Annotated in this window: 51 protein-coding genes (1 of these 51 running past the window's edge); 37 read left to right on the top strand and 14 right to left on the bottom strand. The window is 74.0% G+C overall.

Annotation, left to right across the window (positions count from 1 at the left end; genetic code table 11):
* On the bottom strand, positions 1-519 hold the 5' portion of the coding sequence (locus tag JQX11_RS00255) for a histidine phosphatase family protein (RefSeq protein ID WP_204922901.1). 213 nt of this gene lie to the left of the window's left edge; the window shows 519 of its 732 coding nt (coding positions 1-519); the start codon lies at positions 517-519; the stop codon falls past the left edge of the window.
* 203 nt (positions 520-722) lie between these two features.
* Here JQX11_RS00255 and JQX11_RS00250 point away from each other — a divergent pair, with 203 nt between their 5' ends.
* Entirely contained in the window at positions 723-1,268 is a 546-nt protein-coding gene (locus JQX11_RS00250; RefSeq protein ID WP_204922900.1) for a hypothetical protein, read from the top strand.
* 10 nt (positions 1,269-1,278) lie between these two features.
* Here JQX11_RS00250 and JQX11_RS00245 read toward each other — a convergent pair whose 3' ends face one another.
* Complete coding sequence (locus tag JQX11_RS00245) at positions 1,279-1,899, bottom strand: L-threonylcarbamoyladenylate synthase (protein ID WP_204922899.1); 621 nt, start codon at positions 1,897-1,899, stop codon at positions 1,279-1,281.
* A gap of 395 nt (positions 1,900-2,294) precedes the next feature.
* Here JQX11_RS00245 and JQX11_RS00240 point away from each other — a divergent pair, with 395 nt between their 5' ends.
* The 3 genes from JQX11_RS00240 to JQX11_RS00230 are packed head-to-tail and all read left to right on the top strand — an operon-like array spanning position 2,295 to position 3,794.
* A complete protein-coding gene (locus JQX11_RS00240; RefSeq protein ID WP_204922898.1) occupies positions 2,295-2,531 on the top strand; it encodes a GntR family transcriptional regulator in 237 nt (78 codons plus the stop codon).
* Between the two features lie 39 nt (positions 2,532-2,570).
* On the top strand, positions 2,571-2,783 hold the full coding sequence (locus JQX11_RS00235) for a helix-turn-helix transcriptional regulator (RefSeq protein WP_204922897.1): 213 nt from the start codon (positions 2,571-2,573) through the stop codon (positions 2,781-2,783).
* Positions 2,784-2,822: 39 nt separating this feature from the next.
* Complete coding sequence (locus tag JQX11_RS00230) at positions 2,823-3,794, top strand: DNA polymerase domain-containing protein (protein ID WP_204922896.1); 972 nt, start codon at positions 2,823-2,825, stop codon at positions 3,792-3,794.
* A 21-nt stretch (positions 3,795-3,815) separates the two neighbouring features.
* Here JQX11_RS00230 and JQX11_RS00225 read toward each other — a convergent pair whose 3' ends face one another.
* Complete coding sequence (locus tag JQX11_RS00225; RefSeq protein WP_204922895.1) at positions 3,816-4,322, bottom strand: Lrp/AsnC family transcriptional regulator; 507 nt, start codon at positions 4,320-4,322, stop codon at positions 3,816-3,818.
* A 72-nt stretch (positions 4,323-4,394) separates the two neighbouring features.
* Here JQX11_RS00225 and pdhA point away from each other — a divergent pair, with 72 nt between their 5' ends.
* From pdhA to JQX11_RS00195, 6 genes are all read left to right on the top strand, one after another.
* The gene (pdhA, locus tag JQX11_RS00220; RefSeq protein WP_204923539.1) at positions 4,395-5,594 is read left to right on the top strand and encodes a pyruvate dehydrogenase (acetyl-transferring) E1 component subunit alpha; all 1,200 of its coding nucleotides are present in this window, start codon (positions 4,395-4,397) and stop codon (positions 5,592-5,594) included.
* Positions 5,594-6,610, top strand: coding sequence for an alpha-ketoacid dehydrogenase subunit beta (locus JQX11_RS00215; protein ID WP_204922894.1), 1,017 nt, complete (start codon positions 5,594-5,596; stop codon positions 6,608-6,610). Before pdhA ends, JQX11_RS00215 begins: the two co-directional genes overlap by 1 nt.
* Entirely contained in the window at positions 6,607-8,091 is a 1,485-nt protein-coding gene (locus JQX11_RS00210) for a dihydrolipoamide acetyltransferase family protein (RefSeq protein WP_204922893.1), read from the top strand. Before JQX11_RS00215 ends, JQX11_RS00210 begins: the two co-directional genes overlap by 4 nt.
* Before the next feature lie 234 nt (positions 8,092-8,325).
* Positions 8,326-10,005 (top strand): right-handed parallel beta-helix repeat-containing protein, encoded by a 1,680-nt coding sequence (locus JQX11_RS00205; RefSeq protein WP_204922892.1) that lies wholly within the window; start codon positions 8,326-8,328, stop codon positions 10,003-10,005.
* A 175-nt stretch (positions 10,006-10,180) separates the two neighbouring features.
* Positions 10,181-11,458 carry a L,D-transpeptidase gene (locus tag JQX11_RS00200; protein ID WP_204922891.1) on the top strand — a complete coding sequence of 426 codons (1,278 nt, stop codon included), beginning with the start codon at positions 10,181-10,183 and terminating at the stop codon, positions 11,456-11,458.
* 176 nt (positions 11,459-11,634) lie between these two features.
* Positions 11,635-12,003, top strand: a complete 369-nt coding sequence (locus JQX11_RS00195; protein ID WP_204922890.1) for an STAS domain-containing protein — start codon at positions 11,635-11,637, stop codon at positions 12,001-12,003.
* A gap of 165 nt (positions 12,004-12,168) precedes the next feature.
* On the opposite strand, the gene JQX11_RS00190 is transcribed toward JQX11_RS00195, so the two are convergent.
* Positions 12,169-12,552, bottom strand: a complete 384-nt coding sequence (locus JQX11_RS00190; protein ID WP_088646491.1) for an FKBP-type peptidyl-prolyl cis-trans isomerase — start codon at positions 12,550-12,552, stop codon at positions 12,169-12,171.
* 235 nt (positions 12,553-12,787) lie between these two features.
* A complete protein-coding gene (locus JQX11_RS00185) occupies positions 12,788-13,354 on the bottom strand; it encodes a DoxX family protein (protein ID WP_204922889.1) in 567 nt (188 codons plus the stop codon).
* A 226-nt stretch (positions 13,355-13,580) separates the two neighbouring features.
* On the opposite strand from JQX11_RS00185, the gene JQX11_RS00180 reads away from it, so the two are divergent.
* Positions 13,581-14,270, top strand: coding sequence for a CBS domain-containing protein (locus tag JQX11_RS00180; protein WP_204922888.1), 690 nt, complete (start codon positions 13,581-13,583; stop codon positions 14,268-14,270).
* Positions 14,271-14,300: 30 nt separating this feature from the next.
* On the opposite strand, the gene JQX11_RS00175 is transcribed toward JQX11_RS00180, so the two are convergent.
* Both JQX11_RS00175 and JQX11_RS32860 read right to left on the bottom strand, forming a co-directional pair.
* Positions 14,301-15,017: a helical backbone metal receptor gene (locus JQX11_RS00175; protein ID WP_204922887.1), complete on the bottom strand. Its 717-nt coding sequence runs from the start codon at positions 15,015-15,017 to the stop codon at positions 14,301-14,303.
* Between the two features lie 18 nt (positions 15,018-15,035).
* The gene (locus JQX11_RS32860; protein ID WP_307825993.1) at positions 15,036-16,145 is read right to left on the bottom strand and encodes a DICT sensory domain-containing protein; all 1,110 of its coding nucleotides are present in this window, start codon (positions 16,143-16,145) and stop codon (positions 15,036-15,038) included.
* A gap of 142 nt (positions 16,146-16,287) precedes the next feature.
* Here JQX11_RS32860 and JQX11_RS00165 point away from each other — a divergent pair, with 142 nt between their 5' ends.
* Positions 16,288-17,160, top strand: a complete 873-nt coding sequence (locus tag JQX11_RS00165) for a hypothetical protein (protein WP_204922886.1) — start codon at positions 16,288-16,290, stop codon at positions 17,158-17,160.
* Positions 17,161-17,480: 320 nt separating this feature from the next.
* On the top strand, positions 17,481-18,779 hold the full coding sequence (locus JQX11_RS00160; protein WP_204922885.1) for a hypothetical protein: 1,299 nt from the start codon (positions 17,481-17,483) through the stop codon (positions 18,777-18,779).
* A 217-nt stretch (positions 18,780-18,996) separates the two neighbouring features.
* Here JQX11_RS00160 and JQX11_RS00155 read toward each other — a convergent pair whose 3' ends face one another.
* A complete protein-coding gene (locus JQX11_RS00155) occupies positions 18,997-19,344 on the bottom strand; it encodes a histone-like nucleoid-structuring protein Lsr2 (RefSeq protein WP_145922814.1) in 348 nt (115 codons plus the stop codon).
* A gap of 243 nt (positions 19,345-19,587) precedes the next feature.
* On the opposite strand from JQX11_RS00155, the gene lon reads away from it, so the two are divergent.
* Together lon and JQX11_RS00145 are read left to right on the top strand one after the other, a co-directional pair.
* Entirely contained in the window at positions 19,588-21,924 is a 2,337-nt protein-coding gene (gene lon, locus JQX11_RS00150; RefSeq protein WP_204922884.1) for an endopeptidase La, read from the top strand.
* A gap of 132 nt (positions 21,925-22,056) precedes the next feature.
* Positions 22,057-22,422, top strand: coding sequence for a DoxX family protein (locus tag JQX11_RS00145; RefSeq protein WP_232377032.1), 366 nt, complete (start codon positions 22,057-22,059; stop codon positions 22,420-22,422).
* A gap of 56 nt (positions 22,423-22,478) precedes the next feature.
* Here JQX11_RS00145 and JQX11_RS00140 read toward each other — a convergent pair whose 3' ends face one another.
* A complete protein-coding gene (locus JQX11_RS00140; protein ID WP_204922882.1) occupies positions 22,479-24,197 on the bottom strand; it encodes a DEAD/DEAH box helicase in 1,719 nt (572 codons plus the stop codon).
* Between the two features lie 99 nt (positions 24,198-24,296).
* Between JQX11_RS00140 and JQX11_RS00135 the strand changes: the two genes are divergently transcribed.
* From JQX11_RS00135 to JQX11_RS00125, 3 genes are all read left to right on the top strand, one after another.
* A complete protein-coding gene (locus JQX11_RS00135) occupies positions 24,297-24,824 on the top strand; it encodes a 2'-5' RNA ligase family protein (RefSeq protein ID WP_204922881.1) in 528 nt (175 codons plus the stop codon).
* A gap of 115 nt (positions 24,825-24,939) precedes the next feature.
* Positions 24,940-27,198, top strand: a complete 2,259-nt coding sequence (locus JQX11_RS00130; protein WP_204922880.1) for a glycoside hydrolase family 9 protein — start codon at positions 24,940-24,942, stop codon at positions 27,196-27,198.
* A 209-nt stretch (positions 27,199-27,407) separates the two neighbouring features.
* Positions 27,408-28,364 (top strand): hypothetical protein, encoded by a 957-nt coding sequence (locus tag JQX11_RS00125; protein ID WP_204922879.1) that lies wholly within the window; start codon positions 27,408-27,410, stop codon positions 28,362-28,364.
* A gap of 31 nt (positions 28,365-28,395) precedes the next feature.
* On the opposite strand, the gene JQX11_RS00120 is transcribed toward JQX11_RS00125, so the two are convergent.
* A complete protein-coding gene (locus tag JQX11_RS00120; protein ID WP_307825990.1) occupies positions 28,396-29,622 on the bottom strand; it encodes an SLC13 family permease in 1,227 nt (408 codons plus the stop codon).
* A 151-nt stretch (positions 29,623-29,773) separates the two neighbouring features.
* Between JQX11_RS00120 and JQX11_RS00115 the strand changes: the two genes are divergently transcribed.
* Entirely contained in the window at positions 29,774-30,808 is a 1,035-nt protein-coding gene (locus tag JQX11_RS00115) for a linear amide C-N hydrolase (RefSeq protein ID WP_204922877.1), read from the top strand.
* 64 nt (positions 30,809-30,872) lie between these two features.
* Here the strand turns inward: JQX11_RS00115 and JQX11_RS00110 are convergent, their stop codons facing one another.
* Complete coding sequence (locus JQX11_RS00110) at positions 30,873-32,327, bottom strand: LVIVD repeat-containing protein (RefSeq protein WP_204922876.1); 1,455 nt, start codon at positions 32,325-32,327, stop codon at positions 30,873-30,875.
* A gap of 139 nt (positions 32,328-32,466) precedes the next feature.
* Here JQX11_RS00110 and JQX11_RS00105 point away from each other — a divergent pair, with 139 nt between their 5' ends.
* The 4 genes from JQX11_RS00105 (at position 32,467) to JQX11_RS00090 (ending at position 37,814) form a co-directional block, all read left to right on the top strand.
* Positions 32,467-33,147 (top strand): DUF305 domain-containing protein, encoded by a 681-nt coding sequence (locus JQX11_RS00105; RefSeq protein ID WP_204922875.1) that lies wholly within the window; start codon positions 32,467-32,469, stop codon positions 33,145-33,147.
* A gap of 58 nt (positions 33,148-33,205) precedes the next feature.
* The gene (locus JQX11_RS00100; protein ID WP_204922874.1) at positions 33,206-34,438 is read left to right on the top strand and encodes a sensor histidine kinase; all 1,233 of its coding nucleotides are present in this window, start codon (positions 33,206-33,208) and stop codon (positions 34,436-34,438) included.
* Entirely contained in the window at positions 34,435-35,100 is a 666-nt protein-coding gene (locus JQX11_RS00095; protein ID WP_204922873.1) for a response regulator, read from the top strand. The genes JQX11_RS00100 and JQX11_RS00095 overlap by 4 nt, the downstream gene beginning before the upstream one ends.
* A gap of 236 nt (positions 35,101-35,336) precedes the next feature.
* Positions 35,337-37,814 (top strand): FtsX-like permease family protein, encoded by a 2,478-nt coding sequence (locus JQX11_RS00090; protein ID WP_204923537.1) that lies wholly within the window; start codon positions 35,337-35,339, stop codon positions 37,812-37,814.
* 36 nt (positions 37,815-37,850) lie between these two features.
* Here JQX11_RS00090 and JQX11_RS00085 read toward each other — a convergent pair whose 3' ends face one another.
* Both JQX11_RS00085 and JQX11_RS00080 read right to left on the bottom strand, forming a co-directional pair.
* Positions 37,851-39,113, bottom strand: coding sequence for a nucleotide sugar dehydrogenase (locus JQX11_RS00085; RefSeq protein WP_204922872.1), 1,263 nt, complete (start codon positions 39,111-39,113; stop codon positions 37,851-37,853).
* Between the two features lie 113 nt (positions 39,114-39,226).
* Positions 39,227-40,618 (bottom strand): serine/threonine-protein kinase, encoded by a 1,392-nt coding sequence (locus JQX11_RS00080; RefSeq protein ID WP_204922871.1) that lies wholly within the window; start codon positions 40,616-40,618, stop codon positions 39,227-39,229.
* A 508-nt stretch (positions 40,619-41,126) separates the two neighbouring features.
* Here JQX11_RS00080 and JQX11_RS00075 point away from each other — a divergent pair.
* From JQX11_RS00075 to JQX11_RS00030, 10 genes are all read left to right on the top strand, one after another.
* On the top strand, positions 41,127-41,750 hold the full coding sequence (locus tag JQX11_RS00075; RefSeq protein ID WP_204922870.1) for an RNA polymerase sigma factor: 624 nt from the start codon (positions 41,127-41,129) through the stop codon (positions 41,748-41,750).
* A gap of 16 nt (positions 41,751-41,766) precedes the next feature.
* Complete coding sequence (locus tag JQX11_RS32855; protein WP_204922869.1) at positions 41,767-42,531, top strand: hypothetical protein; 765 nt, start codon at positions 41,767-41,769, stop codon at positions 42,529-42,531.
* 141 nt (positions 42,532-42,672) lie between these two features.
* Positions 42,673-43,908, top strand: coding sequence for an ergothioneine biosynthesis glutamate--cysteine ligase EgtA (gene egtA, locus JQX11_RS00065; protein WP_204922868.1), 1,236 nt, complete (start codon positions 42,673-42,675; stop codon positions 43,906-43,908).
* The gene (gene egtB / locus JQX11_RS00060; RefSeq protein ID WP_204922867.1) at positions 43,905-45,242 is read left to right on the top strand and encodes an ergothioneine biosynthesis protein EgtB; all 1,338 of its coding nucleotides are present in this window, start codon (positions 43,905-43,907) and stop codon (positions 45,240-45,242) included. The genes egtA and egtB overlap by 4 nt, the downstream gene beginning before the upstream one ends.
* Before the next feature lie 16 nt (positions 45,243-45,258).
* A complete protein-coding gene (gene egtC, locus JQX11_RS00055) occupies positions 45,259-46,020 on the top strand; it encodes an ergothioneine biosynthesis protein EgtC (RefSeq protein ID WP_204922866.1) in 762 nt (253 codons plus the stop codon).
* A 40-nt stretch (positions 46,021-46,060) separates the two neighbouring features.
* Entirely contained in the window at positions 46,061-47,032 is a 972-nt protein-coding gene (gene egtD / locus JQX11_RS00050; RefSeq protein WP_204922865.1) for an L-histidine N(alpha)-methyltransferase, read from the top strand.
* A gap of 278 nt (positions 47,033-47,310) precedes the next feature.
* Positions 47,311-47,898, top strand: a complete 588-nt coding sequence (locus JQX11_RS00045) for a TMEM165/GDT1 family protein (RefSeq protein ID WP_204922864.1) — start codon at positions 47,311-47,313, stop codon at positions 47,896-47,898.
* Positions 47,899-47,937: 39 nt separating this feature from the next.
* Positions 47,938-48,348, top strand: a complete 411-nt coding sequence (locus JQX11_RS00040) for a DUF1622 domain-containing protein (protein WP_204922863.1) — start codon at positions 47,938-47,940, stop codon at positions 48,346-48,348.
* Entirely contained in the window at positions 48,345-48,704 is a 360-nt protein-coding gene (locus JQX11_RS00035; protein ID WP_204922862.1) for a hypothetical protein, read from the top strand. The genes JQX11_RS00040 and JQX11_RS00035 overlap by 4 nt, the downstream gene beginning before the upstream one ends.
* Complete coding sequence (locus JQX11_RS00030; protein WP_204922861.1) at positions 48,701-48,904, top strand: hypothetical protein; 204 nt, start codon at positions 48,701-48,703, stop codon at positions 48,902-48,904. Before JQX11_RS00035 ends, JQX11_RS00030 begins: the two co-directional genes overlap by 4 nt.
* A 46-nt stretch (positions 48,905-48,950) precedes the next feature.
* On the opposite strand, the gene JQX11_RS00025 is transcribed toward JQX11_RS00030, so the two are convergent.
* The gene (locus JQX11_RS00025; protein ID WP_204922860.1) at positions 48,951-50,828 is read right to left on the bottom strand and encodes a polysaccharide biosynthesis protein; all 1,878 of its coding nucleotides are present in this window, start codon (positions 50,826-50,828) and stop codon (positions 48,951-48,953) included.
* Positions 50,829-51,016: 188 nt separating this feature from the next.
* On the opposite strand from JQX11_RS00025, the gene JQX11_RS00020 reads away from it, so the two are divergent.
* The 4 genes from JQX11_RS00020 to JQX11_RS00005 all read left to right on the top strand — a co-directional run bounded on the left by JQX11_RS00020 (position 51,017) and on the right by JQX11_RS00005 (position 56,390).
* Entirely contained in the window at positions 51,017-52,474 is a 1,458-nt protein-coding gene (locus JQX11_RS00020) for a tyrosine-protein kinase domain-containing protein (protein ID WP_204922859.1), read from the top strand.
* Between the two features lie 157 nt (positions 52,475-52,631).
* Positions 52,632-53,861, top strand: a complete 1,230-nt coding sequence (locus JQX11_RS00015) for a glycosyltransferase family 4 protein (protein WP_204922858.1) — start codon at positions 52,632-52,634, stop codon at positions 53,859-53,861.
* A gap of 99 nt (positions 53,862-53,960) precedes the next feature.
* Positions 53,961-55,745: a DUF4012 domain-containing protein gene (locus JQX11_RS00010; protein WP_204922857.1), complete on the top strand. Its 1,785-nt coding sequence runs from the start codon at positions 53,961-53,963 to the stop codon at positions 55,743-55,745.
* A 12-nt stretch (positions 55,746-55,757) separates the two neighbouring features.
* Entirely contained in the window at positions 55,758-56,390 is a 633-nt protein-coding gene (locus JQX11_RS00005; RefSeq protein WP_088646458.1) for a hypothetical protein, read from the top strand.
* Positions 56,391-56,570 lie beyond the last annotated feature (180 nt).

Raw genomic sequence — 56,570 nt, 5'->3', positions numbered from 1 at the left:
CAGGGCGTCGTGCCCGAACAGCAGCACCCGCCGCCCCTGGTGGTCGCGGCGCAGGTCACCGAGGAGGGTACGCAGCCGCAACGCCACGTCGGTCCAGGATTCGCCGCCCGGCGGCCGGTAGTAGAACTTGCCGAGCCGGTGCCGCCGGGCCGCCTCGTCGGGGAACCGGCGGGCCACCCCGTGCCCGGTCAGCCCGTCGAGGATGCCCAGTTCCCGGTCGCGCAACCGCTCGTCGACGCTGGCCGGGATCCCGGTGCCGGCCAGCGCCAGTTCCGCCGTCCGCACCGCCCGCAGGTACGGTGAGACGACCGCCACGTCGGGACGCTGCCCGTCCGGCAGACCGGCCAGCCATCGGGCGGTCGCCCGCGCCTGCTCCTCACCGGTGTCCGACAGTGGCACGTCGGCGTCGCGGTGGGTCAGGTCGATCAGTTCGGCGCCGGCCGCCTCGGCCGTCGACGCGGCGACGTTCGCGGTGCTCTCCCCGTGTCGGACGATCCACAGCGCCCCCAGTTCCGCCATGTCCCCATGCCTACCCCCACCCCACCCCCGGTAACCCCGCCCCCTGGCGGGTCGGCCCCGTGGGGTTGGGTGCCCAGCGACGTCGCCGAAGTTGCGGTATACGGGCCGGTGGATACCGCTACTTCGGCGACCTGGAGCCGATCATGTGGGGTGACCGTCGGTCCGGGGACGGACCGTCGCCGGGGGATGGGTACCCTGCCCGCGTGGACGGTGGGGCGGACGGCGAACGGTTGGCGGCATCGCTCACCGCATGGCTGGACCGGCTCGAATTCGTCGACCTGGGCGCCGACGAGGTGACCGCACGGATCATCGACGCCGTGCTGGCCTGGGCCGCCGAGCAGGGCTGGCGGTCCTACCGTCGGGCGGCGAGCGTGCTCCCGCTGCCCCCGCCGATGACCGACCGCCACTCGGTGCTGGACGTCGCGTGTGCCCGTCGCGACGGGCCGCCCGTGGTGATCGAGGTCGACCACACCGACCGGCGGCGCACCTGGGAGAAGCTCGCGGCGGAGGCGGCCGCCGGCCGGGTCGCCCTCTGGGTGCGCTGGGGTCCGGGGCGGTTCGCCGTGCCACCGGCCCCGATCCACCTGGTCACCTGCGAGGTGTCCCGGCACTCCGGGCCCCCGGGCGCGGGTCGCCGGCACAGCCGGGCGACGGGCCCGGCCCGGCCGGCACCCGTCCACTCCGCCCGTGACGTCGACCCGGTCGTGGAGCCGCTGCCGCTTCCGCCGACGGGCCCCGGTACGCCCTGACCGGACGGGACTACTCGAAGCGGGCCGGGTCGCCCGCGCCGTAGCGGACGATCTCCGGCTCGTCGGTGGAGAAGTCGATCACGGTGGTGGGCAGGGTGCCGCACTCGCCGGAGTCGATCACCGCGTCGATCGCGTGGTCGAGCCGTTCCTTGATCTCCCAGCCCTGGGTCATCGGTTCGGTCTCCCCGGGCAGCAGCAGGGTGCTGGACACCAACGGCTCGCCCAGCGCCGCCAGCAGCGCCTGCGCGACCGGGTGGTCGGGGATGCGTACCCCGACGGTCTTCTTCCTGGGATGCAGCAGCCGGCGCGGCACCTCCTTGGTGGCGGGCAGGATGAAGGTGTAGCTGCCCGGGGTGGCCGCCTTCAGCGACCGGAACACCGCGTTGTTGATGTGCACGAACTGGCCGAGCTGGGCGAAGTCCCGGCACACCAGGGTGAAGTGGTGCTTGCTGTCCAGGTGTCGGATCTCCCGGATCCGGTCGAGACCGTCCCGGTTGCCGAGTTGGCAGCCGAGCGCGAAGCACGAGTCGGTCGGGTAGGCGACCAGGCCGTCGCCGCGCAGCAGGTCGACCACCCGGCTGATCGTCCGGGGCTGCGGGTTCTCCGGGTGAACGTCGAGATAGATCGCCATGGCGGCGAGCCTAGTGGGGGAGCGGCGGCGGTCGCCGGTGAGCCCGGAGCACGTCGCGCGCCCAGGTCAACATGTGGCATCCGCCCTCGCGGCACTGGAAGCACCGGCGCGGGGGTGGTGGCCTGTCCGGCGTCTCGTGGTGCTGTGCCACCACCCGCTGCGCGGTCCAGATGACCAGGGCGGGCGTGACCGGTCCGTCGTCCATCGGCATGGGGGACCCCTCCCGGGTACGGGCAGATCCGGGCACCGATCCCCGCTCAGGTACCCGGACCGCTACCGGCAGCCCAGATGACTGATCGTCACGAGCTGCCACTTACGGTAGTGGTGTACAAGCATGAACGTCTAGGAACGTAGCTAAAGAACCTACCTCGTCTTGGCTCGATTAGTTTCTTGCCATGATCGATCCAGACGGCCCCGTGCCGGTCTACCGCCAGGTGGCGAACATCCTGGCTGGTCGGATCAGCAACGGTGACCTCGCGGCGCATCGACCGATTCCGAGCGAAGCGGCGATCGTGCAGGAGTTCGGGGTGGCCCGGGGGACCGCCCGGCGTGCGGTCGCGGAGCTTCGCGAGCGTGGGCTGGTCTACACCGTGCCGCAGCGCGGCACCTACGTCGGGCAACCCGAGGCGTAGCCCTCCGCAGGAGCGCGGGACAGGTCGTACGGTCGCATCGTGAGACTCGTGGCCCTCTCCGACATCGCGGACATGCTCGGTGGCGTGTCGCGCACCAGGGCCACCGAGATCACCAACCGTCCGACCTTCCCGGCACCTATCGACACGGTGGCCAGCGGCAAGGTCCGCGTCTGGGACCGGGCGGCGGTCGACGCGTGGATCAGAAAGTACCGACCGAACCAACCGCGTGGCGCGGAGGACGACGAGCGCTGAACGGCTCCGGGTGTCGGGGGTGGCCGTTACCGTGTGAGCGTGGCGACGGCGGCCGAGGAGATCCAGGTGGGGGAGCGGCTGGTCCGCGTCTCCAGCCCCGACAAGCCCTACTTTCCGGAGCGCGGGCTGACCAAGCGGGACGTGGTCGGCTACTTCCTCGCCGTCGGCGACGGCATCCTGCGCGCCCTGCGGGACCGCCCGACGATGCTGGAGCGCTGGCCGCGCGGCGTGTTCGCCGGAGCGAAGATCGGCACCCGGCAGGACAACCGGGGTGACGCCTTCTACCAGAAGCGGCTCCCGGCCGGCGCTCCCGACTGGGTGCGCACCGCACACCTCACGTTCCCCAGTGGCCGTACCGCCGACGAGGTCGCGCCGGGCGAGCTGGCGGTGGTGATCTGGGCGGCCAACCTCGGCACCCTGCGGTTCCATCCGTGGCCGGTGACGGCGGCCGACGTGGAGCGCCCCGACCAGCTCCGGATCGACCTGGACCCGATGCCGGGGGTCGGCTTCGAGCAGGTGGTGCCGGTGGCGCACGAGGTCCGGGCCTTCCTCGCCGAGCTGGGCATGGTCGGCTACCCCAAGACCACCGGCGGGCGTGGCCTGCACGTCTACCTGTCCATCGAGCCCCGGTGGAGCTTCGGGGAGTGCCGGCGCGCGGTGCTCGCCCTGGGCCACGAGCTGGGGCGTCGGCTGCCCGACCTGGTCACCACCACCTGGTGGCGGGAGCAGCGCGACCGGCCGGTCTTCATCGACTACAACCAGATGGCCCGCGACCACACGGTGACGTCGGCGTACTCGATCCGGCCCACCCCGGCGGCGCTGGTGTCGGCCCCGCTGGAATGGGCGGAGCTGGACGACGCCCGCCCGGAGGACTTCGACGTGCTGAGCATGCCGGCCCGGTTCGCCGAGCGCGGCGACCCGCACGCCGGCCTGGACGGCGACCGCTACTCCCTGGAGCCGCTGCTGGCGCTGGCCGACCGCGCCGGCCTGGCCGCCCCACCCGAACGCTGACCAACCGCGCCGGGCCGTCACTCAGGCCCACGGGCTGCCGGCCCCGTCGAACTCGTCGAAGACCAGCCAGGTGCGGGTGGACAGCACCCCGGCGATGCCCTGCACCCGGCTGAGCACCACGTCCCGCAGGGTGGCGTTGTCCGGCGCGCGGACCAGCGCCAGCACGTCGTGTTCGCCGCTGAGCAGCGCCACGTGCTCGATGTAGCGCACCCGGGCCAGCTCCGCCGACACCTCCCGCCAGGTGTTCTGTTGGATGGTCAACGAGATGTACGCCGAGGTGCCCAGCCCGGCCGGCTCCGGCGCCACCCGGGCCCGGAACCCGGTGATCACCCCGTCGCGCAGCAGCCGCTCCACCCGGGCGTACGCGTTGGTGCGCGACACGTGCACCCGTTCGGCGAGGGTGCGCATGGACAGCCGGCCGTCCCGGGTCAGCTCGTCGAGGACCCGTCGGTCCACCTCGTCCAGCGGCGTGACCGAACGTCCCGTTGTGCCCGGTGGGCCCGGTGGCGGGGTGGTCTGCTGGCTCATCAGATACTCCTCGGTAGGCCAATCGTCCCGCGTTCACCGGGAATGTTGAGTCAATCATCCAACGGCTGGAGCATAGGGCCACCACACGTCCAGGAGGTCCCCGCCGTGACGACCACACCCCAGGCGGTCCGCAGGGCATCCCCGCGTACCCGTCGACCGGCCACCCCGGTCGCCCCCGACCCCACCGCCGGCCTGCTCCCGCAGACCGAGCCGGTCCGGCTGCTCGCCCCCGACGGCACGCCGCTGCCACCCCGCGCCGACCTGCCCGAACCGCCGGTCGAGACGCTGCGCGAGATGTACCGGCGGATGGTCGTCGGCCGCCGCTTCGACGCGCAGTCCACCGCCCTGACCAAGCAGGGCCGGCTCGCCGTCTACCCGTCCTCGCGCGGCCAGGAGGCGTGCCAGGTCGGCGCGGTGCTCGCGCTGCGCGACGACGACTGGGTGTTCCCCACCTACCGGGAGTCGATGGCGCTGACCGCCCGGGGCATCGACCCGGTCGAGGTGCTCACCCTGCTGCGCGGCGACTGGCACTGCGGGTACGACCCGACGGTGGTCCGCACCGCGCCGCAGTGCACCCCGCTGGCGACCCAGTGCGTGCACGCCGCCGGGCTGGCCTACGGCGAGTCCTACCAGGGGCGGGACACCGTCGCGCTGGCCTTCATCGGCGACGGCGCGACCAGCGAGGGCGACTTCCACGAGGGGCTCAACTTCGCCGCCGTGTTCAAGGCCCCGGTCGTCTACTTCGTGCAGAACAACAAGTACGCGATCAGCGTGCCGCTGTCCCGGCAGACGGCCGCGCCGAGCCTGGCCTACAAGGGCGTCGGCTACGGGGTGCCCAGCGAGCAGGTCGACGGCAACGACCCGGTGGCCGTCCTGGCGGTGCTCACCCGGGCGGTGGCGCACGCCCGCGCCGGGCACGGGCCGTACCTGGTGGAGGCACACACCTACCGGATGGAGGCGCACACCAACGCCGACGACGCCACCCGCTACCGGGACCCCGACGAGGTCGAGGCGTGGCGGGACCGCGACCCGGTGGCCCGGCTGGAGGCGTACCTGCGCAGCCGGGGCGAGCTGGACGACGCGGCGGTCGCGCAGATCGCCGCCGAGGCCGAGGCGTACGCCGCCGACCTGCGGGAGCGGATGCACGCCCAGCCGACCGTCGACCCGCTGAGCCTGTTCGAGCACGTCTACGCCGAGCCGACCCCGCAACTGGTCGAGCAGCGGGAGATGGTCCGGGCCGAGCTGGCCGCCGACGCGGAGGGGGACGCCTGATGGCCACCATGACCATGGCGAAGGCGCTCAACGCCGCGCTCGCCGACGCGATGCTCGACGACGAGCGGGTGCTCGTCTTCGGCGAGGACGTGGGACAGCTCGGCGGGGTCTTCCGGATCACCGACGGGTTGCAGGCCCGGTTCGGTGACAAGCGCTGCTTCGACACCCCGCTCGCCGAGGCCGGCATCGTCGGGTTCGCCGTCGGCCTGGCCATGTCCGGGCTGCGGCCGGTGGTCGAGATGCAGTTCGACGCGTTCGCCTACCCGGCGTTCGAGCAGATCGCCTCGCACGTGGCGAAGCTGCGCAACCGCACCCGGGGCGCGCTGAGCGTGCCGATGGTCATCCGGGTGCCGTACGCGGGCGGCATCGGCGGGGTCGAGCACCACTGCGACTCGTCGGAGGCGTACTACGCGCACACCCCCGGACTGAAGGTGGTCACCCCGGCGACGGTCGAGGACGCGTACTCGCTGCTGCGGGAGGCGATCGCCGACCCGGACCCGGTGGTGTTCCTGGAGCCGAAGAAGCTCTACTTCGCCAGCGGCGAGGCTGAACTGCCCGCCCGGACCGCCCCGTTCGGCCGGGCCGTGGTGCGCCGGCCCGGCACCGACGCCACCCTGGTCGCGTACGGCCCGGCGGTGCCGGTGGCGCTGGAGGCCGCCGAGGCCGCCCGGGAGGACGGCTGGGACCTGGAGGTCGTCGACGTACGCACCATCGTGCCGTTCGACGACGCCACCGTCACCGCCTCGGTCCGCCGTACCGGCAGGTGCGTGGTGATCACCGAGGCGCAGGGCTTCGCCGGGGTCGGCGCGGAGATCGCCGCCCGGGTGCAGGAGCGCTGCTTCCACGCCCTGCACGCCCCGGTGCTGCGGGTCGCCGGGCTGGACATCCCCTACCCGGCGCCGATGCTGGAGCACACCCACCTGCCCGGGGTGGACCGCGTCCTCGACACCGTGGCCCGCCTCCAGTGGGACGACCGGCCCGACCCGCGCTGGCTGGTGCAGGGGAGCGCGGCGTGAGCGCCCGCACCGCCACCGGCACCCGGGTGTTCCTCCTGCCCGACCTCGGTGAGGGGCTGAGCGAGGCCGAGATCGTCGAGTGGAAGGTCGCCGTCGGTGACGTGGTCACCGTGGACCAGAGCGTGGTGGAGGTGGAGACCGCCAAGGCCGTGGTCGACGTGCCCTGCCCGTACGCCGGGCGGGTGGTCGCCCTGCACGGCGCGGCCGGTGAGACGCGCCCGGTCGGCCAGCCGCTGATCACCGTCGCGCCGGCCGACGGCGGCGACGAACCCGCCGGGCACGCCACCTACCGCGAGGAGGAGCGGGCCGGCTCCGGCAACGTCCTGATCGGGTACGGCACCGGCCACGGCGGCACCCGGCGGCGGCGACGCCCCCGGCTGACCGTGGCCCCCGAGCCGGCCGCCGCGCCCGTCGCGGAGCCGGCCGTCGGGTCCGTCCCCGTCGGCACCGTCGGCCCGTCGTCCGCGCCGAGGGTCCCGGCCGGCGCGGGGACGGACGCCCCGGCCACCGGGGTGTCCACCGACGGCGTCGTCCCGCCGGCCGGCGGCGGCACCGCGCCGGCCGGCGGGACGGCCCCCCTGGTCATCTCGCCGATCGTGCGCCGGCTCGCCCGCGAGCACGGGGTCGACCTGGCCGGGCTGCGGGGCACCGGCCCCGGCGGCGTGATCCGCCGCGGCGACGTGGAGGCCGCCCTGACCACCGCGCCGCGGCGGCACACCGACGAACCGGGCCGGCCCGTCGCGGACCCGGCCCCGGCGGCGCACGTCGGGCCGGTCCCCGCCGACGCGTCCGACGTGGTCATCCCGCTGACCGGCATCCGCCGGGTGATCGCCGACAAGCTCTCCCGCAGCCGTCGGGAGATCCCCGAGGTCACCATCTGGGTGGACGCGGACGCCACCGCGTTGCTGGCCACCCGGGCGGCGATCAACGCGGCCACCCCGGACGCGCCGGTCAGCGTGCTGGCCCTGCTGGCCCGGATCTGCCTCAGCGGCCTGCGCCGGTTCCCGCAGCTCAACGCGCACGTCGACACGGCGGGGCAGCGCATCGTCCAGTCGGCCGGGGTGCACCTGGGCATCGCCGCGCAGACCGACCGGGGTCTGCTCGTGCCGGTGCTGCGCGACGCCCAGCGGCTGACCACCAGGGAGTTGGCCGCCGCCCTCGCGCAGACCACCGCCGACGCCCGCGCCGGCACCCTGCCGCCGGCCCGGCTCACCGGCGGCACGTTCACCCTCAACAACTACGGCGTGTTCGGGGTGGACGGTTCCACCCCGATCATCAACCACCCGGAGGCGGCGCTGCTCGGGGTGGGGCGGATCGTGGACAAGCCGTGGGTGGTCGACGGGCAGTTGGCGGTCCGCAAGGTGACCCAGCTCAGCCTCACCTTCGACCATCGGGTCTGCGACGGCGGGGTGGCCGGCGGGTTCCTGCGGCACGTCGCCGACTGCGTCGAACAGCCGGCGCTGCTGGTGGCGAACGTCTGAGCGGTACGCCCGGAGCCGGTCACCCTGGGCGGGGTGGCCGGCTCCGTCGCGCTGGCGGGTGTTCGTCCGGTTCGGGCGGGACGACCGGTCGGCGGGTGTTTTCCGGTCGGCGGGCCGGGAATCCGGCGCGGGTCACGGACGCGCCGTACCTCCGGTGGGCGCGCACCGCACTGCGTACGCCCGGTCGCGGCCCTGCCGTGTCGGTCGTGGACGCACCGCCGAGAGGAGCCACCCGTGCCGTACCAGGGTCTGCCCGTCGCCGTGCGGGACCGCCGTCCCCCCGTCGCCGGGGCGCCGCTGTGGTGCAACGCCCACGACTACGGGTTGACCGGCGACGGGGTGACCAACGACCAACCCGCGCTGGCGGCCCTGGTGGACCGGCTCGGTGACGGCTACGCGGCCGACGGTCGGGCCCGGGTGATCTGGTGCCCGCCGGGCATCTACTCCATCCGCGACGCCGGCACGGTGTGGCGCAGCGGGGTGTCGCTGATCGGCGCCGGCCCGGCCGCCACCCGGTTCCTGCTCAGCAACGAGGGCAACCGCAGCGACCCGACGCCGTTGGCGTTCTGGACGGTGCTGCAGCACGGCGCGGACCGGGACCGGCACATCGCCGACTGCACCTTCGCCGACTTCGAGATCGACGGCTCCGGGGTGGCCATGGCCGAGTACAACTACCTGGCCAAGGGCCTCGGGTTGCAGTACGTCGTGCGCGGGGTGTTCCGCAACCTCTACATCCACCACACGGCGGCCAGCGGCCTGGGCTGCGACTTCCTCCAGGACACCCTGGTCGACGGGGTGGTGGTGGTCGGCTGCGGCCGGCTGGACAACGGCGAGCAGATGGGCGGCGCGGGCATCGGCATCGGTATCGGTGGCTGGGGCGACATGGAACGGCTCACCATCGCCAACTGCACCGCCCTGGCCAACGGCACCAACGGCATCTTCCTGGAACTCCAGAAGGACTACTGGACGCCGCCGCGCGGCTACCGGATCGTCGGCTGCCACAGCCAGGGCAACCGGTTCGGCATCTCGGACTGGGGCGCCGACGGGCTGATCGTCACCGGCTGCACGATGACCGGCAACCTGGAGGCCGGCTACGACGTGTCGGGCAACGGCACCTCGGGCGTCGCCGGCCGGGGTGGGCTGCTCACCGACTGCGTCATCGACGGCAACGCGGGCGACGGGATCAGCATGGGCAACACCCCGGGCCCGTACACGGTGCGGGGCAACCGGATCAGCGGCAACGGCGGTTACGGCTACCACCAGCACGACCTGGGCCGCGGCTTCCCGCATCCGGCGCAGGACGTGGTGGTGGAGAGCAACGAGTTCTGGGGCAACGGCCTGGACGCGATCCGGGTGGACCGCCCGATGACCGACGCGATGCTGCTCGACAACCGGATCCGCAACAACGGCCGGCGGTGCGCCGGGGCGTCCCACGGCGGCGGCGAGTCGGTCCGGTACACCGAGCGGTCCCTGGTCGACCGCTCGGCGACCTGGGCGCAGGACAGCCACCGGGGCAAGGTGCTGCGGGTCGGCCGGCGGGTCGCCGTGGTCGCCACCAACACCGCCACCGAACTGCACCTCGCCCCGGTACGTCCCGACGCCTACAGCGGGTGGAGCGGGGACACCCCGCTGCCGGGCACCGCGTACGAGCTGCCGGCCGCGCCGCCGACCCGGGCCGGCATCGCGATCAACGCGGCGTTCGACTCGGCGACGGTGCGCGGCAACCGGATCTGGGACAACCACGACGAGCGCACCCAGACCCACGGCATGTGGATCACTGCCCGGGGCAGTTGCGTCGGCTGCCGGGTCGAGGACAACGACCTGGCCGGCAACGCGGTGGCGGCCCTGCGGCTGGACACCCCGCCGGTCGGTGGGCGGTGGCACCGTAACCACGGTGACCAGGACTGGGACTGACCGCCCGGGGCGTCCCGGCACGGCCGATCCCGGACATCGGCGGCACCGTGGCCGCCTGCCGCCCGCCGGGGTCGATAAGCCCGGCCCCGCCCGCCCGGTTCCCCGGAAAGCCCGACCCGCCCCGAGAAACGCCGTACAGAATGTGGCCAAGGGGACTGGAAACGGGGGATGGAATATGGACGTGAGGCGGCGATTGACGCTAATGGCGGTGACCATCGCGGCCACACCGTTGGTCCTCGGCGGGTGCACCGCCGAGCGGAAGCCGGCGGCCGGGGCGGCACCCGGCGCGGCGGCGGCCCCCACGGTGACGGTGACCCCCGCCGACCGGGCGAAGGACGTCCCGGTCAGCGCGGAGGTCGGCGCGACCGTGAGCAACGGCCGGGTGACCAGCGTCAAGCTCACCGACGACAAGGGCAGGGCGGTGGCCGGGGAGCCGCGGGAGGACGGGTCGAGCTGGGTGCCGGCGGCCCCGCTGGGCAGCGGCCGGACCTACACCGCCGAGGTCACCGCGACCGGCGACGCGGGCCGGACCACCGTCGGGCGCACCACGTTCACCACGGCCCCGACGAATACGAACCGGCAGGCGCTGACCAGCGTGCTCTATTTCGCCGGAAACCAGACGTACGGCACCGCGATGCCGGTGACTGTCGCGTTCGAACCGGCCATTCCGAAAGAGGCCAGGGCGGCCGTGCAGCGACGATTGTTCGTGAAGACCGATCCGCCCCAGCCGGGCACCTGGTCGTGGCTGGAGGACGGCAGTCAGGTCTACTACCGGGCCCCCGACTTCTGGCGCACCGGGACCACGATCAGCGTCCGCTCCGCACTGGAGGGGCTGCCCATCGGCAAGGAGTACGTCGGTGACGCCGACCGGCGGTCCACCTCGAGGATCGGCCGGCAGGTCGCGCTGGACATCGACAATGCCACCAAGCAGATGTCGGTCTTCCAGGACGGCAGGCTGGTCCGCCGGATCCCGGTCAGCCTCGGCAAGCCGAGCACCCCGAGTTCCAGCGGCAAGATGGTCATCATGGAGAAGCACCAGCAGACCCGCTTCGACACCCGGGGCGAGCCCGACGGCGGCTACGTGGTCGACGTCGAGGACGCCCAGCGCCTCACCTGGGGTGGCGAGTTCATCCACGCCGCCCCCTGGTCGGAGGGGGACCAGGGCTACACCAACGTCTCGCACGGCTGCGCCAACGTCTCCTCGGCCGCCGCCGACTGGCTGATGGGCATCACCCAGGTCGGTGACCTGGTGACCGTGAAGGGCACCGAGGTGCCGCTGCGGCCCGGCAACGGCTGGACCGCCTGGAACACGAGCTGGGCCGAGTTCGCCCGGGGCAGCGCGCTGCCCGTACCGCCGGGGTTGAAGCCGGCGCCCGCCACGAGCGCGCCGCACCCGGGGGCGGTCGCCGGTGGCTCGTCGCCGGCCCCCGGGCCGTCGGCCAGCGGCGGCTGACCCACGACGACCCGCCGGGAACCACCCGGGCCCGCTCGGCCGCCACGCGGCCGGTCGGGCCCGGCCGGCTCCACCCTGAGAAGGACTCGGGGTCGGCTCCGGGGCGACCCTGGGACTACCCCGAAACCCGCCCTGGGCAGGGCGGAAACGTCAGAGGTGGGGGCTAGATTCGGGGCATGACGCAGGCAGAGGAGCGGTTCCACGTGCGGCTGCGGGTGGCCGACGACGTGGTCGAGGTGCGCGCGGTCGGTGAGATCGACATCGCCACCGTGGGCGCGTTCCGGGCCGCCCTCTGGGCCGCACCGGCCCGCCCGCTGCTCCGGCTCGACCTGTCCGGGGTCCAGGTGCTCTCCGCCGCCGGGGTGCGGGCGCTGGTCGCCGCCCACCTCAGGGTCCGGGCCCGGGGCGGCGAGCTGGTGGTGGTCGACCCCGATCCGGTGGTCGCCCGGGTGCTGCGGGTCGGCGGCCTGCACCGCGTCATCGCCGTCCGGCACGGCGACGCCCCGGTCGGGGCCCTGCCCCGCCCGCTGGCCGCCTGCGCCTGACCACATATGCCCCGGCGACCGCCGGGGCGGCACCGCAGAGCCCGGCGACCGGGGCAGCACCGGGGTCCGGCGGCCGGGCCGTGCGCCGTGGGGCCCGGCGACCGGGCCGCGCCACGGAGTCCGGCGGGTGGGGCCGCCGGGCGGTGCCGGCGACCCCGACCGGCGTCAGCGCACGCCGAGCAGGTCGACGACGAAGACCAGGGTCTCGTTCGGCTTGATCACGCCGCCCGCGCCCCGGCTGCCGTAGCCCAGGTGCGGCGGGATGGTGAGCCGACGGCGACCGCCGACCTTCATCCCCACCACGCCCTGGTCCCAGCCGGCGATGACCTGACCGCCGCCGAGCGGGAACTCGAACGCCTCGCCCCGGTTCCAGGACGCGTCGAACTCGCGGCCGGTGGAGTGGGACACCCCCACGTAGTGCACGTTGGCGAGCTGGCCGGGACGCGCCTCCGGGCCCTCCCCGACGGTGATGTCCTCGATCACCAGGTCGGCCGGGGCCGCACCCTCGATCGGGCCGATCTCCGGCTTGCCTGCCTGGGGCGTGTTCATCTGCTGTTCTCCTCTGTCGTCACCCGATCGTCCGGACGGTGTCGATCCTGCCCGATCGCGAGCGCGTCGGCTGCCGCGGGCCCCACCGACCGGGCCCCGCGCGTCGCGGGACCCGGCCCGGCCGTAGCCGCCGTACACGTATCCCGCCCGCAGGCCGGACGCGGACGCGGCAGGGGCGCCACCGTGGCGGTGGCGCCCCTGCCGGTCGGTCGACCACCCGGGCGGGTGGGACCTGTCACCTGAGCCAGCCGAACCGGCGGACCAGCGGGAGGGTGGCCCAGACCCGACCGAGGCCGAGGGTGTTCCCCGCGCCGACCAAGGCGAGGCCGGCGAGCACTGCGGCGTAGATCAGGTGGTCGTCCATGAAGGGGTTGTTCTCGGGAGGCAGGACGGCGGTCCACATCAGCACCATGAGCAGGCCACCGGCGACGGCAGCGATCCGCATCCCGATGCCGAGCAGCAGGGCCACCCCGATGCCGGCCAGGCCGATCATGAACAGCCAGTCGGCCCAGGCCGCTCCGGCGATGTCCTGGTAGATCCCCTGGAACGGACCCTTCGCGCCGAAGGCGAGGAAACCCTTGGTCGGGCTGCCGCCGTTGATCCAGGCGTTCTTCGCCGGGGTCTCGTGGCCGAGGCCGAACAGCTTGTCCAGGAAGGCCCAGAGGAAGATCCAGCCGAGGGCCAGCCGGGTTCCGGCCCAGACGTACCGGGCGGCCCGCTGGCGGGTGGTCTCGGTTCCGGCCACCGGTGCGATGTTCCTGGCGGTGGTGTTCCGCTCGATCGTCGCGGTCATGGTCTCCACGTCCCTTCTCTGCCTGGCACCGCACTTCCCGGTGGCAGTTACATTCCACGCCGGTCGGCGCGGTCCCGGCAGGGCCGACCGGTCCGTGCCGGGACGGGACCTAAGTCCCCTGGTACGGGCGTCCGGACGGGACCTTCGGCCTCGGGTCTACCGGTCCACCCGCCCCTGTCCCGGCCGGTCGGCGCGGTCCTAGCGTCGGACGGGAGAACCGGGCGAGGAGGTCGTGATGAGGACGTGGCAGGTGGACGACGTGATGACCCGGGAGGTCGCCACGGTGGGGCAGGAGACCCCGTACCGGGTGATCGTCGACATGCTGATCCGTCGGGGCATCAGCGCGGTGCCGGTGGTGGACGACTTCCGTCGGGTGCTGGGGGTGGTGTCCGAGGCGGACCTGCTGCACAAGGTGGAGCACTCCGGGGCGCAGGAGGAACGTCGGGTCTTCACCGGGCGGCGGCGTCGGGTGTCCCGGGAGAAGGCCGGGGCGCTGCTGGCGAAGGAGCTGATGACGGCCCCGGCCGTCACCACCTTCCCGGGTGCGTCGCTGCCGGCGGCGGCCCGGCTGATGGACCGGGAGGAGGTCAAGCGGCTGCCCGTCCTGGACGACCTGGGCCGGCTGGTCGGCATCGTCACCCGCAGCGACCTGCTGCGGGTGCACCTGCGCACCGACGCCGAGATCCGTGAGGACGTGGTGCAGGAGGTGCTGCGCCGGGTGCTCGCCGTGCGGGACGGGCTGGTCACCGTGCAGGTCAGCGACGGCGCGGTGCGGTTGGACGGCCGGCTGGACCGGCGGACCGCCGCCGAGCTGGCGGAGAAACTCGCCGGCCAGGTCAGCGGCGTGGTCCAGGTCACCAGCACCATCGGGTACGACGTGGACGACGCCGGTCTGACCGAGCGGGGGATCACCCCGGTGGCCTGACCGCCGACGCCGGGGCCCGCCCGGGGACGGTCAGACCGGGGTGGCCAGTTGGGCGGCGAGCAGGGCCGGCGCCTCGGCCAGCGACGGGCCGTACCAGGTGAGGTGGCGGCCGGAGACCAGCGCGCAGGGGACGCCGGGGAAGGCGTCCGGCCCGTCGTCGGCGGTGAACGCGTACGGCTCGTCGGGGAGGACCACCAGATCGGGGCGGCGGGCCCGCAGCGCGTCGAGGTCGGGACGCGGATAACGGTCCGGGTCGTCGTCGTACACGTTGACCACGCCGAGCCGGCACAGCACGTCCCCGGCGAAGGTGTCCCCGCCGAGCACCACCCACGGCCGCCGCCACACCGGCACCACGGCCCGCCGTACGGGGCCCGTGCCGGTGGGGGCGGCCCAGGCCCGGCGGGCGTCGAGCAGCCAGCCCGGCTCCCCGGTCACCCCCAGCGCGGCGAGCACCCCGGCCAGGTCGTCGAGGGCCTGCGGCACGGTCCGGGGGTAGGTGACCAGCACCGGAACCCCGGCCGCGGTGAGCGCGTCCGCGTCGGCGCGGCGGTTCTCCTCCACGTTGAGCAGCACCAGGTCCGGCCGCAGCGCCCGGACCCGGTCCAGGTCGGGGTACTTGCTGCCGCCGACCCGGGCCACGTCCAACCCCGCCGGGTGCACACACCAGTCGGTCGCGCCGACCAGCAGCTCCGGCACGGTCACCGCCACCGCCTCGGTCAGCGACGGCACCAACGAGACCACCCGCACGTCGTCGTCCTCCCGTCCTCAGTGGGCGGCGCTGGCGACGGTCTCCCGGGCCACCGTCGCCACCGGGACACCCTCCCGGGCCGCCCACCCGACGGCGTGGCGCACCTCGGCCACCGGCAACGGCCGCCGGTCGGTCACGGTGACTGCCGTGTGCACCGCGAAGGACACGAACGGGTACGACCGGGCCAGCCCGGCCACGCAGTCGTGCACCTGACCGGCCACCGCCAACGCCTCGTCGCGGGTCAACGCCGGCAGTACCAGCAGGTACTCGTCGGCGGTGAGGCGGACGGCCCGGTCGACCGGGCGCAGCGGGGCGGTCAGCGCGGCGATCACGGCCTGCGCCTCGCGGGCGGCGCTGCGTCGCCCGAACCGTTCCGGGGCGCCGGCCGGCTCACCGACGCGCACCCCGATCAGGGCCACCGGCAGGGTGCCGGCGGCGGTCACCCCGTCCATCCCGGTCCAGTGGCGCAGTGCCGGCTCGTCCACCAGCCCCGGCGGGCCGTCCACCGGCTCGGCGTGCCGGCCCGGCCCGCCACGGTGGGCGCGCTCGGCCCGGTCGGCCATCAGCCGCAACGCCGCCTCGGCCCGGCTCTCCCCGGGGGTCGCCGGTAGGTCCCGGACCCGGTGCAGCACCTGGTCGATCGCGGTCAGCGCGACCGGGGGGAGCCGGTCGCCGAGCTGGGTGCGCAGCCGGATCACCTCGTGCAGCGCCTCGTCGCGGCGGAAGCCCCAGCGGCCGGCGAAGAGCCGCCCCTGTTCCAGGGTGTCGGCCGGCACCGCCTCCCGGCGGTCCCGGGCCACCAGGCTCGCCCCGAACCGGGGGGTCAGCGCCACCACGCTCCACTCGCGGGCCAGTTCCTCGGTGTCGTCGAGCGTCACCGGGTACACCCCGGCGGGCAGCTCCGACGGAGTCTGCCCGACCGACCCGACCACGGTGACCGTCGCGCCGGCCGCGATCCGGGCGTAGCGTTCCCGCTCCCGCAGGAAGTACGGCATCCGCTGGAACAGGGCGATCACCACCAGCGGGCCGTCCTCGGCGGTGGCCAGCGCCGACCGCTCGATGGCGTGGGAGACCGTGACGAGACTCCGCTTGGTCAACAGTTCCGGGGCCGGTCCGTCGTGCAGCACCCCGTGAGCGTAGAGATCGCGCCCGGGGCGCACCAACCGCCTGGTGCCGCGTCCGTCGCCCGAACCGGCGGGGCGGAGATCGCCCTCGACGTCCTAGACTCGGCCGGTCACTTTCGCCTGCCACGGACGGACCGACCCGACGATGACGCGTACCGCCACCGACGACGACGCCCGGCTGCGGCCGGTCCCGTCCGGCGCCGCGCCGCTGTTCGTCCGGGCCGGCCAGGCCGTGTACGCCGCCCGTCGGCTCGGTGACCTGGTGACACGGCGGCCGGCCGGGGTCACCGGGCACCAGTGGAGTTCCGCCCTGCGCGAGGAGTTCGACCACGTCGTCTGCGCGGCCGACACCGGTGTGCCGCTGTTCGCCCTGACCGTCGGTCCGACCGCGCCCCCGGGTTCGGCCGGGCAGCGGGCCGGGCGGATGGCCGCCGCGGTGTGCGCCGCCGTGGGCCTGCCGGTGCTGCGGATCGGCTCGCCGACGCTGCGGGCCGCCGGGCACGGCCGGCGCATCGTCACGTACGTCATCGACGCACGCGCCTATGCCGCCGGGGCCGCCCCGGACGGGTCGGACGACGCCCCGGTGGGTTTCCGGGACATCGTCGGCCGGCTACCGGACGGGCGTACCGGGCCGGTCAACGACCTCGGCTCGTTGTCCCGGGCGGCGGCCGTCGAGGCGTACGTGTCGCGGCGGCTCAGCGATCCGATCGTGCGGGGCTTGCACGTGTTGTGGCGCGACGGGACGGCCGAGGGGTGGAGCTGGGTCGAGGTGCGTCCCGGCCGGTGCCTGGTGGAGCGGGTCACGGTGCACGAGGCGCGGCTGCGCTGCGGGGTGGACCCGGGCCGGCTGGCCGAGGATCTCGCGGCGGTGGCGGTGGGCGAACGGCTCGCCGGGGCGGACAACGCGGAACCGGTCCTGCTCGACCGGGACGAGCTGCGCCGGCAGATCCGCGCCCTGCGGGACCGGCGCGACGAGTTGGGCGCCCCGTTCGCGTTCGAGCACCTCTGCGTGGACTGACCGCCACCGAAACGACCCGCCGCCGAACGACCCGCCGTCATTTTCCGGCGACGGTTGGTGACATTGCGGCCCGCCCGGAAATCGGTCCGGGATTCCTCGATCCGCGTTGAACCTTCGCCGATGCGGGCCCGTACCTAAGCGGGAATGGACAGGATCTTCCCAGCCGCGCCACCCGACGCGGCGGACGGTGCGGAAAGGCATCGTCGGCCATCGACGTGCGACCGGAACGTCGCAGCGTCTCCGGCGGGGGTGACCGACCCGGAAAGGGTCTCCTCGTCGGGGCGCGAGTCAGGTACCGGATCGAGAAGGAGAGCAATTCGATGCGCAGGTCCACAGGGGCAGGCCGGTCTTCCGGTAACGCGCGGAGCAAGCGGCTGCTGGCGGCGGTCGGTGCGCTCGTCGTCTTCGGCGGTATCGCCGCCGTCACCCAGATCTCCTCGGCCGGGGACAAGCCGAGGCAGCAGACCCGCAACGTCTCGTCGGCCTGCGTCGCACCGAGCCCCGGTGCCACCTCGCCGAGCGGGCGCGGCAGCACCACCCAGACGTGGCAGAACGGCAGATGGGTCCGCAACCACTGGGGTGACGGGCAGATGTCCGTCGCCGAGTGCCAGGCCGTCAAGGCCGGCAACGCGCCGGTGACCACGCTGGCCTCGACGGTGGCCTGCCCGGAGGTCACCCCCCGGCTGCCGCAGATCCCGGCCCAGGCCAAGGCCGAGGTGGACAAGGAACTCGCCCTGCTCAAGACCCAGATCGACGACGCCAACAAGCGGTTGGCGGCCGAGGGGCGCAACGGCAAGGCGTTCATCGACAACGCCATCCTCGGCCCGCTGGCCGACAAGCGCCGGTCGGCGCTGAACCGGATCGCCACCGCGATCGGCCGCTTCGCCCAGCGCCCGCAGGGCCTGGAGCAGCTCGCCGGCTGCCAGGTGGCGGCCAACAACGGCGGCAACAACGGTGGTCAGAACGGCAACAACGGCGGCCAGAACGGCAACAACGGGAACAACGGCGGCCAGAACGGCAACAACGGCGGCCAGAACAACAACGGCGGTAACAACGGCAACAACGGCAACGCGCTGGGCGTGCTGGCCAAGGACTGCGCCAACAGCCGGTTGCAGGCGCACGACGGCTTCCAGAACGGCAACCGGTGCGTCAGCACCGCGTTCGGCGAGGTGGGCGCGGCGGCCAACAACCCGTCGCTGCTGATCACCCAGTTCCCCAACCAGGTACAGCGCAACCAGGCGTTCACCCTGAAGGTCTCCACCCGAAACCTGGTCCGTGACCGGTTCCTGGCGGCCGGCCAGGGCGGCTACTACCTGGAGAGTTCGGTGCTCAACGGTCAGGGCCTGACCCGCGGTCACTTCCACACCGCCTGCCGGATGCTCCAGAACACCAACCAGGCGCCCTCGAACCCGCAGGACGTGCCGGCGTTCTTCGTCGCCACCGAGGACGGCAAGGGCGGCAACCAGGCCGACGACGTGACCATCCAGATCCCGGGCCTGCCGCAGTCGGGTACGGCGCAGTGCGCGGTCTGGGCCGGCGACGGCTCGCACCGGGTGCCGATGATGGAGCGGGCCAACCAGACCCCCGCCTTCGACGTGGTGCGCATCCGGGTCAACTGACCCGAGCGGCAACGACTGCGGGCCACCCCGGGAATTCCCGGGGTGGCCCGCAGTCGTTGCGTGCCCGCCCCGGGTGCGTGCGGCGGGCGGACAGCGTACCGGCGGATGTTTTCGGTGCGGGGTCGTCGGATGGAAATTGTGGACACGGCAAAAACGCCGGGGTCACGCTGATATCCCAGCGTGACCCCGGCGTGCCCGTTCGTGATCCGGCCCGCTGTCAGCGGTTCTTCCACGCCTCCACGACCGAGACCGGGATGCGCCCGCGCTCGGAGATTTCGTGTCCGTTCTTGGTCGCCCATTCCCGGATGGCGCGGTTCTGCTCGCGATCCATTCCCGAGACGCCGGGCCGGGCGGGGCGCCGGGCGGGGCGACCGGCCTCGACGGCACCTCGGCCCATTCGACGGCCAGCGGTGATGTAGGCGTCGAGCGCCTTGCGCAGCACCCCCGCGTTCTCGTCGGAGAGGTCGATGGTGTACGCCGCCCCATCCAGGCTGAACTCGACGGTCCGATCGGCCTTTCCGCCGTCGAGGTCGTCGGTCAGAACGGTGATTACTTTCCTTGCCATCGCCATTACTCCCTGTGGTGATCGGGGTGTGCTAAGAGTTTGACGTATCTGACGGCAAATCCGCAACAATATGCCTCCCTTTCATTTGGCGGGTCGCGCCAATCCTGGGAAATCCGGGTGCGGCCAATGCTGGCCGGCGGTGGCGGTACGGCTGGGATGTGTCCTGAGTCACACGTCGGAACATAGGGCACGGTTTGTGACTTGAGTGAGACACGCTCAACCTCAAGTGATGGCAGGTGCTCGATGGCAACCCTTCCGGTACTTCCCCTGACCGACGTCGTCCTGCTGCCCGGCATGGTCATCCCGGTGACCCTCGACCCGACCACCCAGGCCGCCGTCGACGCCGCCCGGGCCAGCGGCGACAAGACCCTGCTCGCCGTCCCCCGCATCGACGGCGAGTACGGCCCCGTCGGCACGATCGCCACCATCGAGAAGGTGGGCCGCCTTCCCGACGGTGAGCCCGCCGCCGTGGTGCGTGGCCTCGCCCGCGCCCGGATCGGCTCCGGCGTCCCCGGACCCGGCGCGGCCCTCTGGGTGGAGGCCACCCGGATCGACGAACCCGCCCCCGCCGGCCGCGCCCGCGACCTGGCCCGCGAGTACCGCGCCCTGATGACCTCCGTGCTCCAGCAGCGGGGCGCCTGGCAGGTCATCGACGCGATGGAGCGGATGACCGACCTGTCCGAACTGGCCGACGCGGCCGGCTACGCGCCCTGGCTCAGCCTGGCGCAGAAGACCGAACTGCTCGCCGCCCAGGACGTCACCGCCCGGCTGGAACTGCTCGTCGGCTGGGTGAAGGACCACCTGGCCGAGCAGGAGGTCACCGAGCAGATCAACAGCGACGTCCGGGAGGGGCTGGAGAAGTCCCAACGGGAGTTCCTGCTCCGCCAGCAGCTCGCCGCGATCCGCAAGGAACTCGGCGAGGACGAGCCGGACGGCTCCGCCGACTACCGCTCCCGGGTGGAGTCCGCCGACCTGCCGGACAAGGTCCGCGAGGCGGCGCTGCGCGAGGTCGGCAAGCTGGAGCGGGCCAGCGACGCCTCGCCCGAGGCGGGCTGGATCCGCACCTGGCTGGACACGGTGCTGGAGATGCCGTGGAGCACGCGTACCGAGGACAACACCGACCTGACGGCGGCGCGGGCGGTGCTCGACGCCGACCACGCCGGCCTGGCCGACGTCAAGGACCGCATCCTGGAATACCTGGCGGTGCGCAACCGGCGGGCCGAGCGCAACCTCGGGGTGGTCGGTGGCCGCGGCTCCGGCGCGGTGCTCGCCCTCGCCGGCCCGCCCGGAGTCGGCAAGACCAGCCTGGGCGAGTCGGTCGCCCGTGCCCTCGGCCGCAACTTCGTCCGGGTCTCCCTCGGCGGCGTCCGTGACGAGGCCGAGATCCGCGGCCACCGGCGCACCTACGTCGGCGCGCTGCCCGGCCGGATCGTCCGCGCGCTGCGCGAGGCCGGCTCGATGAACCCGGTGGTGCTCCTCGACGAGGTCGACAAGCTCGCCGTCGGGTACGCCGGGGATCCGGCCGCCGCCCTGCTGGAGGTGCTCGACCCGGCCCAGAACCACACCTTCCGCGACCACTACCTCGAAGTCGACCTCGACCTGTCCGACGTGCTCTTCCTGGCCACCGCCAACGTGGTGGAGACCATCCCCGGCCCGTTGCTGGACCGGATGGAGCTGGTCACCCTGGACGGGTACACCGAGGACGAGAAGGTCGCCATCGCCCGCGACCACCTGCTGCCCCGGCAGCTCCAGCGGGCCGGCCTGACCGATGGCGAGGTGACCGTCACCGACGAGGTGCTGGCGTTGATCGCCGGTGAGTACACCCGCGAGGCGGGCGTCCGGCAGCTCGAACGGGCCCTGGCGAAGATCCTGCGCAAGGTCGCCGTGGCCCTGGCCACCGACCCGACCCCGGTCCGGGTCGACACCGACACCCTGGCCCGCTACCTGGGCCGGCCGAAGTTCACCCCGGAGTCGGCCGAGCGGACGGCGGTGCCCGGCGTGGCCACCGGCCTGGCCGTCACCGGCGCCGGCGGCGACGTGCTCTTCATCGAGGCCACCAGCATGGACGGTGAGCCGGGGCTGACCCTCACCGGGCAGCTCGGTGACGTGATGAAGGAGTCCGCCCACATCGCGCTGTCCTACCTGCGCGCCAACGGGCGGCGCTACGGCCTCGACCCGAACGTCCTGGCCGGACGCCGGATCCACCTGCACGTGCCGGCCGGTGCGGTGCCCAAGGACGGCCCGAGCGCCGGCATCACCATGGTCACCGCGCTGGCGTCCCTGGTGACCGGCCGACCGGTCCGGCCCGAGTTCGGGATGACCGGTGAGGTGACACTGTCCGGCCGGGTACTGCCCATCGGCGGGGTGAAGCAGAAGCTGCTCGCCGCGCACCGGGCCGGCCTGACCGAGGTGATCATCCCGGCCCGTAACGAGCCCGACCTCGACGACCTGCCCACCGAGGTGCGCGAGGCGCTGACCGTGCACACCCTGGCCGACGTGGCCGACGTGCTCGCCCTGGCGTTGCGCCCGGCCGAGATCGACGCGGACACGCTCGGCGGTCGACCGGTCGGCGCCGCCTGAGGCGGAACCCACCCACGGCCCCCGACGTCGCGCCCGGCGTCGGGGGCCGCTGCGGCCCCGTAATCTGGACCCCTCCCGTTTCCCGCATCCGCCACCGCCCGGTGGCACCCCCGGAGGCGACCACCCGTGAACATGTTCCTGTGGATCGTGCAGATCCTGCTCGCCGCGCTCTTCGCCGGCGCGGGACTGACCAAACTCATCCAGCCCAAGGAGAAGCTGCTCGACCGGATGGCCTGGGTGCGGACCACCCCGCCGCTGCAGGTCAAGGCGCTCGGCGCGGCCGAGGTGCTGGCCGCGCTGGGGCTGGTCCTGCCCGGCCTCACCGGCATCGCCACGGTGCTCACCCCGCTGGCCGCCGTCGGGCTGGTCATCGTGATGGTCGGCGCGGTCGTGGTGCACGCCCGCGCCAAGGAACACCCCGGCACCGCGATGACCGTGGTGCTGCTGGTCCTGGCGGCGATCGTCGCCTGGGGCCGGTTCGGGCCGTACCCGCTCTGACGAACGCGACCGGCCCGCGCCCCGTCGAGGGGGTGCGGGCCGGTGTCGCGTCCGGGTCAGCGCCCGTCGACGCCGCGGTCGCGGCGTACGGTCGCCTTGCGGCCCTTGATGGTGCTGTTGCGCAGCCCGGCGATCACCTCGTCGGCGACGCCCTGCGGCACCTCCACCAGCGAGAACCGGTCGGCGATCTCGATCGAGCCGATGTCCCGGCCGCTGACCCGGGTCTCCCCGGTGATCGCGCCGACCAGGTCCTGCGGGCGGACCCCGGCCCGGCGGCCCAGGCCGATGAAGACCTGCGCGGTGCCGCCCGTGCGGGGCCGGCCACCGCCGCGCCGCTCCCCGCCCCGACTGTCGAACCCGGGCCGGGCCTCGCGGGGCGGGCGGACCGCCACCTGCGGGATCTCCTCCTCGTCGTCGGAGCCCGGCAGGGCCGCCTCGTGGGCCAGCTTGACCGCCGCCAGCGCCACCTCCATCAGGTCGAACTCGTCCGACAGCGACTCGACGATCACCCGGAACGGGTCCAGGTCGTCCTCCAGCAGGCTCTCCCGCAGCGCCGCCTGGGTCAGCGCCAGCCGCCGGGTGCGCAGGTCGGCCACCGTCGGGATCTTGTCGATGGTGATCCGCTGGCCGGTGACCCGCTCGATGGTCTTGAGCATCCGGTGCTCCCGGGGCTCGGCCAGGGTGATCGCCACCCCCTCCCGGCCGGCCCGGCCCACCCGGCCGATCCGGTGCACGTACGACTCCGGCGCGGACGGCACGTCGTAGTTGACCACGTGGGTGAGCTGCTCGACGTCCAGACCCCGGGCCGCCACGTCGGTGGCCACCAGCAGGTCGGCGGTGCCGGCGCGCAGCCGCCCCATCACCCGGTCCCGCTGCTCCTGGCTCATCCCGCCGTGCAGCGCCTCGGCCCGGTAGCCCCGCCCGTTCATCGTCTCGGTGAGCCGGTCGACCTCCTCCCGGCTGCGGCAGAAGACGATCGCCGCCGTCGGGGACTCCACGTCCAGCACCCGGCCCAGCAGCGCCGGCTTGTGCGCCCGGCTGACGATGTAGGCGCTCTGCCGTACCCGGGGGGCCTCGCCGGCCACCGGCTGCTCCCGCCCGATCTGGATGCGCTCCGGGTCGGTCAGGTGCTGGCGCGCCAACCCGTCGATCCGGGCCGGCATGGTGGCCGAGAAGAGCACCGTCTGCCGCTGCGCGGGCGCGTGCTCCAGGATCGCCTCGATGTCCTCGGCGAAGCCCATGTCGAGCATCTCGTCGGCCTCGTCCAGCACCACCGTGGCCAGCGAACCCAACCGCAGGGTGCCCCGGGCGATGTGGTCCAGCGCCCGGCCCGGGGTCGCCACCACCACGTCCACGCCCAGGTCCAGGGCGCGTAGCTGGCGGCCGATCGGCTGGCCGCCGTAGATCGGCAGCACCCGGGCGCCCAGGTCCTTGCCGTAGCGGTGGAAGGCCTCGGAGACCTGCACGGCCAGTTCCCGGGTGGGCACCAGCACCAGCGACACCGGGTCACCGCCCTGACGGTCCTGCGGCATCCGCTGCAACAGGGGCAGGGCGAACGCGGCGGTCTTGCCCGTACCGGTGGCCGCCTGCCCGAGCAGGTCCCGTCCCGACAGCAGCAGGGGGATCGCCTCCCGCTGGATCGGGGTCGGCTCCTCGTAGCCGAGCGCGGCGAGGGCGCCCAGCAGCTCGGCGCGCAGCCCGAGATCCACGAAGGCGGGCCCGCCGTCGGAGTCGTCGGGCGCGGAGAGGTCGGTCGGTGTGGGTGCGGAACTCATGACCAAAGTTTTCCATCACCCCGGTCGGGCCGTGCCGCCGACCGGCCCCACCGTGCCGACCGGCACAGCCGGGCCCGCCCGCCGGTTAGCCTGACGGGCGTGCGTACGGTGGAACTGCTCTGCTGCCCGGCGCTGGAGCGGACGGTGCGGGCCGCCTGGGACCGGCTGGCCGCGGCGGGGCTGCCGAGCCTGGCCCGGCACGGCCACCCGACGAACCGGCCGCACCTGACGCTGGCCGCCGTCGAGGCGTTCCCGCCCGGCGCGGCCGACCGGCTCGCCGCCCTGTTCGCCACCGCGTTGCCGCTGCCGGTCTCCCTGGAGCGGGTGACGGTGCTCGACGGCAGCGCACCGCTGGTGTGGCTGGTGCGGCCCGGCCCGGCGCTGACCGCCCTGCACGCAGCCGTCTGGGCGGCACTGGACGGCGCGGACGGGCAGCGGCCGTGGCACGCCCCGGGGAACTGGGTGCCGCACCTGAGCCTCGCGCTGCGCTTCCGCGACCACGACCGGCGGCTGGCCCGCGCCCTGGTCGGCGGGGAGCGGCCGGCGGGCACCCTCGTGGCGGCGCGCAGCTACGACGGCGACACCCGGACCGTCCGGCCGTTGGGCGGTGGCTTCCCGGCGGACTGACGGTGGTCTATGGTGGGCGGAGCGCTCCCGTCGACGGTCCATCCGACCGCCCGGCGGATCACTGCTGCGCCGGTCCGGTCGGATGGTCACTGCCATCCCCACCGGAAGAGGCCCCATGCCCCAGCATCCCCGACGGCGTCCGGTCGCGCTCGCGGCTGCCGCCCTGCTCGCCCTCGGCGGGCTCGCGGCCGTGCCGCAGCTCGCCTCCGCCGCCCCCGACCCCGGCTCACCGGTCAAGGTCAACCAGGTCGCCTACGTGCCAGGGCTGCCCAAGCAGGCCACCGTCGTGAACTCCGCGAACTCCCCGCTCGGCTGGACGCTGCGCAACGCCGGCGGCGCCACGGTCGCCTCCGGGCAGACCACGGTCCGGGGCACCGACGCGCTCTCCGGCGACCCGGTGCACATCGCGGACTTCTCGGCCTACGACACCCCGGGCACCGGCTACGTGCTGTCGGTCGGCGGGAGCAACAGCTACCCGTTCGACATCTCCGCCGACCCGGTCCGCCGGCTGCGCGGCGACTCGCTGGCGTTCTTCTACCACCAGCGCAGCGGCACCCCGATCGACGCCCAGTACGTCGGTTCCCGCTACGCCCGCCCGGCCGGGCACGTCAACGTCGCCCCCAACCGGGGGGACAACAACGTGCCGTGCCGCACCTCCTGCGGTTACACCCTGGACGTGCGCGGTGGCTGGTACGACGCCGGTGACCAGGGCAAGTACGTGGTCAACGGCGGCCTGTCCACCTGGCAGCTGCAGAACATCTACGAGCGCACGCTGTACGTGAACGGGGCCGACAAGTCCGCCGTCGCCGACGGCACGCTGGCCATCCCCGAGCGGTCCAACGGGGTGCCGGACGTGCTCGACGAGGCCCGCTGGGAGTTGGAGTTCCTGCTCAAGATGCAGGTGCCGGACGGCCGGACCAACGCCGGCATGGTGCACCACAAGATCCACGACCAGAACTGGACCGCGCTGCCCACCCGTCCCGAACTGGACGGCGAGCCCCGGCTGCTCTCCCCGGTGAGCACCGCCGCCACCCTCAACCTGGCGGCGGTGGCCGCCCAGGCGTCCCGGCTGTGGAAGCCGTTCGACGCCGCCTTCGCCTCCCGGGCCCTGGCCGCCGCCGAGAAGGCGTACACCGCGGCGAAGGCCAACCCGAACCGGCTCGCCCCCGCCACCGACAACACCGGCGGCGGCGCGTACGAGGACAACACCGTCAGCGACGAGTTCTACTGGGCGGCGGCGGAGCTGTACGCCACCACCGGCGCGACCGGCTACCGCAACGACCTGAGCAGCTCCCCGCACGCCCGGGGCGCGGGCTTCACCCGGGGCGCGTACGACTGGAGCTGGACCGCCGGGCTGGGCGACACCACCCTGGTGCTGGTGCCGACCGGCCTGCCCAGCGGCGACGTGAGCGCGATCCGCTCGGCGATCGTCGGTTTCGCCGACCGGATGCTCGCCCAGATCGCCAACCAGGGCTACCCGGCCCCGGGCAGCGGCAACGGCACGTACTACTGGGGTTCCAACGGCGCGGTCGCCAACAACGCCAACGTGCTCGCCCTGGCCTACGACCTGACCCGCACCACGAAGTACCGCAACGGGGCCTTCGCCGCCTACGACTACCTGCTCGGCCGTAACCCGCTCAACCAGTCCTACGTGGCCGGGTACGGGGACAAGCCGGTGCGTAACCTGCACCACCGGTTCTGGGCCAACCAGAACGACGGCTCGCTGCCGACCGCGCCGCCCGGCTCGCTCTCCGGCGGCCCGAACAGCGAGTTGCAGGACCCGGTCGTGCAGGCCCAGCTCGGTGGCTGCAAGCCGCAGAAGTGCTTCATCGACGACATCGGGGCGTACTCGGTCAACGAGGTGGCGATCAACTGGAACGCGGCGCTGGCCTGGCTGGTGCACTGGGCGGCCGAGCAGGCCGGCACCGGCAGCGGCCCGGACCCGACGCCGACCCCCACGGTGACGCCGCCGCCGACCACCACGCCGCCCCCGCCGACCACCACGCCGCCGCCGACCACCACGCCCCCGCCGCCGACCACCACGCCGCCGCCGGCCGGCGGGTGCGCGGTGACGTACTCGGCGAACAGCTGGAGCACCGGCTTCACCGGCAGCGTCACGTTGGCCAACACCAGCGCGGCGGCCTGGTCGTCGTGGCGGTTGACCTTCCGGTTCACCGGTAACCAGCAGATCAGCCAGGGCTGGTCGGGCCGGTTCAGCCAGAGCGGCAGCGAGGTCACGGTGACCAACGAGAGCTACAACGGCGCGGTCGCGCCGAACGGCTCGGTCAACCTCGGCTTCAACGCCACCTACAGCGGCACCAACGCGACCCCGACCGGGTTCGCGGTGAACGGGACGGCCTGCACCCTGCGCTGACCCACCCGCACCGGGCCGCCCATCGCGCGTCGACGGGCGGCCCGGTCGCGGTCCCGCGCCGGCCCCGGCCGGCGCGGGACCGGGCGACGCCGCCGGCCGTGTGTCGCCCTTCGGGGGCTGTGGGAGGAATGCTCGGTCTCCACCGGTTCACCACGGTTACGGTGCCCTCAGGTTCATCCGCACCGTGTCGCACCGGGAGAGGACCGACCATGCGCGTGCCCAGCCGAAGCCCCGGCCCCCAACCCGGCGTCACCCCGCCCGCCCCGGCCCGGCGGACGCCCGCCCCGACCCGTCCCGTGCGGCCGGCCGCCCCCGATCTCGACGCCTACCGGCAGGCGGTCGCCGAGCTGCTGGTCGAGGTCGGCGCGCTCGCCGGGACCGCCGGCACCGCCGCCCGTCAGGTGCTGCTCGACCAGCGGCTGCGCGAGCCGGCGATCGCCGACGTGCTCGACGCCACCGGGCAGGGGGTGCTGGGCGCCCGGGAGACCCTGCTGCTGGAACTGGCCCGCCACCAGCCCGACCGGCCCGCCCCGGGCCCCGACCTGACCGCCCTGGTCCGGATCTACCTGCTGTCCCGCATCGACCTGATGTGGTGGCGGGACACGACGGCCCTGGCGACCGACGAGCAGGTCGACACGCACCCCGACCTGATCGACCTGGAATGGCTGCGCCGTCGTGGTCTGCTCGGCTTCCGCTACCGGGAACAACCGGGAAGCGCCCTGGGCCGGGGGGTGCGCGCCGTCCGGGGCCGGCTGCTGCCGGAGACCGCCCCGCCCACCGCCGGGGTGCCGTTGCGCCGGACCCGCCGCGAGGTCGTCGCGCTCCTCAACGACCTGGCCCGGGAGTTCGCCCGCTCCGCCCCGCCCGGCACCCCGCCGCTGTGGGTGACCAACCTGGCCCACAGCGCCGAACACCGGTACCGACTGCGCCGGCTCGGCCAGCCGGCCATGCTGCCCAGCGGCCACTGCCTCGGCTGGGCGGTGGATGTGGAACTGGCCTGGTACGCCCGGTTCGGCGCGCGGGACGTGCTGGCCGAGATCCTGCTGGCCCGGCAGTCCGCCGGTGAACTGAACGTCATCGACGAGGGACCCGACTGGCACGTCTGCCTGGCCCCGACCGCCCGCACCCGGCTGCGCTCGGCGTACGAGGCCGAGATGGGGATCTGAACGGCCGGCCGGGCGACGGGCCGCCGCCGGGTCAGCCGGTGACCAGCAGGGCGAGCACCGCGGCGAGGGTGCCGAGCACCGCGACCACGGCGCTGGTCGCCACGAACCGGCGTAGCGGCACGGTCACCCCGGCGGCCCGGCACCGCTCGAACCACAGCAGGGTCGCCAGGGACGCCCACGGCACCGCCAGCGGCCCCACGTTGGTGCCGATCAGCAGCGCCAGCAGCCGGGTCCCGTCAGCGGGCGGGAGCACCGCCTCGCCGGCCAGGTAGGCGGGCAGGTTGTTGACCAGGTTGGCCAGCAGCGCCCCGGTGCCCCCGGCGCGCAGCGCCCCCGCCGTGCCACCGGCGTCCCCGAGCAGCACGGACACCAGGTCGTCCAGCCCGTGCCGGCCGAGGGTCTGCACCACCAGGAACAGGCCGGTCACGAAGACCAGCAGCCGCCAGGGCAGCAGCGCCGGGCGCAGGGTCCGCCGGGACCGGACCGCGAAGCCGGCCACCACCAGCCCGGCGGCGACGGCGGCGGCCACCCCGATCTCCACCCCGACCAGGATGCCGGCGACGAACAGCAGGCAGCCGGCGACCGCCGTGCCGAACAGCAGCCGGTCGGCCGGCCGGTGCGGCGGGGGAGGAGTGAACCGGTCGACGTCGCGCCGGCCCCGCCGCCAGTACCACAGCCACAACCCCGCCATGGTCACCCCGATCGCCGCGAGCTGCGGCAACGCCATCCGGGCCGCGTACGCCGCCGGGGCCAGCGTGATCCGGTCGGCGGCGAGCAGGTTGGTCAGGTTCGATACGGGCAGCAGCAGGCTTGCGGTGTTGGCCAGCCAGACGGTGGTCATCGCCAGCGGCCCCGGTGCGACGTTCAGCTTGCGGGCCAGCGCGATCATCACCGGGGTGAGCAGGACCGCGGTGGTGTCCAGGTTGAGGGCGATGGTGGTGAGCGAGGCGAACCCGACGCAGAGCAGGAACAGGCCGGCGAAGCTGCCCCGGGCGGTGATCGCCAGCCGGGTGGCCAGCACGTCGAACACCCCGGCGACGGCGGTCAGTTCGGCGAGCACCACCACCGCGCCGAGAAAGAGCAGCAGCGGCAGGATGCGGTGCAGGGTCGCCCCGGCGTCGGCCCGGGGGAGCAGGCCGGTGACCACCGCGCCGAGGCCCAGCAGGGCCAGCCCGATCGCCACCCGGTCCAGCGGGTGCAGCCGCGGCCTGCGGGGCCGCTCGGTCGGTACGGGCGGGGTCCCGCCGGCAGGTGTCACGGCGGATGATCCTCGCACAGCCGGCCCTGCTCCGACGCCGGTTGGCCGCAACTGCCCGCCCGGCGGCCCCGTACCGACCGGCCCGACATCGACGTGCGCGGTTACGGCCACGGTGGACATCCCGACACGGCTGCCCTAGCGTTCAGGAGATATGCGCAGGATGCTGCTGGGGGCCGGACTGGCCCTGTCGCTCGTCGCCACCGGCTGTGCCCAGGCCACCCCGACGGATCGGGCCACCCCGACGGAGTCGGCCCGGCCCGGTCCGGCGTCGGCGTCCGCGAGCCCGCCGCGAGCCTCCCGGCAGGACCCGGAGCAGGCCCGACGGACGCTGGACAGCCTGCGCAAGGTCGACGACCTGCCGCTCTACGAGATGACCTACGTCGGCGGCTACGACCCGACGGTGGGTACCGACGCCCGGCCGGATACCGGCCCGTTCGGCTGTTCCCTGTTCGCCGCCTCCGGTGACCCGGCCCGGCCGCTGTTCGCCCGCAACTTCGACTGGGACGCCAACCCGGCGATGGTGCTGCGTACCGATCCCCCCGAGGGGTACGCCTCGGTCTCCCTGGTCGACCTGTCCTACCTGGGGGTGGGCCCGGACCCGACCGGCGACCGCCGGCTGCTCGACGCGCCGCTGCTGCCCTTCGACGGGATGAACGAGCGGGGGCTGGCCGTCGGGCTGGCCGCCGACGACACCGCGACGGCGAAGCCGGTGCCGGGCCGGCCCACGGTCGGGTCGGTGCGCATCCTGCGGCTGGTGCTGGACCGGGCGGCCACGGTGGACGAGGCGGTGGCGATGTTCGGCCGGCACAACCTCGACTTCGACGGGGGGCCGCCGCTGCACTACCTGCTCGCCGACGCGGGCGGCCGGTCGGCGGTCGTCGAGTTCGTCGACGGGACGATGCGGGTGCAGCGGGGGCAGGGGCGGTGGCAGGCGCTGACCAACGTGCCGGTGGTCGACGTACCCGAGCAGCAGCGTCGCCGCGACCACCGCTACGGCGTCCTGGCGAAGGCGCTGGACGCGGCCGACGGCCGGGTGGACCCGGCGGCGGCGCTGCGCCTGCTGGACCAGGTCCGGCAGGGGCACACCCGCTGGTCGGTGACGTACGGGCTGCGCGACGGCGAGGTCCGGCTGGTCACCGTGGCCGGCGGCGGGCAGGAACGCCGCTACCGGTTGCCGATCCGCTGACCCCTCGCACGACGCACGGCCCGGCCCCCCGACGCACGGGGGCCGGGCCGTCGCCGTTCGGGGACTACCAGCTCAGGTAGCCGGCCTGGGTCTGCGCGTTCAGCTCGGGCACCCGGACGAGGTCGGCCGTCCAGGTCCGCCAGTCGTTGAGCTTGAGCACGTCCAGGCCCTTCTGGATGTCGCTGGAGTAGATGTGCCCGTTGTAGTAGTACGTCGACCAGGCGCCGCCGGTGGTGAGCTGGGTGTCCGACAGCGGCCCGCGCTCCCAGAAGCCGATCTCCTTCGGGCGGGTCGAGTCGGTGAAGTCCCAGACCGACACCCCGCCCTGGTACCAGGCCTGCACCATGATGTCCTTGCCGAGGACGGGGATCAGCGAGCCGTTGTGGGCCACGCAGTTCTCGGTGTCGGCGTTGGTCCGGGGGATCTTGTAGTAGCTGCGGAAGACCATCGTGCGGGCGTCGCCCCGGCCGGTGACGTCGTAGACGGCGTCCGCGCCCCGGTTCGGGCCGACGACCTCGTTGCAGGTGGCCGCGCCGCCGCCGCCGAGTTCGTCGGTGAACACCACCTTGGTTCCGGCGTTGTTGAACGTCGCCGAGTGCCAGAACGCGAAGTTGACCGTGTCCCGCACCCGGTTGATCACCCGGGGCGCCTCCCGGTTGCGGATGTCCAGCAGGACGCCGTCACCCATGCACGCGCCGGCGGCCAGGTCCTTGGCCGGGTAGGCGGTGATGTCGTGGCAGCCGGTGGTGGCCGAGGTCTGGCCCGGGATGCCCTCGTAGCCGCCGTCGGGGAAGAGGTTCGGGGTGGCCACCACGGCCGCCTCGGTGGGCTTGTGCACCGGCACCCTGACGATCGAGATCGAGTCGTGCGGCGGCTGGCAGTCGGGGAAGTCCGCCCGGGGGCTGTAGGACGACACGTACAGGTAGACCGTCCTGCGGTCCTTGCCCGGGACGAGGGTGTGGGTGTGCGAGCCGCAGGCGGTCTCCACCGACTTGACGTAGCGCGGGTTGGCCTTGTCGCTGATGTCGAAGACCTTGATGCCCTCCCAGGACTCCTTCACCGAGGCGGGCTGCGACGCGCTGGCGCAGGAGTCGTCGGTGCGCGACGAGTCGGTGGAGAGGAAGAGCAGGTCGCCGTAGACTGAGATGTCGTTCTGCGAGCCGGGGCAGAGCACCTGCGACACGATCTTCGGGGCGCTGGGTCGGCCGATGTCGTAGATGACGAAGCCGTTGTAGTTGCCGACGAAGGCGTACCGGCCCTGGAAGGCCATGTCGGTGCCGAGCGCGCTGGTGGTGTCGAACGGCGCCTGCTTGGGCAGGTTGGCGACCTGACGCAGGTTGGGGCTGCTGGAGATCTCGTCGACGGCGAGGCCGGGGGCCGCCGGCGTCCCGCCCCGGGTCGCGGTGGCCGGTGCGGCGTTGCCCGCCGGGCTGGTGGCGACGCTCGCCACCAGCAGGCCGGCGGCGACCACGCTGACGATCTTCAACTGCCGTGCTCGGGGCAGGGTGAACCTGATCATCGGCGGAACCCTTCGAAAGGGGACGATGCGTGTCAGGCACCTTACCTGGCAGTGATGAGAGTTGATGTGAGCTGCATCACGTCTATCGGTGGCAGTGAATGGATACGATCGCGGCGACCTCGACCGGAGGGGGAGTCGCATGACCGGCCGACGTGGGCGCATCCTGCTCGCCGTCACAGTCGCCGCCGCCGTCGCGGTGCCGGTCGGGCTGGCCCTGCGCCCCGACGGACCGCCGACCCCGACGGCGTCCGCCCCCACGGCGACGCCGACCACGACCGGGTCGCCCGACACCCCCGGGGTGATCGTGCCCGGCCGGCCGGGGGAGCCCGCCGTGACCCGGCCCGCGCAGGAGGTCCGCGCCCCCGGCACACCCCGGTACAACACCCCCGACGTCTGGTTCGTGCGGATGATGATCCCGCACCACCAACAGGCCCTCCAGATGGCCGAGCTGGCCCCCGACCGGGCCGCCAGCGCCCAGGTCAAGGCGATCGCCGCCCGGATCAGAGGCACCCAGGGGCCGGAACTCGGCCTGCTGCGCGGCTGGCTCGACGCCCGGGGCCTCGCCGCCGGGGAACCCGGCCACGACCACGGCCGGATGCCGGGCATGCAGTCCCCCGAGGCGCTCCGGCAGCTCGACGCCGCCCGGGGAGCCGCCTTCGACCGGCTCTTCGTCCAGCTGATGACCGCCCACCACACCGGCGCGGTGACCATGGCCACCGAGCTCCTCTCCGCCGGCGCCGACCAGCAGCTCAACGAGTTCGCCAACGCGGTGGCGACCGAACAGACCGTGGAGATCGCCCGACTCCGCGCGCTGCTCTGAACCCCGGTCGGCCGACGGACCCGCAGCCACCCCGCGCGGGGCACTACGCTCGGTCACCGTGAGCCGTACCCTGTTCGGTCGCCCGCTGCGCGGCGTCGCCTTCGACGTCGGCGTCAGCGTGCTGGTGGTGCTCTTCACCCTGGTCACGGCGGCGGCCCAGCCCGGCCTGTCGGCCCAACCAGGTGGCTGGCCGTCCGCGCTGGTCGGCCTGGGCATGGCGGTGGCCCTGCTGTTCCGGCGCGGCCACCCCTCACTGGTCGCGGCGGTCGTCGCCGCACTGGCGTTGGTCCAGGTGGTCGCGGGCTGGGGGCCGCTGGCCTACGACATCGCCGTGCTCATCGCCCTCTACAGCGTGGTCAAGTACGCCGACCGGCTGCGCGACGGCGTGCTGGCCGGCGCCGTCGCCGCCGTCGGGGTGCTGCTGGCCGCCTCGCAGGCCCGGACCGCCGTCGCCTGGTGGGGCCCGGCGATCTACTTCGGCCTGATCACCGGCGGGGTGTGGCTGGCCGCGCTGAACGTCCGCACCCGTCGTCTCTACGTGCTCAGCCTCGAGGAGCGGGCCGCCACCCTGGAACGGGAACGGGAGGCCGAGGCGCGCGCCGCGGTGGTCGGGGAACGCGCCCGGATCGCCCGCGAGCTGCACGACGTGGTGGCCCACAGCATGGCGGTGATGATCGTCCAGGCCGACGGGGCCCGGCTGATGTTCGACCGGGACCCGGACACCGCCCGGCACGCGGTCAAGGTGGTGGCCGACACCGGCCGGCAGGCCCTGGAGGAGATGCGCCGGCTCGTCGACGTGCTGCGCGAGCCCGACCCGCCGGAGACGACGACCGGCCCCGGCGCGGACACCGCCGGCACCGAACCGGAACGCCGCCGCGCCACCGTCGCCGAACTGCCCGCCCTGGTGGGCCGGTTCCGCGACGCCGGCCTGCGGGTCGGGTACCGGGCCGGGGACGTGCCGGCCGCCCTGCCACCCGGGCTCGACCTGACCGTCTACCGGGTGGTGCAGGAGGCCCTGACCAACACCCTCAAACACGCCGGGGTCGGCGCGCACGCCACGGTCGTGCTCGGCGTCGACGACGGGCTGGTGGTCCGGGTGACCGACGACGGGCGCGGCCGCCCGCCGGCCCGGCCGGCCCCCTCCGGCGGGCACGGCCTGGTCGGCATGCGCGAGCGGGTCGGCGTGTACGACGGCCGACTCACCGCCGGCCCCCGAACCGGTGGCGGGTGGCAGGTCGAGGTACGGCTGCCGCTACCGTCGACCCCGGAGGCGGAGGTGATCGCGGCATGACCGTACGAGTGGTGATCGTGGACGACCAGGCGCTGGTCCGGGCCGGCTTCCGGATGGTGCTGGACTCCCAACCCGACCTGGCCGTCGTCGGCGAGGCGATCGACGGGGCGGACGCGCTGCGGGTGCTGGCCGGGGTCGAGGCCGACGTGGTGGTGATGGACCTGCGGATGCCGACCATGGACGGGGTGGAGGCGACCCGCCGGATCTGCGCCGCCTCCACCGACGGCCGGCCCCGGGTGCTGGTGCTCACCACGTTCGACACCGAGGCGGACGCGTTCGCCGCGCTGCGCGCCGGGGCCAGCGGGTTCCTGCTCAAGAACGTGCCGCCGGAGGAGCTGCTGGCCGCGATCCGGGTGGTCGCCGAGGGGGACTCGGTGGTCGCCCCGTCGATCACCCGCCGGCTGCTCGACCGGTTCGCCGACCGGCTCGGCCCGGCACCCGCGCAGGACCCGCGACTGGCGCAGCTCACCGACCGGGAACGGGAGATCCTGCTGCTCGTCGCGCAGGGGCTGGCCAACGCCGAGATCGCCGCCCGGGTGCACGTCGCCGAGGCGACCGTGAAGACCCACGTGGGGCGGATCCTGGCCAAGCTCCAGCTCCGCGACCGGGTCCAGGTGGTGGTCCTGGCGTACGAGAGCGGCCTGGTCACCCCGGGCGGCTGAACCCGGGTACGACCTGGGTCGTACGGGTCACCCCGGTCGGGGTCGACCTGCGGCGCAGCCGCGTCGCGCGTGCGGGTGGACGCGGGCCGCCGGGGCGCTGCCTAGCGTCGGAGGGGACCAGTGCCACGCCGACCGGGAGTCCCCATGTCCGTCCGTACCGCGCCCCGCCCGCCCGCCGAAGGCGGCAAACCCGCAGGTCCCCGGGCCGGGCGTCGCCGGTGGGGGCGGTGACCGGGATGTGGCGGTTGACCCTGCGCACGCTGCGCGCCGACGCGCTGCGCCTGCTGCTCTCCTCGGTGGCGATCGTGCTCGGTGTCGCCTTCGTCGCCGGCACGCTGATGCTCACCGACGGCATGCAGGCCGGGGCGTACGAGCGGGCCGGCGCCTTCGACAGGCACACCGACCTGGGCGTCTACGCCGACCGGACCACCCTGCCACCGTCCCTGGTCGACCGGGTGCGCACGGTCGACGGGGTGGCCGAGGCCGCCGGGGAGCTGACCGCCCTCGTCGGGGTGGTCGGCGTCGACGGCCGGCCGGTGCTCGGCGTCGGGTTGCTCGCCGCGATCCCCACCGGACCCGCGTTGCGTTCCTACGACGTGGTCGCCGGCCGGCTGCCCGACCGTCCCGGCGAGGTGGTCCTCGACGCGCCCACGGTCGCCGCGCAGGGGTTCACGCTCGGCGGCCCGGTCGGCGTCGGCGGCGCAACCGGCGCGGCCCGCCCGTACACCCTGGTCGGCACCGTCGACGTGGCCGCAACCACGCGCGACGTCGGCGGACCGTTCGTCGGGCTGGTCGGCGCGGACGCGCTGACCGTCAGCGGGAAACCCGGCTACGACCGGATCATGGTGGCCGCCGCTGCGGGGACGGCCGGGCCGGCCCTGGCCGACCGGGTGGCCGCCGTGGTCGGCGGGGACGCCACGGTGAAGTCCCGGCAGCGCATCCTCGACGAGGCCGTCGAGGACGGCGTGCGCGACCTCGACCAGTTCCGCCTGGTGCTGCTCGTCTTCGCCGGGGTGGCGGTGGTGGTCGCGGGGTTCGTCATCGCCAACACCTTCGCCATCGTGCTCGCCCAGCGGACCCGGCGGACCGCGCTGCTGCGGCTGGTGGGGGCCCGTCGGGGCCAGGTCTTCCGGGCCGCCGCGCTGGAGGCGGCGGCGCTCGGGCTGGCCGGCTCGGCCCTCGGGGTCGCGCTCGGGGTCGGGCTGGCCGCCGGGGCGGCGGCCCTGGTCCCCCGGCTCGATCTGCCGCTTCCCGCCGCCGGCCTGACGGTGACCGCCCGGACCGTCGGGATCAGCCTGCTGCTCGGCATCCTGGTCACCGTCGGGTCCGCGTTGCTGCCCGCCTGGCAGGGCACCCGGGTGCCGCCGGTCGCCGCCCTCGCCGACGCCGCCGGGCACCCGGCCCGGGGCGCCGGGCGGGTCCGGCTGACCCTCGGCGCGCTGGTCGGCGTCGCCGGCATCGCCGCGCTGGCCGGGGCCGCCGCCGTCGGGCAGATCGTCCTGGTCGCCATGGGTGGGGTGCTGTCCTTCTTCGGGATGGTCATGTTCGGTCCGCTGCTGGTGCCGGTGCTGGTCCGGTTGCTCGGCCGGCCGCTGCGGCCGGTGTTCGGGGCCACCGCCGCGCTCGCCGTGGCCAACGCGGCCCGCAACCCGCGCCGGGTGTCGGCGACCGCCACCGCCCTGGTGATCGGCATCGGGTTGGTCTCGGCGTTCGTGGTCGGCGCCGGCAGCGTCAAGGTGGGCATCGAGCGTGCGGTCGACGCCCGTATCGGCGTCGACTTCGTGGTCACCGGTGTCGGTGTCGAGCTGCCCGCCCCGCTCGCCGGGGAACTGGCCGCCCGACCCGAGGTGGGGGTGGTGCACGAGCACCGCAGCCGGGTCGTCGACGGCGTCGAGCTGCGGTCGGCGCACCCGGCGCTGGCCCGGCGTACCCTCGACGCGGTCGACGCCGGAAACGTCGCGGACCTGGGGCCCGGATCGGTGCTGGTGCACCGCGAACTGGCCGCCGCCCGGGGCTGGCGGGTGGGGTCGACGGTCGCCGTCGCCGGGCGTCCGTTCCGGGTGGCCGCCGTGGTCACCGCCGACGGCCCGACGTCGCAGGGGGTGCCCGCCGGGCACGTGGTCGACCTGGCCGACAGCGACTTCACCGCGCTCTACCCCGACGAACGCGGCCAGCTGGCCGAGGTCGAGCCGGCCGACGGGGTGTCCGCCGCGCAGGCCCGCGCCGCCGTCGAGACGGTGCTCGCCCGGTACCCGACGGTGAACCTGCTGGACCAGGCGGCCTACAAGAAGATGCTCACCGGCACGGTGGACATGCTGCTCGCCTTCGTCACCGCGCTGCTCGGTCTGGCCGTGGTGATCGCCCTGGTCGGCGTCGCGAACACGCTCAGCCTCGCGGTGGTGGAACGGACCCGGGAGAACGCCGTGCTGCGTGCCGTGGGGTTGTCCCGGGGGCGAATGCACCTGCTGCTGGCCATCGAGGCGGTGCTGACCGCCCTGGTCGGCGCGCTGCTGGGCACCGCGCTGGGGGTGGCGGTCAGCGCCGGCACGGTGGCCTTCGTAGCCCGGCTAGGTGGCGGTTTCACGCTGGTGCTGCCCTGGGGACGGCTCGGACTGACCCTTGCCGTGGCGGTGTTGGCCGCGCTGGCCGCCTCGGTGCTGCCGGCCCGGCGTGCCCTGGCCCGCCCGGTGGTCGAGGCGCTCGGCGAGCAGTGACCCCGGCCGTCGCCCCGCCGTCCGGCGGGGCGACGGTCAGAGCCGCTCCACCATCGCGCCCCGGCACCGGTCCCGGGTGTCGAAGACGTACCGGGCGTGCCGGGTGACCAGGTCGTAGTCGAAGCTGTCGTGGTCGGTGACCAGGACCACCGCGTCGGCCGCCGCGACCTCCCGCGCGGTCAGGTCGACCACCACCACCCCGCCGGGGATGTGCTGCGGCTCGGCGTACGGCTCCACCGCGTGCACGTCCGCGCCGAGCGCCTGCAACCGGCGGGCCACGTCGACCGCCGGCGAGTCGCGCATGTCACCGGTGTTCTTCTTGTACGCCAACCCGAGCAGCAGCAGCCGCGCCCCGTTGACCGGCCGGCCGATCCGGTTCAACCCGGCCATCACCCGCTGGGCCACGTGCTCGGGCATCTGGTGGTTGATGTCGTCGGCCAGCTCGATGAACCGGAACGGCCGGCCCAGGGTGCGCTTGACCTGCCACGACAGGTAACACGGGTCGATCGGCAGGCAGTGCCCGCCGACCCCCGGGCCGGGCCGGAACGGCATGAACCCGAACGGCTTGGACGAGGCGGCCTCGATGGCCTGCCAGGCGTCGATGCCGAGCTGGTGGGAGGCCATCGCCAGCTCGTTGATCAGCGCGATGTTGACCTGACGGAAGGTGTTCTCGATCAGCTTGGTCAGCTCGGCCACCCGGGTGGAGTCCACCGGCACGGTCCGCTCGACCAGCCGCCGGTAGAAGCCGTCCACCCGCTCCAGCGACGCCGCGTCCACCCCGGACACCACCTTCGGGGTGTTCTCCAACCGCCACGTCGGGTTGCCCGGGTCGATCCGCTCCGGGCTGTAACCGAGGTGGAAGTCACCCGGGCTGCGCAGCCCGCTCGCCGCCTCCAGCAGCGGCCGGAGCAGGTCCTCGGTGGTCCCCGGGTAGGTGGTCGACTCCAGCACCACCGTGCAGCCGCGCCGCACGTACGGGCCGACGGCGGTACCGGCCTGCTCGACGAAACTCAGGTCGGGGACCCCGTCGCGCAGCGGGGTGGGCACGGTGATCACGCAGATGTCGAAGCCCTCGGCGTCCGGGTACTCGGTGCTCGGCCGGTACCGTCCGCTGGCCAGGGCCCGGCCCAGCCGGTCGGCCGGGATGTCCTCGACGAAGGACTCGCCGCAGGCCAGCCGCTTGACCCGGTCGGCGTCGACGTCCAACCCGACCACGTCCAGCCCGGCCTCGACGGCGCGCATGGCCAGCGGCAGTCCGACGTATCCCTGACCGATGACGACCAGCTTCTGTGCGTTCATCCGGGCTCCCTGCAAGCGTGTCCTTGCAGGGAGCCTAGATGGCGATATAGCGATCTACGTCCGTTTTGGTATTCCTGGGGTCGGTGGTGTTCCCGGTGCCGGGCGACGACCGGTCAGGTGCCGGCCGGTGGCGGGTTGTTGCCGCCCCCGCCACCCGCCTCGGTCGTGGTCGCCGTCGGCTCGCCCTGGGTCGGCCCGGTGGTGGGCGTACCCGTCGGGGCGGGCTCGCTGGTGGCCGGCGCCGTCGGGGTGGGTGGCGCGGAGTTCGTCGGCGGCGTCGAGGGTGAGCCGTTCGGCAGCGGCGTCGGACTGACCGAGACCGACGGCGACGGCTTCTCGTACTGGTTGGTCGGCCGGGGCGGACGCGACGACTCGTCGGAGCCGGTCTCCTCGACCACCGCCGGGATCTCGGAGCGGTCGGTGGGGGCCACCGCCGGGCCCGTGCTGCGGATGTTGGGCACGCCGCTGTCGAGCGACTTCGAGGCGCCCAACGCGGCACCGAGCGCGGTCAGGGCCACCAGCACCGCGGCCAGCGCGCCGACCAGGGAACCCCGGCGGCCCCGCCGCGACCCCGAGCCGACCACCGTCGTCGACGTTCCCGCCGGGTCGACCCGCACGCCGTCGGCCCGGGACGGGTGGCGCAGCGGCGGCGTCACCAGGGCGGTGGCGGCGGTGTCGTCACCGGCGGCGGCGCGGGCGGCGGTGGCCATCTCGGCGCCGGTGGCGAAGCGGTCCGCCGGGTCCTTCTCCAGCGCCCGCGCCACCAGGGCCCGGACCGCCACCGGAATGTCGGCGGGCAGCTCCGGCGGCTCGTCGTCCAGATGCCGCACGGCCACCTGGAGCGGGTTGTCCCCGGTGAACGGTGGCTGCCCGGTCAGGCAGCAGTACGCCACCGCGCCGAGGGCGTAGATGTCGGTGGCGGCCGACACGGGCCGGCCGGACGCCTGCTCGGGCGCCATGTAGAGGGCGGTGCCCGGCACCGCGTTCGCACTGGTGATGCTCGTCACATTGGTGGAGCGGGCGACGCCGAAGTCGACCAGCACCACCGTGCCGTCCTCCTGCACCAGCAGGTTGCTCGGCTTGACGTCGCGGTGCACGATGCCGCCGGCGTGCGCGGCGTGCAGGGCCTGGGCGGCCTGTGCCACGACCGACATCGTCTCGTCCACGTCCAGGTGGCCGGCGGACTCGATCCGCCGCGACAGCGGTTCGCCCTCGACGAACTCCATGACCAGGTAGTCGGCCCGGCCGCCGTCGTCGAGCCGGTCCTCACCGCAGTCGAAGACCTGCACGATGCCGGGGTGGCGCAGCGCCGCCATGATCCGCGCCTCGGCGCGGAACCGGGCGATGAAGTCGGGATCCGAGACGAGCGCCGGCAGCAGCACCTTCACCGCGACCTGGCGACCGAGAACCAGGTCGGTGGCCCGCCACACATCGCCCATGCCGCCGGTGGCGACACGTTCGTCCAGGCGGTAGCGACCGCTGAGCACGACCTCGGATGACAACACCCCCATACCGTACCCAGGGTCCTCCCGTCCGGCAGACGCCGATATCCCTTCGGAGTTTTCGTGGGACCACCTGTCCAGGTCCCGGCGGGGGGCCGGCCTGACGGTCGGTAACCGGTGGCTGTCGCGGGGTCACCGACGGTGCGCCGTGGCCTCGTGGTCGGGACGGAGAACGTCGCGGCTAAGCGTCCGGAGGGTGATCGGTGTTACTCCGACGCGCCGCCAGCGAGATTGATCTATCTCACCTTTTCCGCCCCGTTGACCGCTTGCCTGCGCCCTGCTCCGGCTCCTAGTGTTGCCCCCCTCTGGCCCGTCCCGGTGCCGGTACCGCGCCCAGACCCGACGCCGTACTCTCCCGGCGGCGTACCAGACGGGTCACCCGACCTCCGGCGTCGGGTGCGAGCGGGGCAGCGGGGGGGCTGAAGGTGCGCGAAGGGGTCCGCTGGTCGGGCCGGGGCGGCGGTGTGTCCGCCGGCTGCCGGCCCGGGTCGGTCGACGGGGCGGCCCGGCGGTGACCGATGACCTGACCGGGGCCGTCGCGGCGGCGCAGGCCGGCGACGAGGAGTCGTTCCGCGTCCTGTACCGCAGCCTCCAGCCGGGCCTGCTGCGCTACCTCACCGCGCTCGTCGGTCCGGACGCCGAGGACGTGGCCTCCGAGACCTGGTTGCAGATCGCCCGGGACCTGTCCCGCTTCACCGGCGGCGAGTTCCGCGCCTGGGCGGTGACGATCGCCCGGAACCGGGCCATGGACCACCTGCGTCGCCAGCGTCGCCGCCCGTCCCTGCCGGTTCCCGTCCAGGACCTCAGCGACCTCGCCGGTGACGCCGACACCGCCGAACGGGCCGGCGAGACGATCGGCACCGAGTCCGCGCTGGCGTTGATCTCCACCCTGCCGCCCCGGGAGGCCGAGGCGGTGCTGCTGCGGGCGGTGATGGGACTGGACGCGGAGACCGCCGGTCGGGTGCTCGGCCGGCGGCCGGGTGCGGTCCGCACGGCCGCGCACCGGGGGCTGCGACGGCTGGCGGCGATGCTGGAACGCGGGGACGCCCCCCGGTCGTCCGACGACGAGCGGGTCGCCCCGCCCCGCCCCCGGCCGACGCCGCACGCGTCGCGGGCCGAGGCGGCGGACGGCTGACATGAGGGGAGACTGGATGAACCTCCGCCGGTCGGCCCGCTCCGGTCGGCCGGTGAGCCGGGCCGAGGCCGAGCGGCTGCTCGATTCGACCGGGCCAGGGACCGTGCCGTCCACCGACGATCCGCTCACCCGGTTGCTGGCCGCGGCCGCCGCACCGGCCCGGGTCGACGAGCTCGCCGGTGAGCAGGCGGCACTGGCGGCGTTCCGGGCCGCCCGGGGCGCGGCGGCACCCGGGCCCGCCCCGGCCGTCCGGCGGCGTCCCCGGCTGTCCACCGGTGTGGTGGCCTGGATCGCCGCGCTGGCCGCCACCGCCACCGCCGGGGTCGCCTTCGCTGCGGCGGCCCTCGACCGTCCCGCCGAGCGGACACCCGGACCTGTCCCGTCCGCCACCGCCACCGCCACCGCCACGGCCACCGGTGCCGACACCGACCGGCCGTCGCCGTACCGGTCCGAACCGCAGCGGCAGAGCCCGTCGCGGCGGCCCGGCGGCACCGTGCCCGGTGGTGGCCCCTCGGCGCCGCCCGCGCCGCCCGGCCACAGCGGGCCGGCGAACACCGGCAAACTGGTCGGGCAGTGCCGGGCCTACCTGGCCATGCCGCCCCCGCAGCGGGCGAAGGCGTTGACCAGGCCCGGGTACGCCGACCTGGTGGCCGCCGCGGGCGGAGCCGACCGGGTGGAGGCGTACTGCCGCACCCTGGTTCCGCAGCGCCCGCCGGCCAAGCCGTCCGATGCCACAGGTGGTCCGGCCAGCCCCGGCGGGGGGCCCGGCCCCAGGAACTAGTCGAAAAGGCTTCACAATTATTTCTTCCCGTCGGGTCTGCGGGATCGGTCCCCGGGACAGAAGATGGAGGACGGGACGGCCCCTGTCGGCCGTGCCCGCCGGCCGGCATGGTCGGACCCTTCGTCGGGAGGAAACCGTCTCGTGGTGACGTCGCCCGGGCTGGACCGGTCGACCGTGCTCGGCGAGGTCGCCGGGGCGGCCGGGCACCTGGCCCGCATCTGCTTCAAGACCGGCCCACCCACCCTCACCGGCGTCGAACTGGAATGGACCGTCCACGACGTCGCCGACCCCGCCCGGCCACTGGACCGGGCGCGGCTCCGAGCGGCACTCGGGCCACACAGCCCCTCCACCCTGGACGACACCAGCCCGGCCCGCCCCCTGCGGCACGGCAGCGCCGTGACCGTCGAGCCGGGCGGTCAGGTGGAGTTGTCCACCGCGCCGCGATCCTCGGTCGCCGCGCTCGTCTCGGCCACCCAGGCCGACATCGACGAACTTGACGCCCTGCTCGCCCGTGCCGGCCTGGTGCGCGGGCAGACCGGCATCGACCCGTGGCGTGACCCCCGCCCGGTGGTCGACACCCCGCGCTACCGCGCCATGCGCTGCGTCTTCGACCGGCGCGGCCCGGCCGGGCAGACCATGATGTACAGCACCGCCGGCCTCCAGGTCTGCCTCGACGTCGGCCCGGCCGCCGGCCTGGCCGAGCGCTGGGCGGCGGTGCACGCGGTCGGGCCACCACTGGTGGCGGCCTTCGCCACCGCCGACCGGCACGCCGGGCGGCCCACCGGCTGGGCGTCCGCCCGGATGGCCGCCTGGCTGGACATCGACCCGGCCCGCACCGGTCCGGTCTGGTCGGCGCACCAGCCGGACCGGGACCCGGTCGCCGCCTGGACGCAGTACGTCCTCGCCGCGCCCCTGCTCTGTCTGCGTCACGACGGCCCGGACTGGACACCCCCGCGCGGGGTCACGTTCGCCGACTGGATAGCCGGGGCACTGCCCGACCCACCCACCACCGACGACCTGGAATACCACGTCAGCACCCTCTTCCCACCGGTACGCCCGCGCGGCTACCTGGAGGTCCGCTACCTCGACGCCCAACCCGGCCGGGACTGGACGCTCCCACTGGTCGTGCTGACCGCGCTGCTGGGCGACGAGCGGACGGTCCGGGCGGCCCGGACGATCGCCGCGCCGGTGGCCGACCGCTGGCGCACCGCCGCCCGGTACGGGCTGGCCGACCCGGCCCTGGCCACGGCGGCCGTGGCCCTGCTCGACCTGGCCCGGGAGATGCTGCCGACGCTCGACCTGCCGACCGACACCCACGACGAGATCGACCGCGGGATCCGCCGACGGATCGCCGCAGCGCAGAGGGGAGACCGGTGACCACCACCGAGCAACCGGGCGCGCAGCCCGAGGCGTTGCGCAGCCGGATCGCCGCCGAACTGGCCCGGACCCGGGCCCGCACCGACGCGTTGACCAGCGCGGTCGACGACGACGACCTGGTCCGGCAGCACTCGACACTGATGTCCCCGCTGGTCTGGGACCTTGCCCACGTGGGCAACCAGGAGGAACTGTGGCTGGTCCGGGACGTCGGTGGGCGGGAGCCGGTGCGGCGCGACATCGACGACCTGTACGACGCGTTCAAACAGCCCCGTAAGGACCGCCCCTCCCTGCCGCTGCTGCCCCCGACCGAGGCGCGGGCCTATGTGGCGACCGTGCGGGACAAGGTGCACGACCTGCTCGACGGGGTCCGGTTCTCCGAGCGGCCGCTGGTCGCCGACGGCTTCGTCTTCGGCATGATCGTGCAGCACGAGCAGCAGCACGACGAGACCATGCTCGCCACCCACCAGCTACGCTCCGGGCCGCCGGTGCTCGACGCGCCTCCACCCCCCGAGCCCCGGGCCCGGGTCGCCGCCGAGGTGCTGGTGCCGGCGGGGCCGTTCACCATGGGCACCTCGACCGATCCGTGGGCGCTGGACAACGAACGCCCGGCGCACACCGTCGACCTGCCCGCGTACGTCATCGACGCCGCGCCGGTCACCAACGGCGCGTACCGGGAGTTCCTCGCCGACGGCGGGTACGACGACCCGCGCTGGTGGAGCGCGGCCGGCTGGCGGCACCGCACCGAGGCCGGGCTGACCGCGCCGATGCACTGGCGACGCGACGGCGACGGCTGGGCGTACCAGCGGTTCGGCCGGTGGGCGCCGGTACGCGACGACGAGCCGGTGGTACACGTCTGCTGGCACGAGGCGCAGGCGTACGCGCGGTGGGCCGGCAAACGGCTGCCGACCGAGGCGGAGTGGGAGAAGGCGGCCCGTTGGGACCCGGCGACCGGGCGCTCCCGGCGCTGGCCGTGGGGCGACGACGAGCCGACCGCCGAGCACGCCAACCTGGGACAGCGGCACCTGTGGCCGGCACCGGTCGGGGCCTATCCGGCGGGCGCCTCGCCGCTCGGCGTGCACCAGCTCATCGGCGACGTCTGGGAGTGGACGGCGAGCCCCTTCCACGGGCATCCCGGCTTCGCCGTCTTCCCCTACCGGGAGTATTCGGAGGTGTTCTTCGGCGGCGACTACCGGGTGCTGCGTGGCGGCTCGTTCGGCACCGATCGGGCGGCCTGCCGGGGCACCTTCCGCAACTGGGACCACCCGATCCGGCGGCAGATCTTCAGCGGCTTCCGCTGCGCCCGTGACGCCCGGCCCGAGGAGGCCCACGGGTGAGAGGCGGTGTCGCCTGATGTGCCGGCACCTGGCGTACCTCGGCCCCCCGGTGACCCTGCGGTCGCTGCTGTACGACCCGCCGCACTCGCTGGTCCGGCAGTCCTGGGCCCCCCGGGACATGCGCGGCGGCGGCACGGTCAACGTCGACGGCTTCGGCGTCGGCTGGTACCCCGGCACGGGCGGGGACGACGGTCGCGGCGGGGCCCCGGTGCGGTACCGCCGGGCCGGCCCGATCTGGTCCGACCCGACGCTGCCCGAGCTGGCCGCGGTGACCTGCTCCGGCGCGGTGCTGGCGGCGGTGCGTTCCGGCACGGTCGGCATGCCGGTGCAGGAGAGCGCCGCCGCGCCGTTCGCCGGGGGGCGGTGGTTGTTCAGCCACAACGGGGTGGTGCGTGGCTGGCCGGACTCGGTGGTCGGACCGGCCGGCGGCCTGCCGGTGCGGGACCTGCTCACCCTCGACGCGCCGACCGACTCGGCGCTGCTGTGGGCGCTGGTCCGGCACCGGCTACGGGCCGGCGCGTCGCCGACCGAGGCGGTCACCGCGACCGTCCGGGAGGTCGCCGCCGCGGCCCCGGGGTCACGGCTGAACCTGCTGCTCACCGACGGCGTGTCGGTGGTGGCGAGCGTGTGGGGGCACGCGTTGTGGGTGCGCGCCGACGACGGTACGGCGCTGCTGGCCTCCGAGCCGGTGGACGACGCGCCCGGCTGGCGGGAGGTGCCCGACCGGCGGTGGGTCCGGGCGGGACCGGACGGCGTGCAGGTCGGCGAGCTGGATTGACCGGACGGAACAGGAGGTTTTCGGTGCAGGAGAGGACGACATGAGCGCGGAACCGCTGGAGATCTACCTGGAGGAGCGGGACCTCGACCGGGCGCTGCGGTCCGACGTGCGGACCGGGCTGGCTGCCGACCCCAAGTGGCTGCCCCCGAAGTGGTTCTACGACGCCCGGGGCAGCGAGTTGTTCGAGGAGATCACCCGGCTGCCGGAGTACTACCCGACCCGGGCGGAACGGGCGGTGCTGGCCGAACGGGCGCCCGACATCGCGGCGGCGACCGGGGCGAAGACCCTGATCGAGTTGGGCTCCGGTTCGTCGGAGAAGACCCGGCTGTTGTTGGACGCCTTCACCCGGCACGGCGGGCTGGGCACCTTCGTGCCGCTGGACGTGTCGGTGAGCGCGCTGCGGCAGTCCACCGTGCAGATCGCCACGGACTATCCGGCGCTGCGGGTGCGCGGCATCGTCGGGGACTTCACCCGGCAACTGGACCGCCTGCCGACCGGTGGTCGTCGGTTGGTGGTCTTCCTGGGCGGCACCATCGGCAACCTGGTGCCGGCCGAGCGGGCCGACTTCCTGGCCGCCATGCGCGCCGCCCTGGAGCCGGGCGACCACCTGCTCGTCGGCACCGACCTGGTCAAGGACCCGGCGGTGATCGTGCCGGCGTACGACGACGCGGCCGGGGTCACCGCCGAGTTCAACCGCAACGTGCTGCGGGTGATCAACCGGGAGCTCGACGCCGACTTCGACCCGGACGCGTTCGCCCACGTCGCCCACTGGGACCCGGCGCAGGAGTGGATCGAGATGCGGCTGCGGGCCCGACGCCCGATGCGGATCCGCGTCGACGCGCTCGACCTGACCGTCGGGTTCGCCGCCGACGAGGAGCTGCGTACGGAGGTGTCGGCGAAGTTCCGGCCGGCGGGGATCGGCGCGGAGCTGACGGCGGCCGGATTCCTGCCGACGGAGTTCTGGACCGACCCGGACGGCCTGTTCGGGGTCACCCTGGCCCGCGTCGCCTGACCGCCGACCGGGCCGGCCCGGTGCGTCGGGGCGTCGACGGGCACCCTCCGGGGTGACCTGGCGCACCCGGCGCACCGGCCGGTCGGGCCGTTCGGTTAGGCTGGCAGGCGCGAAGGGGAGTAGCCCCCAATGTCGTGGTCGACACACTGGTGCGTTCCGCACCCGGCCACGCGGCCCCACCAGCGGTGGGGCGGGCGAGACCTTCGACTCTGGCTGTCAACACAGCCGGGTCGAGGTCGCCCCGTCACCTCCTCCCGGCCTGATCGGGAAGGTTCCTCATGGACGGTTTCCTCGTCGCGCTGGTCGTCAGCTTCGGCGTCATCTTCGTCGCCGAGCTGGGGGACAAGTCCCAGCTCATGGCGCTCACGTTCGCCACCCGGTTCAAGACGGTCCCGGTGCTGATCGGCATCACCGTCGCCACCGCGATCGTGCACCTGGCCTCGGTGGCGATCGGGGTCGGCCTGAACGCGGCGCTGCCCACCGGGTGGATCTCGCTGGTCGCCGGCCTGGCGTTCCTCGGCTTCGGCGTCTGGACGCTGCGCGGCGACAAGCTCACCGAGGAGGAGAAGCGCAAGGCGGAGAAGACCGGCAAGTCCGCCATCTTCGCCGTCGGTGTCGCGTTCTTCCTGGCCGAGCTGGGCGACAAGACGATGCTCGCCACCATCACCCTGGCCACCAAGTACGGCTGGTTCGGCACCTGGCTCGGCTCGACGCTGGGCATGGTGGCCGCCGACGCGTTGGCCATCCTGGTCGGCCGGCTGCTCGGCCGGCACCTGCCGGAGCGGACCATCCGGTACGGCGCGGCGGTGCTCTTCGCCATCTGCGGCCTGTGGCTGATCCTGGAGGCGGTGCGCGAGCTGTCCTGACCGTCGACTAGCCGGGGTGCGGGCGGGTAACGCCACCCGGTGAGCCTGGACGAGCTGTTGCGCCACGGCGACGCGGTCGTGGTGGGGGTCGTGGAGACCATCGGCGCGACCGTCATCGTCGTCGGCGCGCTCTGGGCGGCGCTGCGGTTCGTGGTCGAGGGGCTGCGGCACCGCAGCGCCGCCGTGTTCACCCCGATCCGGCTCTCCCTCGGCCGGTTCCTCACCCTCGGCCTGGAGTTCCAGCTGGCGGCGGACATCCTGCGGACCGCGGTGTCGCCGACCTTCGCCCAGCTCGGTCAGCTGGCGGCGATCGCCACCATCCGGACCGCGCTGAACGTCGTCCTGCGCCGGGAGATCGCCCGGGAGAAGCGGCAGGTGGACGCCGGTGACCGGGCGCACCCCGAGCGGCAGCCGGTCCCGGCCGGGGACGGTGGCGGGCCGTCCCGATGACCGGGGTCGCGGTGCTGCTCGCCACCGGGGTGAGTGCGCTCGCCCTCGGCGTCGGCGCGGTGGCGCTGCTGACCACCCGGTCCTGGCGGACCGCCCTGCGGGTCCTGCTCGACCTGCTGGTCGCCGCGGGCCTGCTCCGGCTGGCCGGCGGCCGGAGCTGGTCGGCGCTGGCGACGGCGGCGGCGGTCGTGGTGCTGCGTCACCTGCTGGGGGCCGGGCTGAACGCGGCGGCGTCCACCGCGCCCCCACCCAGCGCGCCGCCGACTACCGACCCCCGGACGTGGGTAAGCCGAGCACACCCCCACCGGGGGCCAGCAGGGCACGAACCGAACGTGACGGGAAGGATTCCCCTATGAGCCGGCACGACGAGCCGAACGAGTACGGTTTCGCGGGCGGGGCCACCGCGCCGCAGCCCCCACCCGGTGGCCGCCCCGACGAGCAGGACCGGGCCGAGGCGGTCGCGGTGCCGGGTGACGACCTGACCGGGTCGGTCACCGAGGCGCTGGAGGAGACCGAACCGGACGGGCGGGACGACGACGCGGGCCGGCACCGCTGAGCGCCCACCACCGTCCGCCCGGCGGCACGCCGGGCGGACGGTGGGTTCAGCGTGGTGACGGCAGGGTGGACAGCCGGGCGGTGTCGTCGACCCGGACGAGGCGGTCGTCGCAGCAGGCCGCGAGCCGTTTGACCAGCTCTTCCGGCTCGCCGTACGGGTCGAGCCCGGCCAGGTCCGCCGGGTCCAGCGCGGGGACCCGGACGTGGGAGATGAGCGGGTGCAGCGGCCGGCTGTCGATCTCGTCGACGCCGAACAGGTCCTCGTGCAGCTTCTCCCCGGGGCGCAGGCCGGTGTAGACGATCTCGGGCGGCTGGGCCGCCTCGGCCGCCAGCCGCTGGGCCACCTCGGCGATGCGTACCGGCTCGCCCATGTCCAGCACCAGCGCCTCCCCGCCCCGGCCGACGACGGCGGCCTGGAGCACCAGGTGCACCGCCTCCTGCACGGTCATGAAGTACCGGGTCACGTCCGGGTGGGTAACGGTGATCGGCAGCCCGGCCCGGACCTGGGCCTGGAACGCGGTGAGCACCGAACCCCGGCTGCTGAGCACGTTGCCGAAGCGGACGCTGAGGAACGCCCCGCCGTACCGCTCGGCGTAGTGCGCGGTCAGCCGCTCGGTGATCCGCTTGGAGTAGCCGAGGACGCTGATCGGGTTGGCCGCCTTGTCGGTGGAGATGTTCACGAACTCGGCGACGTCGCGGCACGCCTCCAGCACGTTGAGGGTGCCCTGGACGTTGGTCTTGACCGCCTCGCCCGGGTGCCGCTGCAACAGGGTGAGGTGTTTGAGGGCGGCGGCGTGGAAGACGATGTCGGGCCGCCGTTCGGCGATGATCCGGGCGATCCCGTCGGCGTCGCGGAGGTCGGCGAGGATCAGTTCCGGCCCGTCCAGCAGCGCCCGGCCGTGCAGGGACATCTGCAGCGCGTGCAGCGCCGACTCGTCCCGGTCGAGCATCATCAGCTCGCCGGGGTCGCAGCGGGCGATCTGCCGGCACAGCTCCGAGCCGATCGAGCCGCCCGCCCCGGTGACCAGCACCCGGCGTCCGGCGAGCCCGTTGCGCTCGACGGGTAGTTCGGCCACCCGCTGGGCCCGTCCGAGCAGGTCGGTGAGTTGCAGGTCGCGGACGGCGTGCGCGGTGACCGGGCGGTCCAGCAGCTCGCGTACGGGCGGCAGCACCTTGAACGCGGCGCCGGCCTGCAGGGTGCGGCTGCGGACGTCGCGCATCAGTTCGGCGTCCGAGCCGTTGATCGAGAAGATCACCGTGCCGGCCCGGGTGGCGCGGACGGCCTGGATCAGTTGCTCCCGGCCGCCGAGCACCCGGAGCCCGGCCACCCGCAGCCCCTGCCGTTCGGGGTCGTCGTCGAGCAGCCCCACTGGCAGGTAGCCGCTGGTCGGGTCGCCGAGCAGCACCCGGACGAGGCGTTCGCTGGCCGCGTCGACCCCGTAGATCAGGGTCCGGTCGGCCGAGCGGGCGGGCCGGGCGTCGCGGTCGCGTCGCCACCGGTAGGTGACCCGGCCGGTCCCCATCAGCAGCAACGCCACGGCGGCGCCGAGGATCGGCACGCTGGCCGGGATGGGTCGTTCGGCCATCGGCAGCAGCGCGGCCAGCGCCACGGCGGCGGCCAGCACGACCGTCCCGCCCAGGTCGCGGGCCTCGCCGACGCTGCCGACCGGGTGTCGGCCCCGGGCGGTGAACCGGACCTGTTCGAGCGCCGCGTGGATGACCGCGCACACGCCGGCGGCGCCGAGGGCCAGGGCGCACTGCCGGGGGGTGATGCCGAACTCGTACCGGGCCCAGGAGGCGACCAGGAAACCTGCGCACCAGGAGGCGGTGTCGAGCGTTAGCAAGGACAGGGCCTTCGCGCGTCGCGTGACCCAGTCGCGCCGCTGGCTGGGGTCGTCGTCGGGCCGGGGGTCTACGTGGTTCATTGGCGTCCTCTGCGTTTTGTTCCGTGATTGCGAGGATTCGGCACTGGCAAGCGGTTTGCATCGTATACGTTGTTTTTGCAACTTAAAGGGCTACTCGCTGCGTTTAGATACTCTCACGGCGTTATGGGAACCTAGGGAGACTTCGTGCTTTTTCACCAGCTGGCCGTTCCGCCGGAACGGAGGGCGTGATGGACGTCCGCACCTGCCTGCGCCTGGTCCGCCGACACTGGTGGATCGTCCTGGTCACGCTGATGCTGACGGTCGGCTCGGCGGCGCTGGTCACGGTCCGCACGGCGCCCCGTTACGTGGCCTCGGTGACCTTCTTCGTCACCGCCCCCAACCAGGGCGTGAGCAACGCCTACCAGGGCGAACTCTTCCTCCAGCAGCGGGTGAAGTCGTATGCCGACCTGCTGCGCAGCGACCGCCTGGCGCAGGCCGTGGTCGCCGACTCCGGCCTCGGCCTCACCGCCGACGACATCCAGCGCCGGGTCGCCACCTCCACCGAACCGGGCACCGTGCTGCTGCGGGCCAGCGTCACCGACACCGACCAGACCCGGGCCATGAAGGTCACCGAGGCCCTGTCGGCCAAGTTCGTCGAGCTGGTCAAGAAGATCGAGACCACGTCGGACGGCAAGGCCGGACCGACCCGGATCGAGGTGGTGGGCGGCCCCCGGGTCAGCGCCAGCCCGGTCTCCCCGCAGCCCAACCGCAACCTCGCCCTCGGCGTCCTGGTCGGGCTCCTGCTCGGCGTGGCGCTCGCCGTGCTGCGCGGCATGGTCGACGTACGGCTGCGTGACGCCGCCGGCCTGCAACGCGCCACCGGCAGCCCACTGCTCGGCGACATCCCGTTCGACCAGGCGGCCAAGTCGGCGCCGCTGATCGTCGGTGAGGCGGCGACGTCGGCCCGCGCGGAGGCGGTCCGCAAGCTGCGGACCAACCTGCGCTTCGTGGACGTGCACGAGCCGGCCCGGGTGATCGCGGTGACCAGCGCGTTGCAGGGGGAGGGGAAGACCACCCTGTCCTGCAACCTGGCGATCGCGCTGGCCGAGGCGGGCTGGCGGGTGCTGCTGGTCGACGCCGACCTGCGCCGCCCCAAGGTCGCCGACTATCTCGGCGTCGACGGCGGCGTCGGGCTCACCGACGTGCTCGTCGGCGACGTCCAGGTCGGTGACGTGGTGCAGCGCTGGGGCGACAAGTCCCTGCTGGTGCTGCCCAGCGGCTCGACCCCGCCGAACCCGAGCGAGCTGCTGGGGTCCAAGTCGATGGCCGACCTGCTCCTGTCGCTGCGCGAGTCCGCCGACATCGTGGTGATCGACACCGCGCCCCTGCTGGCCGTCACCGACGGCGTGGTGGTGGCCGTGCAGGCCGACGGCGCGTTGCTGGTCACCCAGCAGGGGCGTACCTCGCGCGCCCAGGCCGCCGCGGCGGCCCGGTCCCTGCACTCCGTGTCGGTGCGGCTGCTCGGGTGTGTGCTCAACATGGCCAAGGTGGCCCGCGCGGACGCCTACCAGTACGAGGCGTACCGGATCGCCACCGCGTCGCCGGCGTCGGTGCCGGCCGACCGCGCCACCGCCGCCCACCGCGACGACCAGGGGCTGCACCCGGCCAGCGACCGGACGCAGGAACTCACCCGGCTGCCGCGATGAGTGCCGCCGCGGGTCCGTCCGTCCGTCCCGCCCTGCCCGCCACGGGCGGGGCGGCGACGGCGGCCCGCGGGTCGGGGGCGGCGGTGCGCCGTCGCCCCCCGGCCCTCGACCGCGTCGGTCGACGACCCGCCGACGGTACGCGGAGGGGAGCGCGGCGATGAGGGTGGGAATCCTGTCGTACCACTTCCCGCCGGAACCGGCGTTCATCCCCGGCAGCCTCGCCGAGGAACTGGCCCGGCGCGGACACGAGGTGCGGGTGCTGACCGGTTTCCCGGACTATCCCGGCGGCCACGTCTATCCCGGGTGGCGGCAGCGCTGGCGGCACGTGACCCACAGCGAGCGGTTGACCGTACGCCGGGTGCCCCGCTACGCGGGCGGCGACGCCTCGCCCACCGCCCGGATGGCCGGCTACCTCTCCTTCGCCGGCAGCGCGGCGCTCGCCGGACGACGGTACCTGGCCGGCGTCGACGTGCTCTACGTCTTCCAGTTCCCCGCGACCAGCTTCGCCGCCGCCGGGCTGCTGCGGCTGCTCGGCCGGGTGCCCACCGTGCTGCACGTGCAGGATCTCTGGACCGGGGAGGTCGCGACCGATCCGCAGCGGCCCGGCCGGATCACCACCACCATGCGCCGGGTCCTGCGGGCGGCCGACGCGGTGGCGGTCACCGCCCCCTCGATGCGGGACCTGGTGCTCGCCGACGGGGTCGCCGGGGACCGGGTGCGTACCGTGCCCAACTGGACCGACGAGCGGATCTTCCAACCGGTGCGCGCCGGCCGGGCCGCCCAGGCGCTGGTCCGTGGGGACGCGCGCTGCGTCGTCATGCACGCCGGCACGATCGGCGAACGGCAGGGCCTGGAGACGGCGGTCCGGGCGGCCGCGGCGCTGCACGACCGGATGGATCTGGTGCTGGTCGGCTCCGGGGCGCAGGAGCGGCGGGTGCGGGGCCTGGCCGGCGAACTCGGGGCCGGCAACGTGCGGTTCCTCGACCGGCGGTCGCCGGGGGAGATGCCCGAGCTGTACGCCGCCGCCGACTACCAGCTGGTGACCCTGCGGGATCTGCCGGAACTGAACGGGACGGTGCCGAGCAAGGTGCAGTCCGCGCTGGCCTGTGCCGCCCCGCTGGTGGCCTCGGCCGGGGGCGACACCGCGGCACTGGTGGAGCGGGCCCGGGCCGGCCTGTCCTGCCCGCCCGAGGACTGGGCCGCGCTGGCCGACCGGTTCTGGCTGGCCAGCACGATCCCACCGCCCGCGCGGGCGGAGATGGGGCGGCGGGGGCGGGAGACCTACCTGCGGGAGATGTCGCTGCGGGCCGGGGTGGACCGGATCGAGTCGCTGCTGCGGGACGTGGCGTCCCCCCGGGTGCCCACCGGGCAATCCCGCGCGAACTAATCCAAGTACGAAAATTCGGTAACAGCCTGACAGTGGTATTTGTCGTGCTACAAAGCTCATGAACGGTCATATCGCCCGAAAGGGAGAGCGGAGCAGCGGGTGGCGGAGAGCGGTAGGTCGCGCAGCGGCCGACGGAGACTGCGGCGGCGGACCCGGCGACGGGTCCGTCGGGCCCTGCTGGTCTGCCTGGTCGTCGGGTCGGTGCTGTTCGGTGCCGCCGGCTGGGTGGGGTTCCGTGGCTGGCAGGCGCGCGCCCACCTGGTCAACGCCGCCGGGCTCGCCCGGGAGCTGAGCACCCAGGTGCTCGGCGGCGACCTCGACCGGGCCCAGCGCACCCTGGCGGCGTTGCAGGAGCAGGCCGGGGCCGCCCGGACCGCCACCGGGGACCCCGGGTGGGCGCTCGCCCGGCACGCCCCGTACGCCGGGGACGACGTCGCGGCCGTCCGGACCATCGCGGTGGCCATCGACGACCTGGCCCGGGAGGCGTTCCCGGCGCTGCTGCGCACCGACCTGACCACGCTGGTGCCGACCGAGGGACGGCTGGACCTGGCCCGACTGCGGGCCGCCTCGGCGGACCTGACCGCCGCCGACGCCGCGGTGCGCAGATCCCGGGCCGGCCTCGACGCGGTACCCGCCGAGGACCTGGTCAGCCAGCTCGGTACGGCGTTGACCGAGCTGCGGGCGGAGATCGACCGGCTGGCCGGGCTGACCGGAGCGGCCGACCGGGGTGCCCGGGTGCTGCCCGCCCTGCTCGGCGCGGACGGACCACGCAGCTACCTGCTGCTCTCGCAGAACCTCGCCGAGCTGCGCGCGACCGGCGGCATGTTCGGCGCGTACGCGGTGATCCACGCCGACGACGGGCGGATCCGGATGCGCGAGCAGGGCACCAGCGCCCAGTTCGGGCGGTTCACCCCGGCGCTGCGGGTGGACGAGGAGGTGCGTCGGCTCTACACCGACCTGCCGGGCATCTACCCGGCCGACGTCAACCTGAGCCCGAACTTCCCCGCCGCGGCGAAGCTCTACCGGGAGATGTACCGGCGGCACAGCGGGGTGACCGTCGACGGGGTGCTGACCGTCGACCCGGTGATGCTGTCCTACCTGCTCCAGGCCACCGGCCCGGTGCAGGTGCCCGGCGACGCCACCCTGGTCAGCAATCAGGTGGTGCGCACCCTGCTCAGCGACGCCTACCAGGGCCGCGACGACACCGGGCAGGACGCCTTCTTCGCCGCCTCGGCCTCCGCCGTGTTCGACGCCTTCCTCACGAAGAAGGTCAACCCAAGAGTGCTTTTGTCGGCTTTGGACCGCTCCATCACGGAAAGACGGATACTGTTCTGGAGTGCCCGATCCACGGAACAGCGGACGTTCGCCGACACCCGGCTCGCCGGTGCGCTCCCCGAACAGGAGGCCACGCCGACCGTCGGGGTCTTCCTCAACGATGGCAGCGGCGCGAAGCTCGGCTACTACCTACGGCCGACGGCGACCCTCACCACCGGCGACTGCGCCGACGAGGGGCGGCGGCAGCTCAAGCTGCGCTTCACCCTGCACTCCTCGGCCCCCGACTCGGGTCTGGCCAAGTCGGTGCTCGGACTCGGCATGGCCGGCGACCCGTACACGGCCCGGACCCTGATCTCCGTCTACAGCCCGGCGGGCGGCACGGTGCTCAGCGCCCGGGTCGACGGAAAACCGACCCCGCTGGGCAGCGGGATCGAACGTCGCCGACAGGTGGTCATCGCCACCGTGGACGTCGCTCCCGGCGCCACCCGGACCCTCGACGTGGACCTGCTGACCGGCAGGAACACCACCGGCACCGCCGAACTCTGGCACACACCGACCGCCACCCCATGGACCACCCAAGTAGTTCCCGCACCTAGCTGCAAACAGTAGGAGGAGACCATCATGCGGCTATCCCGCATTCTCATGGCGCTGACGGTCGGTCTGGCCATCGTGGCCGTGCCGACCGCCGCGGGGGCTGCTCAGCCGCAGCCACCCGCCGACAGCACGCCGCAGCCGCCACCGTACCCGCCCGTCACGCCCTCGCTGACGGCCAACCCGACGACCATCTTCCTCGGCGAGACGGTGGTGCTCACCGGCACCGGCTTCGGGCCGAACGAGATCGTCGACATCGACGTCACCGTGGCGCCCCTCGCCGCGGCCGTGCCCGGGCAGGCGCCGGCCCGACGCAGCGACGGCACCACCGTCGCCATGGTGAAGGTGGACTACTCGCAGCCGCAGCCCGCGCCGCGGCACTTCACGGCGCAGACGGACGCGAACGGCAACTTCACCGTGAGCTACCGGCCGAGCGACGTCGGGCGAATCACCTTCACGGCGACCGGGCGCACCTCGGGGCGTACGGCCAGCACGACGATCACCGTGCTGCCGAAGAAGAAGCCGCACCCGCACCTGCCGGTGACCGGTGACAACCTGAGCACGCCGCTGAAGGTCGGTGGCGGGCTGGTCGGCGCCGGTGTGGTGCTGATGCTCACCGCGTTCGGCTGGCGGCGTCGCCACCGGTTCGGCATGACCCGCTGACCCGGAACACCTGCGGTACCCCGGTGCCCGTCGGACCTTGCGGTCCGGCGGGCACCGCTCGTGTTTTGACCGTTGTGTGGGCAGGGTGGTCTGGCGGTGTGGTGTGGGTGTTCGTGGTGGTGTGGGGGTGGGGTGTTATTTGCCCTTGTGGATGGCGTTGCGGCGGATGACGGGGTAGCG

The organism is Micromonospora humida (assembly GCF_016901255.1).
Classification (GTDB): Bacteria; Actinomycetota; Actinomycetes; order Mycobacteriales; family Micromonosporaceae; genus Micromonospora; species Micromonospora wenchangensis.
This window is presented reverse-complemented; position numbering and strand designations above follow the sequence as displayed.

Bases quoted from the DNA above. Each gene is read 5' to 3' on its own strand.
- JQX11_RS00245 (WP_204922899.1), bottom strand. From the start codon at position 1,899: ATGGCGATCTATCTCGACGTTCACCCGGAGAACCCGCAGCCCCGGACG.
- JQX11_RS00240 (WP_204922898.1), top strand. From the start codon at position 2,295: ATGATCGATCCAGACGGCCCCGTGCCGGTCTACCGCCAGGTGGCGAAC.
- JQX11_RS00225 (WP_204922895.1), bottom strand. From the start codon at position 4,322: ATGAGCCAGCAGACCACCCCGCCACCGGGCCCACCGGGCACAACGGGA.
- JQX11_RS00215 (WP_204922894.1), top strand. From the start codon at position 5,594: ATGGCCACCATGACCATGGCGAAGGCGCTCAACGCCGCGCTCGCCGAC.
- JQX11_RS00200 (WP_204922891.1), top strand. From the start codon at position 10,181: ATGGACGTGAGGCGGCGATTGACGCTAATGGCGGTGACCATCGCGGCC.
- JQX11_RS00195 (WP_204922890.1), top strand. From the start codon at position 11,635: ATGACGCAGGCAGAGGAGCGGTTCCACGTGCGGCTGCGGGTGGCCGAC.
- JQX11_RS00190 (WP_088646491.1), bottom strand. From the start codon at position 12,552: ATGAACACGCCCCAGGCAGGCAAGCCGGAGATCGGCCCGATCGAGGGT.
- JQX11_RS00180 (WP_204922888.1), top strand. From the start codon at position 13,581: ATGAGGACGTGGCAGGTGGACGACGTGATGACCCGGGAGGTCGCCACG.
- JQX11_RS00165 (WP_204922886.1), top strand. From the start codon at position 16,288: ATGACGCGTACCGCCACCGACGACGACGCCCGGCTGCGGCCGGTCCCG.
- JQX11_RS00160 (WP_204922885.1), top strand. From the start codon at position 17,481: ATGCGCAGGTCCACAGGGGCAGGCCGGTCTTCCGGTAACGCGCGGAGC.
- JQX11_RS00155 (WP_145922814.1), bottom strand. From the start codon at position 19,344: ATGGCAAGGAAAGTAATCACCGTTCTGACCGACGACCTCGACGGCGGA.
- lon (WP_204922884.1), top strand. From the start codon at position 19,588: ATGGCAACCCTTCCGGTACTTCCCCTGACCGACGTCGTCCTGCTGCCC.
- JQX11_RS00145 (WP_232377032.1), top strand. From the start codon at position 22,057: ATGTTCCTGTGGATCGTGCAGATCCTGCTCGCCGCGCTCTTCGCCGGC.
- JQX11_RS00140 (WP_204922882.1), bottom strand. From the start codon at position 24,197: ATGAGTTCCGCACCCACACCGACCGACCTCTCCGCGCCCGACGACTCC.
- JQX11_RS00130 (WP_204922880.1), top strand. From the start codon at position 24,940: ATGCCCCAGCATCCCCGACGGCGTCCGGTCGCGCTCGCGGCTGCCGCC.
- JQX11_RS00125 (WP_204922879.1), top strand. From the start codon at position 27,408: ATGCGCGTGCCCAGCCGAAGCCCCGGCCCCCAACCCGGCGTCACCCCG.
- JQX11_RS00115 (WP_204922877.1), top strand. From the start codon at position 29,774: ATGCGCAGGATGCTGCTGGGGGCCGGACTGGCCCTGTCGCTCGTCGCC.
- JQX11_RS00110 (WP_204922876.1), bottom strand. From the start codon at position 32,327: ATGATCAGGTTCACCCTGCCCCGAGCACGGCAGTTGAAGATCGTCAGC.
- JQX11_RS00105 (WP_204922875.1), top strand. From the start codon at position 32,467: ATGACCGGCCGACGTGGGCGCATCCTGCTCGCCGTCACAGTCGCCGCC.
- JQX11_RS00095 (WP_204922873.1), top strand. From the start codon at position 34,435: ATGACCGTACGAGTGGTGATCGTGGACGACCAGGCGCTGGTCCGGGCC.
- JQX11_RS00090 (WP_204923537.1), top strand. From the start codon at position 35,337: ATGTGGCGGTTGACCCTGCGCACGCTGCGCGCCGACGCGCTGCGCCTG.
- JQX11_RS00085 (WP_204922872.1), bottom strand. From the start codon at position 39,113: ATGAACGCACAGAAGCTGGTCGTCATCGGTCAGGGATACGTCGGACTG.
- JQX11_RS32855 (WP_204922869.1), top strand. From the start codon at position 41,767: ATGAACCTCCGCCGGTCGGCCCGCTCCGGTCGGCCGGTGAGCCGGGCC.
- egtC (WP_204922866.1), top strand. From the start codon at position 45,259: ATGTGCCGGCACCTGGCGTACCTCGGCCCCCCGGTGACCCTGCGGTCG.
- egtD (WP_204922865.1), top strand. From the start codon at position 46,061: ATGAGCGCGGAACCGCTGGAGATCTACCTGGAGGAGCGGGACCTCGAC.
- JQX11_RS00045 (WP_204922864.1), top strand. From the start codon at position 47,311: ATGGACGGTTTCCTCGTCGCGCTGGTCGTCAGCTTCGGCGTCATCTTC.
- JQX11_RS00035 (WP_204922862.1), top strand. From the start codon at position 48,345: ATGACCGGGGTCGCGGTGCTGCTCGCCACCGGGGTGAGTGCGCTCGCC.
- JQX11_RS00030 (WP_204922861.1), top strand. From the start codon at position 48,701: ATGAGCCGGCACGACGAGCCGAACGAGTACGGTTTCGCGGGCGGGGCC.
- JQX11_RS00025 (WP_204922860.1), bottom strand. From the start codon at position 50,828: ATGAACCACGTAGACCCCCGGCCCGACGACGACCCCAGCCAGCGGCGC.
- JQX11_RS00020 (WP_204922859.1), top strand. From the start codon at position 51,017: ATGGACGTCCGCACCTGCCTGCGCCTGGTCCGCCGACACTGGTGGATC.
- JQX11_RS00015 (WP_204922858.1), top strand. From the start codon at position 52,632: ATGAGGGTGGGAATCCTGTCGTACCACTTCCCGCCGGAACCGGCGTTC.
- JQX11_RS00005 (WP_088646458.1), top strand. From the start codon at position 55,758: ATGCGGCTATCCCGCATTCTCATGGCGCTGACGGTCGGTCTGGCCATC.